We start from the raw sequence: 57,671 nt of genomic DNA, 5'->3' as shown, positions 1-57,671 counted from the left end.
GCACGGACGATGTGATCCCGCGCGACTACCGCCCGGGGGACGCCATGCGCCGGGTGCACTGGCGGGCGAGCGCCCGCTCCGGTGAGCTCATGGTCCGCCAGGACGAGCAGAACACCGATCCGCACGCGTGGATCCTCCTCGAGACCCGGGCCGAGCGCGTGCTCGAGCGGCGCGGCGACGACCGGCTCGAGTGGGCGGTGTCGATGACGGCCTCCCTCGCCGTGCACCTGCTCGACCGCGGCTTCGAGACCCACCTCGTCGAGACGGGTGCGGACGGCGAGCCGGAGCACTCGGAGGACGAGCGCGAGGTGGCGCACGACGTGCTGCTGCGCCTGGCCGAGCTGGCGCCCTCGCGCGAGTCGGTCGACGCGGTGACCCGGATCTCGGCCGACATGCGCGACACGGGGGGAGTACGCCCGGTCTTCGCCGTGCTCACCCGACTCCTCGAGTCGGACCTCGATGGCCTCGGCTCCCTGGCCGCGCAGTCGCGCCCCGCGATCGCCTTCTTGGTCGCCGGCACCGCTGAGGAGGAGGCGGCTCTCGCCTCGCTCGGCTGGTACGCGGTGTCCGTCGACCCGAGCGCCTCCGTCGAGGAGGCGTGGGCGCAGGCCCTCGCTCTGCGGGTGGTGGCGTGAGCCGCCGCGTCGAGAGCGATCCGCGCGCCGGGTCGGCTCCTCTGAGCGGTCTGCTCTTCCTCGCGATCACGGCCGCCGCCGCCGGGATCGGGCGGCTCCTCGTCGGCGTCGACTGGCTGGTGCTCCTCGCGAGCGCGGTCGCCGTGGTGCTCGGCGTCCCGGCCGCCGCCCGGGCTCTGCGCGTGCACCCCGTCGTCCCGCCGATCCTCGGCACGCTGACGATGGTCGGCGTGCTGACCGCGATGTTCGTGCCCGGTCGGGCCCTGCTGTTCGTGATCCCCACGCCCGGCGCCGTCGCGCAGGCGGAGGCGCTCGCGCAGGGCGGCTTCCAGTCCATCGCCCAGCAGGGGCTCCCGGCCATCGCCGACGACGGCATCTCGTTCCTCCTGATCGGCGGGGTGGTCGTGCTCGCCTGGGCGGCCGACCTGTTCGCCTTCTCCGTCCGCCTCCCCGCCCTGGCCGGTCTGTTCCCTGCGGCGCTGCTCGCGGTGCCGGCGATCGTGGACCCCTCCGAGGTGTCCTGGGCGAGCCTCGTCGTCACTGCGCTCGCCTACGCGGGCGTGCTCGCCGCCACGGCCGCCCCCCGCCGCCCGAGCGGCCCGAGCGCGGCCGCGGCCGTGCTGCCCGCCTTCGCGGCCGTGACCGTCGTCGTCCTGGGCGCGGGAGTCGTCGCCGGGTCGGCGGCAGGCTACGCGCGCACCACCGCCCCCTCGGGCGTCTCCGGCAGCCTCTTCAACGGCGCGATCGACCCGGTGGTCGCTCTCGGCGCGGACCTGCGCCGCCCGAACCCCGTGACCGTGCTGCGCTACGCCACCGACTCCGACCTGCCCGTCTACCTCCGCGTGCTGACCGTCTCGGACTTCGACGGTGACGACTGGGCGCCGAGCGAGACGGAGCAGACCGCTCCGATCGAGGCGCCGATCGCGCCCGAGGGGCTCTCCGAGAGCGTGCCGCGCGAGGCGGAGGAGGTCGACGTCTCGGTGGAGACGCTGCGGAGCCAGTGGCTCCCTGTGCCGTATCCGGTCTCGTCGCTGACGGGCGTCGGCGACGGCTGGCTCCAGGACGTGCAGGACGGCTCGATCCGCGGCGACGCGACGACCCGCTCCGGAGACGACTACCAGGTGCAGGCGCTGCGGCTCGAGCCCGACCCGCAGCAGCTGCTCGCCGCTCCCGCGCCGTCCGGCGTCGACCGGTACCTCTCGCTCCCCGACGACGTGCCCGAGATCGTCCGCACCACCGCCGAGGAGGTCACGGCCGAGGCTCCGACCGCCTACGACCGGGCGCGCGCGCTGCAGACGTACTTCCGCTCGTCCGAGTTCCGCTACTCCGAGGACACCCCCGCGGAGGAGGGCTACGACGGCGACGGAGTCGGCGTGCTCTCGGCGTTCCTGACGACGAAGGAGGGCTACTGCGTCCACTTCGCCTCGGCGATGGCGGTGATGGCGCGCGAGCTCGGGATCCCGTCGCGGCTCGCCATCGGCTACCAGCCCGGCTCCGTCGTGCCCTCCGGCGGCAGCGACCTGACCACCTACCGCGTCCTCTCCTCCGACCTGCACGCCTGGCCCGAGCTGTACTTCGAGGGGGTCGGCTGGCTGCCCTTCGAGCCGACGCCCAGCCGCGGCGCTCCGGCCTCGTACACCCTGCCGAGCGCGACGGCGTCCTCGGGCCCCACCGCCCCGGGCTCGACCGCGACCACCGCGCCCGGTGCGACCAGCGCTCCCGCCGCGACGCCCACTCCGACGGCTGCGTCGGCGATGCCGACCCCCGGCGCCGTCGGCGCCTCGAGCACCACGGCGGCTCCGGCGGCGACGCTCTGGGTGCTGCTCCTGCTGCTCGTGCTCGTCCCCTGGCTGATGCGCGCCGTCCAGCGCGCGCTGCGGCGCCGGTCCGCGCGCTCCGGCTCCGTCGAGGCCGCGTGGGCCGAGCTGCTGGCGACCGCCCGCGACCTGGGCGTCCCCGTGGAGGACACGGAGTCTCCGCGCGCGCAGGAGGCCCGCATGGCTCCCGCCCTCGACCCCGGAGCGGCGGCACGTCTGCAGGGGCTCCGGGAGCGCGTCGAGCGCCGGCGCTACTCGCCGTCCGCGAGCGAGTCGGAGGCGTGGGACGACGCGACCGCCGTGGCCGCCGCGCTCCGCGGCTCCGCGAGTGCCGGTCGTCGGGTGCTCGCGTCGGTCGTGCCCCGCTCGGCGCTGGACCCGGTCGCCCGGCTCGCGCGTCCGAGGTCCGACCTATGATCGCTAGGTGATCCCGGACCCCCTCGACGCCTCGCTCGCGCCGCTGATCGGGCCGCGCACGGCGACCGCGGTCGAGAAGGCCTTCGGGTACCGCACGGTCGGCGAGCTCCTGGGCCACTACCCGCGCCGCTACGCGAAGCGGGGCGAGCTGACGGCGCTCTCGCGTCTCCCCGTGGGAGAGAGCGTGACGATCGTGGCGGAGGTGCGCGAGGTGCGCGAGCGGCCGATGCGCAACCGGCGCGGCACCCTGCTCGAGGTCGTCATCTCGGACGGCTCGGGCACGCTCTCGCTGACGTTCTTCGGACAGCCCTGGCGCGCGGCGAAGCTCCACCGCGGCGTGCGCGGGATCTTCGCGGGCACGGTCTCGATGTTCCGCGACACCCCGCAGCTCACGCATCCCGACTACCGCCTGTTCGACGACGAGGAGGCCGCCGCGACGGAGACGGGAGGCGGTGAGCTCGCGAAGGACTGGGCCGAGCGGCCGATCCCGATCTACCCGGCGACCAGCGCGATCTCGAGCTGGCAGCTCCAGGCCGCGATCGGCGTTCTGCTGGACGGCCTGCGCGACGTGCCCGACCCGATGCCCGAGCAGGTGCGCGCCGGCCGCTCGCTGCTGGGCCTCGGCGAGGCGCTGGAGCTGATCCACCGCCCGCAGCGGGACGGCGAGGAGGCGCAGGCGCGCGAGACGCTGCGCTTCCACGAGGCGTTCCTCCTGCAGCTCGCCCTGCTCGAGCGCCGGGCCTCGGCGCGCAGCAGCCCCGCGACCGCCCGCGTGCCCGGCCCCGGCGGGCTGCTCGAGCGCTTCGACGCCGCGCTGCCCTTCGCCCTCACCGGCGACCAGACCGCGGTGGGGCACGAGATCGCCGCCGATCTGGCTGCCGAGAGCCCGATGACCCGGCTGGTGCAGGGCGAGGTCGGCTCCGGCAAGACCCTCGTCGCGCTCCGGGCGATGCTCGCCACGGCCGAGAGCGGCGGGCAGGCGGCGCTGCTCGCTCCCACCGAGGTGCTCGCGGGGCAGCACCTCCGCTCGATCGCGAGGACCCTCGGCCCGGAGCTCGCGGCCGAGCTGGTGCCGACCCTCCTCACCGGCGGGCTGGGGGCGGCGCAGCGCCGCGCGGCCCTCCTCCGGATCGTCTCGGGCACGGCGAAGATCGTCGTCGGCACGCACGCCCTCCTCGGCGACGCGGTCTCCTTCTACGACCTGGGCCTCGTCGTGATCGACGAGCAGCACCGCTTCGGCGTCGACCAGCGGGACGCCCTGCGCCGGAAGGGCGCCACCCCGCCGCACGTGCTGGTGCTGACGGCCACGCCCATCCCGCGGACCGTCGCCATGACGGTCTTCGGCGATCTCGACACGTCGACCATCCGAGAGCTGCCCGCCGGGCGCCCCGGCATCACGAGCCACGTGGTCCCGCTCTCCGACCACCCCGCGTGGATCGCGCGGGCCTGGGAGCGCGCCGAGGAGGAGATCCGCTCGGGGCACCAGGTCTACCTCGTCTGCCCGGCGATCGAGCCGGGGGAGCCCGCCGAGGGCGCGCAGCCGCCCGAGGAGGACGCCGCCGCGCCGCTCACGACCGTCGCGGCGACGCTGGAGGGCGTGCGCGCCCATCCGCTGCTCGGGAAGCGCCGGTCGGCCGCGCTGCACGGGCGGATGACGACGGAGGAGAAGGACGCCGTGATGCGCTCCTTCGCCGCGGGGGAGATCGACGTCCTGGTGTCGACGACGGTCATCGAGGTCGGCGTGGACGTGCCGAACGCCTCGATGATGGTCGTGCTCGACGCGGAGCGGTTCGGAGTGTCGCAGCTGCACCAGCTCCGCGGGCGCATCGGGCGCGGCGGCGTCGCGGGGGTGTGCCTGTTCGTGACGGCGGCGGAGGCGGGGACGGTCGCGCGCGAGCGGGTGGACGCGGTCGCCGCGACGCTCGACGGCTTCGCGCTCGCCGAGGTCGACCTCGAGCTGCGCCGCGAGGGCGACGTGCTGGGCGACTCGCAGTCCGGCGGGCGCTCGTCGCTCCGCCTGCTGCGGGTGGTGCAGGACGCCGACGTGATCGTGGAGGCGCGGGCGCTGGCGGAGCGGCTCCTCGCGGAGGACCCGTCCCTCGCCGCGCACGATCGGCTCCGTGCCGCGCTCGAGCGCCGCGTGCAGGACCGCGACCGGGAGTTCCTCGCCAAGAGCTAGGCGGTGCCCGCCCGCTACTCTGTCGGCATGGCCCGCATCGCCGTCGTCCCCGGCTCCTTCGACCCCGTGACCCTCGGTCATCTCGACGTGATCGAGCGGGCCGCGCGCCTGGTCGACGAGCTGCACGTCGTGGTGGTGCACAACCCCGCCAAGACGGCGCTGCTGCCGATCGCCCAGCGCGTCTCGCTGATCGAGCAGTCGATCGCGGAGGCCGGGGTCGAGGGGCGGATCGTCGTCGCCTCGTGGAGCATGGGCCTGCTCGTCGACTACTGCACCGACGTCGGCGCGAGCATCCTGGTGAAGGGCATCCGCTCGCAGGTCGACGTGGCGTACGAGACCCCCATGGCGATCGTGAACCGCAACCTCGCGCACGTCGAGACGGTGTTCCTCCTGCCCGATCCCGCACACGCCCACGTGTCGAGCTCGCTGGTGCGGCAGGTCTCCTCCCTCGGCGGCGACGTCGCCCCCTACGTGCCGCCCGCGGTCGCCGCGTACCTCGCCGCCGGCTGAGGCGCCGCCGATCGTCCACTCGGGTGATCTCGGGCCGTGGACCCGTGCGCCCGCGGCAGCCGGGAGAATGGACCGGTGAGCGAGACGCGCGTGCAGGCCTGGGCCCTCGACGGCATCCCGGAGGTGACTCCCGGTGACGACCTGCTCGAGCTGATCCTCGCGGCCGTCGTCGCCGCCGCCGAGGAGGACCGGCCCGCGGACGGCGACATCCTCGTGGTCACGAGCAAGATCGTCTCGAAGGCGGAGGGGCGCGTCGTCGCCGCGACCGACCGCGAGGACGCGATCACGGCCGAGACCGTCCGCGTCGTCGCCACCCGGGCGCACGGCTCCGGCGTCACCCGCATCGTGGAGAACCGCCTCGGGATCGTGCAGGCGGCGGCCGGAGTCGACGCCAGCAACGTCGCGGAGGGGACGGTCCTCCTCCTCCCCGTCGACCCGGACGCCTCGGCGCGGGCCCTCTGCGCGGGCCTCCGGGACCGGCTCGGCGTGGAGGTGGGCGTGCTCGTCAGCGACACCCTGGGCCGCGCGTGGCGGGTCGGGCAGACCGACGCGGCCATCGGGGCCGCCGGCGTCCTCGTGATCGACGACCTCCGCGGCGGAGTCGACGCCCTGGGGCGCACGCTCGGAGTGACCATGCCGGCCGTGGCGGACGAGATCGCCGCACTCGGCGATCTGGTGAAGGGCAAGGCGAGCGGTCGCCCCGTCGCCGTCGTCCGCGGGCTCGCCCGCCTGGTGACGGGGATCGAGAGCCCGGGCGCCCGCACGCTGACCCGGACGGGCCCCGACGACATGTTCCGCCTCGGCGCCGACGAGGCGTTCGCCGAGGGCTTCGCGGCCGGAGCCGCCTCGCGCGAGGAGCGCGCGTGACCGGCTGGAGCGCGGTCGTCGTGTTCAAGGGCCGCGGCGGCTCGAAGACGCGCCTCGACGTGCCGGGCCGCGCGGCGCTGGCCGAGGCGTTCCTCCTGGACACGCTCGCCGCCGTGGCCGCCGCGGAGCCGGTGGCGAGCCTTCTCCTGGTCACCTCCGACGCCGGTGCGGCCGACCGCGCACGGGCGGAGCACCCGCAGCTGGTGGTGGTGCCCGACCCGGGGACCCTCGACGCCGCCGTGTCCGGGGGAGCCGAGGCCGCCCTCCACCGCCGGCCGGGCGCCCCGGTGATCGTGCTGACCGGGGACCTGCCCGCCCTGCTGCCGTCGGACCTCTCCGAGGCGCTCGCGACGCGGTCGCTCCCGGCCGTCGTCCCGGACCGCGAGGGGAGCGGCACCACGGCGCTCCTGCTGGCGGCCGGAGCCCTCGTCGCTCCGGCGTTCGGCCCGGGCTCTCTGGCCCGGCACCGCGACGCGGGCTGCGCCGTCGTCGTGCTGCCAGGCTCGTCGACGCTGAGGCTGGACGTCGACACGCTCGCCGATCTCGGAGACGCGGAGGAGGCCGGCGTCGGCCCGCACACCTCCCGCGCGCTGGCCGCAGCGGCCTGACGCGCAGGGAGTCCGAGCCGCGGACGCGATCAGCCGGCGAGCAGCCCCGCCTCGAACGCCGCCGTCAGGCCCGCGTCGATCGCGAGCGGTGCGCCGTCGACCGAGCGGACGGGGATCGCCCGCCGGGTGCTCGACACCAGCCACGCCGCATCGGCACCGGTGAGCGCCGAGACCGGCAGCTCGCGGCGCGACGACGCGAGCCCGCGGCGCTCGCCCAGCGCGAGGACCCGCTCGACCGTCGTGCCGGCGAGCACGCTGTCCGAGAGCGGCGTCGCGAGCACCCCGTCGCCGAGGAGCACCAGGCTCGACGTCGCCCCCTCGAGGAGAAGCCCGTCGCTCGTGCGCCAGACCACGTCGTCCGCGCCCCGGGACGCCGCCTCGCGCAGCGCCGCCCGGGTGACGGCGCCCGAGGTGGTCTTGACGCCCGGGAGCAGCCACGGCGCGAGCGGACCGCTCGCGTACCTGCGGTCCAGCACGACGACGGCCGCGCCCTTCTCCCGAAGCGCGCTCGAGTCGGGAGTCGGAGCCGCGCGCACGGTGCACCGGGCGGAGTCGCTCGAGCCGTGGGCGGCGATGAAGCGGACCGTCAGGTCGTCGACCCGGTCGTGCTCCGCCACGGCGAGGTCGACCGCTCGGGACCAGAGGGGCGCCTCCGGGATCGTCAGCCCGACGGCCCGGGCCGATCCGGCCAGCCGCGCGAGGTGCTCGCCGAGCGCGCGGGGACGTCCGTCGAGGACCGCGACGGTCTCGAAGACCCCGTCGCCGCGGAGGTAGCCCGCCTCGTCGACGCGGACGAGCGGACCCTCCGGGTCGCGGAGGACGACGGCGCCGGAGGTGATCTCGACCAGGACGGGGGTGCTCATCCGCCCATCCTGCCCCCGGCGGAGCCTCAGCGGGGGAGGAGGCCGCTCGCCACGTCGGACGGCTCGACGATCTCGCGCCACGGCTCCGGCCGGAGTCCTGCCGAGCCGAGCACGTCGGCCCCGGCGAGGAGGTCCACGTCGAGACCGGTCAGCTCGCCGATCGCGGCGACCGGCAGCTGGAACGTCCTGAAGCCGCCGAGCGGCACCAGGCCCTCGCGCACCCGCTCCACGAGCTCGCTCTGGTCGAGCAGGTACGCGCTCGTCGCGAGCGTCGATCCGTCCGGGCTCCACGCCGCGATCTTCCAGAAGCGGCGGGGGATGCCCGTACCGCGGTAGACCGGGTCGTCGTCCGCGAGCACGGGCCCGGTGAAGACGCTCAGGCGCGTGCGCCAGGTCTGCGCGTACTCGAGCACCAGCGTCTCGAGCCCGAGCCACAGCTCCTGCGACTGGTTGAAGCCGCTCGCCTGGGGCGCGGCGTTCGTGTAGCAGAAGCTGTCGCGGTTGGCCGCGGCGGCCTCGTCCCGGTCGCCCCAGACGGGGTCGCGGCGGCGGACCAGGTGGCCGCGGTCGAGGTCGTTGCGGGCGTACACCTCCGGCCCGGTCTGCTCGGAGGCGGGGATGCGGTCGTCGAGGTGCCAGTCGTCGCCGCGGCCGAGCTCGACCGGGCGCGCGCCGTCGATGTTCACGGCCGTCGAGACGGCCAGGCGCCGCTCCGGATCCAGCAGCACCTCGAAGTGCGTGTACGGCAGGAGCCGCACCGGGCGCTCGACCCTCAGGCGCGGCGCACCCGCGGGGACGCCGAGGAAGTCCGCGTCGAAGCTCACTCCTCGACCTCCGCCGTCGGAGTCGCCGTGGCTGTCGCTGTCGGGGTCGCCGTGGGCGTCGCCGGGGGAGCCTCGGTCGCGGGGACTCCCGTGCCGGTCGGAGCCGGAGCCGGTGCCTGGGTGGCGGGAGCCGGGACCTGCGAGCCGTTGCTGATCAGCAGGGCGATGTCGGAGTAGCGCGCGACGGTCGTGCCCGCGGCCGGGTCGGTGCCCGCCACCACGCCGGCGGGGAGCGACGAGTCGATGGTCGCCCCCTCCTCGACGTCGAAGCCGAGGTCCTCCAGCGCCTCCGTGGCGTCGTCGACCGAGCGGCCGGAGACGGTCGGCACGGCGATCTGGCGGCCGTTCAGCAGGGCGCTGCTGGGCTCCTCGAAGTCGTCCCCGCCGTACTTCTGGTCGGCGCGGGTCATCACCGAGTTCCAGATGTAGTGGCGGATGTTGGAGGCGTACGGGCGGCTCTCGAGCTCCGTGTTCGGGAAGCGGACCTCGCGCATCGAGGTGTGGCCGTCGATGTTGCCCACCCAGACCACGGTCGCGACGCGCGAGCTCGCGCCGTCCATCCAGGTCGACTCCGCGTTGTCGGTGGTGCCCGTCTTGCCGATGTGCTCGATGCCGTCGTCCGGGTCGGACTGGGCGGCCGTGCCGCCGGTGACGACGCGCTGCAGGGCGTAGTTCGCGACCGCCGTCAGCTCGGGGCTGAGGGCCTGGTTGCAGGTGGAGGTCGGCGGCTGGACGGCGGCGCCGGTCGCGTCGGTGATCGCGTCGATGGCGATCGCGGAGCACGCGGTGCCGTTGTTGGCGAAGCCGGCGAAGGCGGTGACCATCGAGAGGGGGGAGATGAGCGTGTCCGAGCCGAGGACAGCGGACGGCTTGTAGTCGACCTCGCCGCCGTCGGCCGCCTTCACGCCGAAGCCGACCGCGCGGTCGCGGATCGCGCAGAGGTCGAGCTGCTGCGCCATCGAGACGTAGACGGTGTTGATCGACTGCATCGTGCCGGTCAGCACGCTGTAGCTGCCGTTCTCGCTGTCGTCGTTGTTGACCTCGTAGGAGGTGTCGAGCTCGCCGCCCGGCGCGCAGCTGGCGGGGAAGCCCGAGAAGGTGCGCTCGCGGCCGTTGATCGTCTCGTTCAGGGTGCGTCCGCTCGCGAGCCACTGCGCGAGCGTGAACACCTTGTAGGTCGATCCGACCTGGAACCCGGCGGAGCCGCCGTAGGCCGTGTCGGTGTTGAAGTTGACGGCGGAGAAGTTCGCGCCGTTGACGGCGCCGGCCGCGTCGTAGTCCTTGTTCTGCACCATCGCCAGGATCCGGCCGGTGCCGACCTCCATCGAGACGGTCGCGCTGCCGATGTTGGTGTCGAGGGTGGGGACCTTGGGGACGGCGTTGTTCGTCGCGTTCGCCGCGGTGTCCTGCAGGTCGCGGTCGAGCGTCGTGTAGATCTTGTAGCCGCCGCGCTGGAAGTTCGCGAGGCGGGTGTCCGCGTCGTCGCCGAACGCCGGGTCGTTCTGGACGACGCGGGTGATGTAGTCGCAGAAGAAGGCCGCGTTGCCGGCGGTCTGGCAGCCGGTGGGCGTCTGCGTGATCGCGGGGACGACCTCCTCGGCGACGGCGGCGTCGTGGTCGGCCTGCGAGATCTTCCCCTCCTGCAGCATCTGGTCGAGGACGTAGTCGCGGCGGATCTTGTTGTCCGGGATGTTCTCGGGCTGGTCGATCCTGAGGCCGTTGGGGTTGTTGACCGTGGCGATCAGGCTGGCGGCCTGCGCGAGGCTCAGGTCGGCCGCGCTGGTCGAGAAGTAGTACTCGGCCGCCGCCTGGATGCCGTAGACCTGGCCGCCGAAGCCCGCGATGTTGAGGTAGCCGAGGAGGATGTCGTCCTTGCTGTACTTCTTCTCGAGGTCGACGGCGAGCTTCATCTCCTTGAGCTTGCGGCTCGGAGTGGTCGCGGTCGCCTCCTCGTAGGCGGCCTCCGAGGCGGCCTCGTCGGTCGCGCTCAGCGACTCCGCCTTCTGCACGAGGACGTTCTTGACGTACTGCTGGGTGATGGAGGATCCGCCCTGGAGGTCACCGCCGACGATGTTGCTGAGCACCGCGCGGATCGTGCCCTGCAGGTCGACGCCGCCGTGGTCGTAGAAGCGCGGGTCCTCGGTCGAGACCGCCGCGTCCTTCACGGACTGGCTGACCTGGTCGAAGGCCACCTCCTCGCGGTTCTGCGCGTAGAAGGAGGCGAGCAGCTCGTCCGAGCCGTCGGTGCGCTTGGCGTAGATCTCGGTCTTCTGGGCCAGCTGGCCGAGCTCGAGGTACTCGGGCACCGTCTCGAACAGCCCGATCGGGTTGTTCTCGGCGAGACCGGTGACGGCGAGGGCGGGAGTGACCCCGACCGTGATCAGCAGGCCCCCGGCGAGGCTGGCTCCGACGATCCCGAGGACCCGGGCGAGCACGCCGCCGCGGGCGGTTCCTTGCGCAGACATGGCTACGAGAGTAGGCGACGAGTCTGGATCCGTCGTGCGGCCGCGCTCGGGGGCCCGGATGCCCGCCCTCCCGGCCCCGGGAGCGGCGGCCGCCGGTACGGTGAGCGGGTGACCAGAGCCCGAGCATGACCGCCTCCGCCGACCCCGCCGAGACGCGCCGCCGCGCGGTGCTCGTGGTGGCCGTCCTCGCCTCCTTCGTCGCCTTCCTCGACGGCACCGTCGTCAACGTCGCCCTGCCCGCCATCACCCGCGAGCTCGGCGGCGGGCTCGCGGTGCAGCAGTGGGTGGTCGACGGGTACCTGATCACGCTCGGCGCGCTGATCCTCGTGGCCGGCTCGCTCGCCGACCGCATCGGCCGGGCCCGCAGCATGACCATCGGCCTGATCGGCTTCGGCGTCACCTCGCTGCTGTGCGCGCTGGCCCCCACCGCCGAGGTCCTCATCGTGGCGCGGATGCTCCAGGGTGCCGCCGGCGCGATCCTCGTGCCCAGCTCGCTCGCCCTCATCATCGCGACCGTCCACGGCGCCGCGCAGGCCCGGACCATCGGTGCGTGGACGGCCTGGACCGGCACGGCGACGATCGCCGGGCCCGTGCTCGGCGGCCTGCTGGTGGACGCGGGCTCGTGGCGGTACGTCTTCGCGCTCAACCTGCTGCCGATCGCGGTGACGCTGGTCCTGCTGCGCAGGCTCGGCGCGGTCGACTCGGGGACCCGGGTGCCGATCGACGGCGTCGGCGCGGTGCTCGGGGTGATCGGCCTGGGAGGGCCGGTGTTCGCGCTGATCGAGCAGGAGCGGCTCGGGATCCAGCATCCGCTCGTGCTGACCGCCCTGATCGGGGGAGTCGCCGCCCTCGTCGCATTCGTCGTGTGGGAGCGGCGCGCGGCGCATCCGATGCTGCCGCTGTCGCTCTTCGCGTCGCGGAACTTCACCGTCGGCAACGTCTCGACGGCGTTCGTCTACGGCGCGCTCTCCTTCGGCTTCTTCGCGCTGGGCCTGTTCCTGCAGCAGACCCTGGGCTTCTCGGCGACCCTGGCCGGGCTCGCGACGCTCCCGCCGACGATCCTGCTGCTCCTGCTCTCGCAGGTCTCCGGGTCGTTGTCGGCGCGGTTCGGCCCGCGGCTCTTCATGGGCGTCGGACCACTGATCGCCGCGGCCGGGTTCCTCCTGCTCTCCTTCGTCGACGAGGGCGCCGACTACGCCACGCAGCTGCTCCCGGGGATCCTCCTCTTCGGCTTCGGCCTCGCGGTGACGGTCGCCCCGCTGACCTCGACGATCCTCGGCGCGGTCGAGGACGGGCACAGCGGAGTCGGCTCCGCCGTGAACAACGCGGTCTCGCGCATCGCCGGGCTGGTCGCCATCGCCGCGACCTCGCTCGTGGTCGGAGACTCGCTCGACGTCGAGGGCTTCTCCCGTGCCGCCGTCGCGACCGCCGCCCTCCTGGTCGCCGGCGGCGTCGTCTCCCTCCTCGGCATCCGCAACCCGGCTCCCGCCGACCGCTGACGACCGCTCCGGGGAGCGGCACCGACCCCCGTCCGGGGTGCGGCGCCCCGTGTTCACGCAGTGTCCGCCGATCCTTCGACGGAACGTGGATGAAATAGTTGTCGCTACATGGAATACTGATCGACGTCGATGCGCTTGCATACATCGGACGGGGACGCTCTCCCCGCGACGACCGTCACACTCGAGGAGAAACCATGACCGACACCGTCAGCATCCCCGGCTACAAGGCCGGCACCTGGGTCATCGACCCCACCCACAGCGAGGTCGCGTTCAGCGTCCGCCACCTGATGATCAGCAAGGTCAAGGGCAAGTTCGAGCGCTTCACCGCGACGTTCACCACCGGCGAGAACCCGCTCGACTCCAAGGTCGAGGCCACCGCCGAGGTCGCCTCCGTCAACACCAACGAGCCCAACCGCGACGGCCACCTCCGCACCGGCGACTTCTTCGAGGCCGAGAAGTACCCGGAGATCCACTTCGTCTCGACCGCCGTCCGCCCGAACGGCGACGACTTCCTCGTCGACGGCGAGCTCACCATCAAGGGCACCACCAAGCCCGTCACCTTCGAGGTGGAGTTCGGCGGCTTCGGCACCGACCCCTACGGCAACTACAAGGCCGGCCTCACCGCCAAGGCCACCATCGACCGCACCGACTTCGGTCTGACCTACAACGCGGCCCTCGAGACCGGTGGCGTGCTCATCGGCGAGAAGGTCACCATCACCCTCGACCTGCAGGCCGCCCACCAGGCGTAGTCCGAGCCGATCGACCGGAGCCGTCCCTCCCCCCGGGGAGCGGACGGCTCCGTCGTTCCCGGAGCCGGTCCGGGATCAGAGGATGCCGAGCTCCGTCAGCTGCTCGGAGATGCCCGCGCCGTCGGGCGCGAAGACCCAGGTCGTGCCGCTGGTCAGGGAGCGGTCCTCGGCCTTGGAGCGGCCTCCCGCGAGCACCGCCTCGCCGGTGGAGAGCTGGCGGATCGCGATCGCCGCGACCTTGTCGGGGTGCTCGTCCGCGAAGTCGGAGTAGATCTCCTCGTCGTGCTGCCCGTCGTCGCCGACCAGCAGCCAGCGCACGTCCGGGAACTCGGCCGCGAGTCGGCGGAGGTTCATCTCCTTGTGCTGCTTGCCGCTGCGGAACCAGCGGTCGTGCGTCGGGCCCCAGTCGGTCAGGAGGAGCGCTCCGGCCGGGTACAGGTGCCGCGACAGGAAGCGGGTGAGCGCCGGGGCGACGTTCCACGCGCCGGTGGAGAGGTAGATGACCGGGGAGCCCTCGTACTGCCGGGCGAAGCGGTCGAGGAAGACCGCCATGCCGGGCGTGGGCATCCGGGCGTGCTCGTCGAGCACGAAGGTGTTCCAGGCGGCGACGAAGGGGCGGGGGAGCGCGGTGACCATCACCGTGTCGTCCACGTCCGACACGACGCCCAGCCGCGCCTCCGGACGCACGATGAAGACGGGCGCCTCGACGGGCTTCGAGCCCGCGGTCGAGAAGGTGATGGTGTGCCAGCCGGGCTCGAGCGTGATCGGGAGGTCCGCGTCGACGACTCCGCCGCGGTCGGCCGTCACCCGATGGGTCTGCCCGTCGGCTTCGACGGTCACGACGGCCCCGCTCACGAAGACGCTGGTGAAGCTCCGCCAGCCGCGCACGCCCTCGACGGGGCGGACCTCCTCGACCCCGGGAGGGGTCGGCCGCGTGTAGAGGACGCGGGCCAGGACGCGCAGCTGCGTCGTCGAGCCGTAGCCGGTGTAGGCGATGACCCTCGGGACGTAGCCCTTGCGCTTCACGCGCCTCATCCGGAAGGAGTGGAGTCGGTCCTCGAGGCGGGCGGCGCGGTGCATGACCTCCGCCTTGCCTGCGCTCAGGGGCTTGCTCTCGGGCGTCAGCGGCATCCGCCCAGTCTGTCAGACCGGATGCCGGACCGCAGATCGCGCTCTCACGCGATCGTCAGGCTCCGGTGGGCTCGATCAGCTCGGCGCCGTTCGCCGAGACGGAGCCCACGGCTGCACCGACGCCGTGCACCTCGAGCTCCTCGGCCAGCTCGGCCGCGCCCTCGGCGGCCGCGCGCAGCAGCTCGCCGTCCCCGGGGGACGCCGGGTCCAGCCAGTCCTCGATCAGTTCCGGCTGCAGCAGCACGGGCATCCGCTCGTGCACCTCGGCGAGCGGCCCGGCGGAGGGGCGGGTGAGGACCGTCGCCGAGAGCAGCCACGGAGAGCCCGGCTGGGCCGAGCGCCACCACTCGTAGAGACCGGCGAACAGGAGGAGCGAGCCCTCGCCCGGCGAGACGTAGACGGGTGCCTTCGCCCCGTCCGCGCCGACCCGCCACTCGTACCAGCCCGAGGCGGGCACGATCGCGCGCCGGGAGGCGTAGGACTCGCGGAACGACGGCTTCTCGGCGACGGACTCGATCCGCGCGTTGAACAGCGGCGGCCCCGCGGACGGGTCGGCGGCGGAGCGGGGCACCAGGCCCCAGCGGGCTCCGGCGAGCCGACGCCGCGGCGGGCTGCCCTCCTCGACCCCCTTCATCGACTCCGCGACGACGGCGATCCGCTGGGTCGGCGCGATGTTCCAGGACGGCTCCGGAAGGTCGGCGCCCGGCTCGTCGATGTCGAAGAGCGCCACCAGGTCGGCGGTGGTCTGCGAGAGGACGAAGCGTCCGCACATGGTTTCTCCCGGGTGGATCGGACCCGCGGAGCCGTCGCCCTTCCGGGGGCGCGAAACACGAGGGACTTTCGATGAGACGACCCCGACCGGCGGTCGCCGTGCGTACGATTGTAGGAACCACGACCGAAGGAGCCCGCCGTGCCTCTTGGAAACCTCGTCGATCGACCGTTCGGTGAATCGTCCCAGGTCCGCAACGAGCCGGTGCAGGTGCGCAGCGCCGCCCGTCTCGCCTCGCTGCTCGACGCGGCGGCCGCCGTCGTCGACGAGGTCGGCTTCGACCGCCTGACCACGGCGATGGTCGCCGAGCGCGCGGGAGCCGCGATCGGCACGGTCTACCGCTACTTCCCGGACCGCATCGCCGTCCTCCAGGCGCTGCGCGAGCGGGCCCTCGAGCGCTTCCGCCGCCGCGTCATCACCGAGATCCGCGACACCCACCCGGGCAACTGGTGGGGCGCGGTCGACTGCGCGATCGACGCCTTCTGCGAGATGCACCGCAACGAGCCGGGCTTCCGCTCCATCCGCTTCGTCGACACGATCCACGCTCCCGAGGTCGCGGGCGAGGCGTTCGAGGCCGGCTTCTTCGCCCGCCGCTTCGCCGAGATCCTCGCGTCCGAGTACGGCCTCCCGGGCGGCGCGCAGCTGTCCTTCCGCCTCGAGGTGACCATCGAGGTCGCGGACGCGCTGCTCACGCGCGCGTTCCTCATCGACCCCAACGGCGACCAGCGCTTCATCGACGAGAGCCGCTCGCTGCTGCGCCACTACATGACCTCGCACTACGGAGCCGTCGAGGAGTCCTGACCCGCTAGGGCTGTCAAGGCCCTAGTCGTTCCCGGAACATCCCGCAACACTTCGCGGTCCGGGTTGGCAGGCGGCTGCCAATGGTGTTTTCCTTGCGGCCTGGCCCCGTTCGGGGCCGCGGGCCGTGCAACGGCCGGACGCGCGGAGCGAGAGCGGGCACAGTCGTGGACCAGGGACAGATCGGCGCGCACACCGCCGGACGGCGGGCGGCCTCGTGATCGAGTTCCGCAACGTCAGCAAGCAGTACCCGGACGGCACTCGGGCGGTCGACGACTTCTCGCTCGTGCTGCCCTCCCGGCAGACGACCGTCTTCGTCGGCTCCTCGGGCTGCGGGAAGACCACGATCCTCCGCATGATCAACCGGATGATCGAGCCGACCTCCGGCACCATCGAGATCGACGGCGAGGACATCTCGTCCCTGCCCGCCGTCGCGCTCCGCCGCCGCATCGGCTACGTGATGCAGAACTCCGGCCTCCTGCCGCACCGCAAGGTCATCGACAACATCGCGACCGTGCCGCGGCTGAACGGGGTCGCCAAGAAGCAGGCGCACGCCCGCGCGCTCGAGCTGATGGACACGGTCGGACTGGACCGTGCGCTCGCCGCCCGGTACCCCAGCCAGCTCTCCGGCGGCCAGCAGCAGCGCGTCGGCGTGGCGCGCGGCCTCGCGGTCGACCCGAACATCCTGCTGATGGACGAGCCGTTCGGCGCGGTCGACCCTCTCGTGCGCGCCGACCTGCAGCGCGAGACCCTGCGGCTCCAGGACGAGCTCGACAAGACCGTGGTCTTCGTCACCCACGACATCGACGAGGCGTTCCTGCTCGGCGACCAGGTCGTCATCCTCGAGAAGGGCGGCCGGATCGCGCAGAAGGGCTCGCCCGCCGAGATCCTGGCGAACCCCGCGAGCGAGTTCGTCGCCGGCTTCGTCGGCGCGGACCGCGGCAAGCGCTCGCTCCGGATCGAGGAGCGCGACGGCGCCCGCATCGTGGTCGACGGCGACGGGCGTCCGACCGGAGTGCTGCGCGCGCAGGACGGCCCCGCCGCGTGAACTGGGTCGTCAACAACACGGACGCGATCGTCGCGAACCTGCTGGCGCACCTGGCCCTGTCGGTCCCGCCGATCCTGCTCAGCTTCCTCGTCTCGCTGCCGTTCGGCTGGTTCGCGAACCGCTACCGCTGGAGCCGCGGCACCCTGCTGACAGGGCTCGGCGTGCTCTACGCCATCCCCTCGCTGGCAATGTTCATCCTGCTGCCGGTCCTGCTGGGCATCCCGCTCCGCTCGACCGCCAACGTGATCACGGGCCTCACCCTCTACGGCGTCGCGCTGATGGTCCGCACCACCTCGGACGCCTTGGGCGCGGTGTCGGACGACGTCCGCCAGTCGGCGACCGCGATGGGCTACTCCGGCTGGGCGCGCTTCTGGCGGGTCGAGTTCCCGCTGGCCGGTCCGGTCCTGCTCTCGGGCCTGCGCGTGGTCACGGTCAGCACGGTCAGCCTGGTGACGGTCGGCGCGGTGCTCGGGATCCAGAGCCTCGGCCTGCTCTTCACCGACGGCTTCCAGCGCGGCATCACCGGTGAGATCGTCACGGGCATCGTCCTCACGATCGTCCTCGCGCTGGTGCTCGACGGACTGCTGGTGCTGATCGGCCGTCTCCTCATGCCCTGGACGGCTCTGGACCGCACGCGCCGCTCGCGCAGACCGGTCGCGGTCGAGAGGGCGGTGACGTCGTGAACCTCATCGCCGAGGCCTTCGCCTGGATCGCCGACCCCGCGCACTGGACCGGGGTCTACGCGATCCCGACCCGTGTCGCCCAGCACGTCGGCATCAGCCTGCTGGTGCTCGTGATCGCGGCCGCGATCGCGATCCCGATCGGCTACCTGATCGGGCACACCGGGCGCGGCAAGGGCATCGCCGTGCCGGTCGCAGGCGGCCTGCGCGCCCTGCCGACGCTGGGCGTGCTCGTCCTCGCGGCGATGAGCCTGGGGCTCGGCCTCGGCGCTCCGGTGATCGCCCTCGTCGTGCTCGCGATCCCGTCGGTGCTCGCCGGCGCGTACTCCGGGCTCGAGGCGGTCGACCGCCGCACGGTCGACGCGGCGCGCTCGATGGGCATGACCGAGTGGCAGATCCTGACGAAGGTCGAGATCCCGCTGGGGCTGCCGCTGCTGATCGGCGGGCTCCGCTCGGCGGCGCTGCAGATCATCGCGACCGCCACGCTCGCCGACTACATCGGCGCCGGCGGCCTCGGGCAGTACATCTTCCGCGGTGTGAAGTCGGGGGACTACCCGCAGATGCTCGCCGGCTCGATCCTGGTGATCGTGCTGACGCTCCTCAGCGAGGTCCTCTTCGCCCTCCTCCAGCGGCTCGCCGTGCCGCGCGGAGTCGTGCTCGGCCTGGCCGGCACCGCCGGCCGCACAGGTTCCCGCGCTTCGTCGCCCCGACGACGCGCGGTGATGGGAATCCCCATCGAAGAAGGGAAATAGCAATGTTCACAGCACATTTCACGAAGGGCCGTGTCGCGCTCAGCGCACTCGCGGTCGGTGCCGTCGTGGCACTGGCAGGGTGTTCCTCGAGCGATCCGCTCGATGAGGGATCGGGTGCGACTGCGGGCAGCGAGACCATCGTGGTCGGCTCGCAGGACTACTACTCGAACGAGATCCTCGCCGAGATCTACGCGCAGGCCCTGGAGAACGACGGCTTCACCGTCGACCGCCAGCTGCGCATCGGCCAGCGCGAGATCTACCTGCCCGAGATCGAGAGCGGATCCATCGACGTCTTCCCGGAGTACGACGGCAGCCTCCTGCAGGCGCTCGAGCCCGACGCGACGGCCACCACCGCCGACGACGTGTACTCCGCGCTCGGCGACGCGCTGCCCGACGGCCTCCGCGCCCTCGACGCCGCCGAGGCCAGCGACCAGAACTCGTACACCGTCACCCAGGCCTTCGCCGACAAGTGGGACCTGACCGACATCGCGTCGCTCAAGAACGTCACCGACCCGATCGTGGTCGGCGGCAACTCCGAGCTGCAGACGCGCCCCTACGGGCCCGACACCCTGCAGTCGAAGTACGGCATCACGACCACCTTCCAGGCGATCGAGGACAGCGGCGGATCGACCACCGTCGACGCGCTCACCAGCGACCAGATCCAGCTGGCGAACGTCTACACGGCCGACCCGAACATCCAGAAGAACGACCTCGTCGCTCTCGAGGACCCGGACGGACTGTTCGTGGCCGACAACGTCGTGCCGATCGTCTCGAGCAAGATCACGGACGACGCGGCCGAGGTGCTGAACGCGGTCAGCGCGAAGCTCACGGCGGACGACCTCGTCGCCCTCAACTCCGAGAGCGTCAACGAGCAGAAGTCCGCGTCCGCGATCGCGGGCGAGTGGCTGAAGTCGGCGGGTCTCGTCGACTGATCCTCCGCGGATCCACGCCCGGAGGCGCGTCACTCGTCGAGGTGACGCGCCTCCGCTCTGTTCAGGAGCTTCTTCCCGAGGAGCACGAGCAGGGCGAAGACGACGATGACGCCCACGAAGACGTAGCCGGCGCCGTGCAGGCTCTCCGAGAGCTCCCGGTAGCTGCCGGCCGCGGCTGCGCCGACGCCGACGTAGGCGGACGACCAGAGCACGCACGCCGGGATCGTCCAGGCCATGAAGGTCCGGTAGCGCATCCCGCTCATCCCCACCGTCAGCGGGATCAGCGAGTGCAGCACCGGCAGGAAGCGCGAGAGGAACACGGCGAACCCGCCGCGCCGCGCGAGGTAGCGCTCGGCCTTCAGCCAGTTCTTCTCGCCGAGCCGGCGTCCCAGGCGCGACGCGCGGATCCGCGGCCCGAACCAGCGGCCGAGGTAGAAGCCGACGGACTCGCCGCAGAGGGCGCCGATGACGACCGTGACGGCCAGCGCCGCGAACTGCAGCGGGCTGGTCACGCCGGTCGCGCTGACGATCACGATCGTGTCGCCGGGGACGACGAGGCCCGCCAGGATCGTGGTCTCGAAGAAGATCGCGAGTCCGGCGAGGAGCGTCCGCCAGACCGGGGGGACGCTGACGACGAAGTCCAGGATCCCGGTGAGGGTGTCGTTCACCGGGCGCCCCCGCCCGCCGCGGACTCGATCGGGGGCTGGGGCCGACGGCGGCTCCGGATGCTCGGCATGGCTCGATCGTAGGGGCGCACGGCTGGGCGGCGGCAGGGCTGCGCCCGGGAGGCCGGTGGACGCCGAGCGGTCAGGGGACGGCGACGAGCGCGGAGGCCGCCGGGCCGGTGCCGTTCGCCGTGACCGCCTGCACTGAGAGGGTGTAGCTGCGGCCCGGGACCAGCTTCGTGAAGGTCTGCGAGCGCTTGGTCGCGGCGACCACGGCGCTCCAGGCTCCGGCTCCGCTCGTGTCGGACCCGTCGCGCGACACCCGGTAGCCGGTGACCGCCGAGCCACCGGTCCCCGCGGGGGGCGACCACGCGAGCGTCGCCGTGCCGTCCGAGCCCGCCGTGGCGGTGACCGCGGTCGGCGCGCCGGGGAGCCCGGCGGCGACGAGGGTCGCCGTCAGCGTGGTGCTGCTCCCGGGAGTGACGACGCTGTGCGAGGCGGCGCCGCCGTCCGACCAGGACGAGAACCGGTAGGCCGTGCCCGACGCGTCGGTCTGGTCCGGGACCTCCAGCTGGAGGGCCGAGCCCGCCCACGAGACGACGGTCGTGCCTCCGGCGACCTCGGTGCCGTTGACGACGACCGTCCGGCCGGCGGGAGCGGTGGCCAGGGTGACGGAGACCTTCTGCGGGGAGAACGTCCGCGTCGCCGTCGTCGACACTCCGCTCGAGTCCGTCGCCGTGACGCTGATCAGGAGGTCGCTGTCCGCGGCGGCGGCGAGGTCCTCCGGGCCGGGGGCGACGAAGGAGAGGTCGTTCCCCGTCAGCGGCCCGAGGAAGGGATGCGTGTGCTGAGCGTGGCGGCGCTGGACGGTCCAGGTGAGCGCCGAGGCGGGCAGGACGCCGTCCTCGGCGTCGGTCGCCGTGGCGCGGAGGCCGTAGCTCCGGCCCGTCACGAACACCCCTCCGTCGGCGGGTGCGGTGATGCTCACCGTCGGGGCACTGTCGCCCGAGGTGATCCTCGTCGTCGCGGGTGCGGAGACGGCTCCCTTCGGATCGCGGACGCGGAGGGACGCGGTCCAGCTGCCGGCGGCGTAGCTGTGGGTGAAGGTCGGGCCGGTCGTGATGCGGTCGGGGGTGCCGTCGCCGAACGACCACAGGTAGGTCAGGGCACCGCCCTCCGGGTCGCTGCTGCCCGAGCCGTTCAGCCGCGCGGCGAGAGGAGCCGCGCCGGAGGAGGGGGCGGCGGTGAGGGTCGCGGTCGGGGCGCGGTTCGCCGCGGCGGTGTAGGCGAGGCGCCGGACCTCGCCGCCGTTCGCGTAGCTGGTGTAGAAGAGGTCCTGGGTCCCGCGCGAGGGACCGAAGGCCATGGCGACGGCGCTGCTGCCGCCGAGGCCGGTCACGAGGTCGCCGGCCGCGCCGGTGCGGCCGAGGGTCCGGATCTTCCCGCACACGTAGTCGCCGAAGAGGTACGCGCCGTCGTAGGCGGCCGGCCAGACGCCGCGGGGGACGTAGGCGCCGCCCGTGATCGAGGCGCAGCCGCTGCTGTGCGCGTAGTCGTGGACCGGGTCGGTGAGCCCGGCGGGCGCCGCGGCTCCGCAGTTCGAGGCCGAGCCGGTCTTCGCGCAGTGGCCCTCACGGGTGTTCCAGCCGTAGTCGGCGCCGGCGACGCCCTGGTCGATCTCCTCCCAGGCGTCCTGGCCCACGTCGTTGATGCGGAAGACGGTGCCGGTCGCGTTCGGGTCGAAGGCCATCCGGAACGGATTGCGCAGGCCGCTCGCGAAGGTCTCGCGGCAGCGCACGCCCGCGGCGGCCGGGGCGAGCCGGCAGGAGGCGGTCCCGGTGCCCAGGTAGGGGTTGCCGGCCGGGACGCCGCCGGTGAGGGTGATCCGGAGGATCTTGCCGTTCAGGATGTTCGGGTCGCGGGCGGCGTCGTTCCGGCCGCCGCAGCCGCTGCCGCCCGGCGAGCCGACTCCGCCGCGGTAGTCGCAACCGCCGTCGCCGACGCTGACGTAGAGCAGGCCGTCCTTGCCGATGGCGAGGTCGCCGCCGTTGTGGTTGCTCGCGGGGGAGTAGATGCCGTCGAGGAGGACGCGCTCGGAGGCCGGGTCGATGCGGTCGTCGGTGCCGAGCTGGAACGAGGAGACGCGGTTGCGCGGGGCTCCCGCGGGATTCACCGTGCCGCCGGCGTTGGTCGGGCAGGAGGAGTCGGAGCCCTTCGCGGTGTAGTAGACGACGACGGTGCGCGAGCCCGGTGCCGGGTCGACCGCGAGGCCGAGCACACCGCGCTCGCCGTTGGCGCAGACCTTCGAGCGCAGGTCGAGGGCCGGAGTGGCGACCAGGCCGCCGGCGCGGATCACCCGGATCGCTCCGGTCTGCGAGGAGACGAGGGTGCGCCCGTCGGTCGTGAAGGCGAGGGCGGTCGGCGCGGGGACGGCCGCCACCCGCGAGTCGGTGAAGCCGGCGGGCACGACGGGAGCGGCGGACGCCGGACCCGCGGGCCCGGCGACGAGCGCGGCGGCCGTGATCGCCAGGACGGTGAGCAGGGCGAGACCGCGGGGGCGGATCCTCGAGCGGGGCATCGGTGACTCCGAGACGGTCGGCGCTGCTGAGCGAGCGGCGGTCTGCGGCGGTGCAGAGGGCGCTGTCGGCGATGACGCGGGGCCAGGATAGGCGCGCGCGGCGGAGGGGCCGTGTCCCCCTTCAGGGTCAACACTGGGGGCTCCGGGCGCGGTGTCCCCGGGCCGCTCACGTCGAGCGGGGCTGCAGTGCGTCGGCCCGCCGGTTCACTCCAGAGCGGGCAGGACCACCGCGCGGACCGCCTCCGAGAACCGGGCGTAGCCGGCCTCGTCGAAGTGCAGGCCGTCGTCGACGAAGAGGGAGGGGTCGACAGAGCCGTCGGAGGTGACGAGCGCGTCGGCGGTGGGGACGAAGGTGACGCGGTCGTCCGTCTCGGCGTAGGCGCTGACCGCGGTGTTGGCGGCGCGGACCTCGGCGCCGACGGAGGCGCGGGCGGGCGTCTCCGCGATCTCGACGTAGAACAGCTCGGCGTCGGGGGCGACCTCCTCCACGCGCTGGAGGTACTCGACGACGGCGCCGGCGGTCTGGGCGCCGGTGCGCGAGCCCTCCTCGCCGCTGATGTCGTTCGCTCCCACGTACACGATCACGGCGCGGGGATCGAAGGGGGCGACCATGCGGTCCAGCCACGCGAGGTGATCGGCGACGGTCGTGCCGCCGATCCCGATGTTGTAGGTCTCGAGCGGGCGCAGGTCCTCCTTGGAGGTCGTCCAGCGGCCGATCGTGGAGCTGCCCGTGAGGACGATGCTGTGCTGCGGGAACCCGGCGGCGAAGCGCTTCTCGAGACCGGCGACGCGCTCGGCCATGTCGACGGAGGAGGTCGGGCCGGGGTCGGGGGAGCTCGCGAGCGGAGCGCCCGCGCCTCCGCTCCGCGAGGCGAGCGAGAGGGCGATGCCCGCGCCGGCGAGGACCAGCGCGAGCACCAGCAGCGCGACCAGGAGGCGGAGGCGGATGCGGCGGGGGCCGGGGGCGGAGCCGGGGGGCATCGCTCGAGTCATGGCTCGATCCTCGGGCATCGGCGGGGGCGCGTCGTCCACGAGGCGGTCGGCCGAGGACCCGCGCACCCGGTGGCCGTCTCTCCGTCACCGGATCGCCGTGATCGAATACGCGCAGAACATCACAGAGGATGCACAGCCGTGCGACACTTGCACATCGCCATCGTCATCGTCGCCGCCGGCCGACTTCCGATGGACGATCACGACGAGGACTCATGGCACGCGCACGCATCACCTGGGTGGACACGGCGAAGGGCATCGCGATCATCCTGGTCGCCCTGGCCCACTCCGTGCAGTGGACCACGACGGCCGGGATCGCCCCCGACTCGTGGAACGAGATCAACCTCCTCCTCATCACCTTCCGGATGCCGCTGTTCTTCCTCGCCTCGGGGCTGTTCGCCGGCTCCGTGCTCACCCGGTCGTGGCCGGAACTCTGGCGTTCGCGGCTGAGCCTGCTGGTCTGGGCCTTCCTGCTCTGGTCCGTGGTGCGGTTCCTCTTCTTCCTGGTGGTGCCCAACCCGGGCGGCACCGACGAGTCCGACCCGCTCGCGCTGCTCCTCCAGCCGGTGATGCCGCACAACGGGCTCTGGTTCCTCTACGCGCTCACGATCTTCTTCGTGGCCGCCAAGCTCGCGCAGGGCCGGATCGACTGGCGGGTGCAGATCGGCATCGCGACCGCGATCGCCGTGGTCTGGTACGCCGTCCGCTCCAGCACCTCCGAGGGCACCGGGAACATCGCCTGGGACGGCATGGCCCGCTACCTGATGTTCTTCCTGCTCGGCCTCTACCTGCGGAACGCGGTGATCGCGTTCGTGGAGCGCCGCGGGATCCTCAGCGGAGTCGGCTTCGGCGTGCTGTTCCTCGTGCTCGCCGGCGTGATCCTCGCCGTCCGCGCCCGCTTCCCGCTGCTGACGATCGGGCTGGTCCTGGTGAGCGTGCTGGCGGTCCTCGCCGGGCTCGTGGTCGCCCGCTTCCTCTCGAACCGGCGCGGCGCGGGCTGGATCACCTTCATCGGCCGCAACACGCTCCCGGTGTACGTGGTGCACGTCCTCTTCGTCTCGCTCGCCACGAGCGCCCTGCTGCTCTTCGACGGAGAGCGCTGGCTCGACGTCATCGGGCCGGTCGTGCCGCTCCTGGTCTGCGGGATAGGCGTCGCGGCAGCACTGGGCTACTGGCGCCTCACCCGCGACCTGCCCGTGCTGAAGTACGGCTTCCAGGCGCCCGCCTGGTTCTCCGGCTCCCGCTCGCGCGTCGACGCCGGCTGACCGCGGGGCGCCCGCCGACGGCGCCTCGGCATCGGCCCCGGGAGTCTCTTCACCGGGCGAGTCCGTCGATGCGTCGCGCGGTGAACGGATTCCCAGAGCCGATCTCGCGGATGTGCGCCTGGGAATCCGCTGAAGGCCTGTGAGAGGAAGTCTCAGCGCTCCGTCGACCGCTTGATCGCTCGGCGTCGAGAGGCCGGCGGCGGCGCGTCCGACGGAGGCGAGCCCCGCTCGGCAGTCGCCGCGCGGGGGACTCCCTCGACGTCGAGAGGGACTGTCTCGACGTCGAGCGACCGGTCGGCGGGCGCGCTCGGAGGGGCGTCCGGGGCCACCCCGGAAAGGGTGCCGCCAGGAGCTCGCGGAAGGCCGCACATCCGCCCCAGTACTGGGATCGAAGGCCGTCGGACCCCTTCCGCCGACCTACTCTCGGAGCTGTGAACGAACTCCTGGACCCGCTCCTGCTGTCGAGATGGCAGTTCGGTCTGACGACGATCTACCACTTCCTGTTCGTGCCGCTCACGATCGGCATGGCGCTCACCGTCGCGATCTTCCAGACCTGCTGGGTGCGCACCGGGAAGGTGCACTACCTGCAGCTGACGAAGTTCTTCGGGAAGCTCTTCCTGATCAACTTCGCGATGGGCGTCGTGACCGGGATCGTCCAGGAGTTCCAGTTCGGGATGAACTGGAGCGACTACTCCCGCTTCGTCGGCGACGTCTTCGGGGCCCCGCTGGCGTTCGAGGGCCTGCTCGCCTTCTTCCTCGAGGCGACCTTCATCGGCCTCTGGATCTTCGGCTGGGACAAGCTGCCCGAGAAGCTGCACCTGGCCACCATCTGGCTGACCACGCTCGGCACCACGCTCTCGGCCTACTTCATCATCGCCGCGAACGCGTTCATGCAGAACCCGGTCGGCTTCCGCATCAACGAGACCAAGGGCCGCGCGGAGCTCACCGACATCTGGGCGCTCCTCACCAACAAGGTCGCTCTCGCCGCGTTCCCGCACACGATCTTCGCCTGCTTCATGGTCTCGGCCGCCGTCATCATCAGCGTCGCGGCCTACCACCTCTCCCGGAACCAGCACCTCGAGACCATGCGCCCCGCGCTGAGGTTCGGCGCCTGGATGATGCTCGTCAGCGGCGGCCTGACCCTGTTCACCGGCGACTCGCTGGGCCTCGCGATGGTCGACACGCAGCCGATGAAGATGGCGGCCGCGGAGGCGCTCTACAGGACCTCCACAGGCGTCGACGCCTCCTTCTCCGTCTTCACCTGGGGCACGCCGGACGGCTCGAGCGAGCTGTTCTCGATCCGCATGCCCTACCTGCTCTCCTTCCTCTCGACGCACACCTTCACCGGCACGGTCGAGGGCATCAACGACCTCCAGGCGCAGTACACCCAGGTCTACGGACCCGGCGACTACACGCCGATCATCTGGGTCACCTACTGGTCGTTCCGCTGGATGATGGCGCTCGGCGTCCTGGCCATCGGCGTGGCCGCGGCCGGCCTCTGGTTCACCCGGAAGGGCCGCGAGCCGAAGCAGTGGATGTGGAAGGTCGCGATCTGGGCCGCCCCGCTGCCGCTGATGGCGATGATCGTGGGCTGGGTCTTCACCGAGATGGGCCGCCAGCCGTGGCTCGTGTTCGGACTGCTGAAGACCGCCGACGGAGTCTCGCCCGGAGTGAGCGGCCTCGAGGTCCTGATCTCGCTGCTCGCCTTCACCGCGATCTACGGCACGCTCGCCGTGGTCGAGTTCCGCCTGATCAAGCGGGCCGCGCAGGCCGGCCCCGACGACGCTCCCGAGGTCGACGAGGAGAGCGGTCGCCCGCAGCTCGTCGGCACCGTCTACTAGGAGGCACCCCTCATGGATCTCGCCGTTCTCTGGTTCTGGATCGTCGCGTTCTTCTTCATCGGCTACTTCGTCCTCGACGGGTTCGACTTCGGCGTCGGCATGTCGCTCCCGTTCCTCGGGCGCGACGACACCGACCGCCGCGTGCTGATCAACACGATCGGCCCGGTGTGGGACCTCAACGAGACGTGGGTGATCGTCGCCGGCGCCGCCTTGTTCGCCGCGTTCCCGGAGTGGTACGCCACGCTCTTCAGCGGGTTCTACCTGCCGCTTCTGCTCATCCTGCTCGCGCTGATCGCACGCGGCGTCTCGTTCGAGTACCGTCACCAGCGTCCGGAGGCGCAGTGGAAGCGGCGCTTCGACACGATGATCGTCGTCGGCTCCGCGGTGCCCGCCTTCCTCTGGGGCGTGGCCTTCGCGAACATCGTGCAGGGCGTCCCGATGGACGCCGACCACAACTTCACCGGCACCGTCCTGGACCTGCTGAACCCCTACGCGCTCCTGGGCGGAGCGACGACCCTCCTGCTCTTCTTCACGCACGGAGTCGTCTTCGTCGCCCTGAAGACGGAGGGGGGGATCCGCGAGCGTGCGCGCCGCCTGGCGACCCGCGCGGGGCTGCTCACCGTGGTCGTCGCCGCGGTCTTCCTGGCCTGGACCAACCTCGGCCAGGGGAGCACCGCCTCCTGGGCGCTCTCGGCGGGCGCGGCCGCGACCCTCGTCGGCGGCTGGCTCGCCATCACGCGGGGCCGGGAGGGACGCGCCTTCGCGCTGCTGGCCGGCACCATCGCGCTCGCCGTGCTCGCCCTCTTCGCGACGCTGTTCCCCGCGGTGATGCCGGCCTCGAACGTCCCCGCCTACGGGCTGACGATCGAGAACGCCTCCAGCACGCCCTATACGCTGACGGTCATGAGTTGGACCGCCCTGGTGTTCGTGCCGCTCATCGTCGGCTACCAGGCCTGGACCTACTGGATCTTCCGCAAGCGCATCAGCCGCGCGCACATCCCGGTCGACGCCCACTGACGTGAAGCCCCTCGATCCGCGCCTGCTCCGCTACGCCCGGGCGGCCCGCGTGTTCCTCCTGCTCGGCGGGGTGCTCGCGCTGGCGAGGACCCTGGCGATCGTCGCCTTTTCGTGGCTCGTGGCGCAGCTGGTGGCCGGTGCGGTCGACGGGAGGAGCGCCGACGATCTCGCGCCGCTGCTGGCCGCCCTGCTCGCGGTCGTCGCGGCGCGGGCGGCTCTCGCCTGGGCGACCGAGGTGAACGCTGTGCGCGGAGGAGCAGGAGCGAAGGCGCAGCTGCGGCAGGCGGTCCTCGCCGCACTGGTCGAGCTCGGCCCGGCGGGCCGCTCCGAAGGGGGCTCGGGCGGGGTCGTCGCGCTGCTGGGCGGCGGACTGGACTCCCTCGACGGCTACTTCGCCCGCTACCTCCCGCAGCTGATCGCCACCGCGGTGGCGACGCCGCTCCTGACACTCGTGGTCTTCCTCGCCGATCCGCTCAGCGCGGTGTTCCTGGTGGTGACCCTGCCGCTCATCCCGGTGTTCATGGTGCTGATCGGCTGGGCGACCCAGGCCGTGCAGGCGCGGCAGTGGGAGCGGCTGCAGGCGCTCGCGTCCGGCTTCGTCGACACCGTCGGCGGCCTCGCAACACTCAAGATCTTCGGGCGGGCCGAGCGGCAGGCGACGCGGATCCGCGCGCTGACCGAGGACTACCGCGTGCACACGATGAAGGTGCTGCGGGTGACCTTCGTCAGCGGCTTCGTGCTGGAGCTCGCCGGCTCGCTCTCGGTCGCGCTGGTCGCCGTCTCGATCGGGCTGCGGCTCGTCGACGGCTCGCTGGGGCTGGCCGTCGGGCTGTTCGTCCTGGTGCTGGCGCCGGACGTGTTCTTGCCGGTGCGCCAGGTCGGTGCCGAGTTCCATGCGGCGGCGGACGGGGTGCAGGCGGCGGACCGCGCCTTCGCCGTCCTCGAGCGCGCGGCGGCCCTGCCCGCTCGCGGGAAGGCCCCGGCGGCGACGGGGGCGCTCGAGCTGCGGGGTCTCGCGGTCGACGACGGACGCGGGCGGACGCTCGCTCCTGTCGACGCGGTGCTCCCCGTCGGGTCGATCACCGTGGTGACCGGGCCCAGCGGGTCGGGGAAGTCGACGCTGCTCGCCGCGCTCGCGGGCTTCGTGCCCTTCTCGGGCACGCTGCTGCTCGGCGGGTCGCCGGTCGCGGATCTGCGGTCGACGCTCGCCTGGGCGGGCCAGCGGCCCGACCTGCTCCCGGGGAGCGTCGCCTCCGCCGTCGGGCTCGGAGCACTCTCGCCGGACCCCGAGCGCGTGCGGCGGGCCCTGGCGATCGCCGCCGTCGACGTGGACCCCGAGCGCCGGCTCGACGCCGAGGGGACGGGCCTCTCGGGCGGGCAGAGCGCCCGCGTCGCCGTCGCCCGCGCCGTGCACCGCCTGCTCGAGCGCGGGTGCGCGGTGCTGGCCCTGGACGAGCCGACCGCCGCCCTCGACGAGGAGTCCGAGCGGGCGCTGCTCGCCGGACTCCGGACGCTGGCGGAGAGCGGGACGATCGTCGTCGTCGCCAGCCACCGGCCCGCGACGGTCGCGGCGGCCGACGCCGTGATCGCCCTGGCGCCGGCGGGGGCGGTCGCGAGGTGAACCGCTCCGACGTCCTCCGCGCCGCGATGCCCGGGCCGCGCCGCTTCCTGCCGGGGCTGTCCTTCGGTCTGCTCTCCTCCTCGGCCGTCGTGGCGCTGCTGGCCTGCTCGGCCTGGCTGATCGTCCGCGCGGCCGAGCAGCCGCCGATCCTGTTCCTGTCCATGGCCGTCGTGGGCGTGCGGGCGTTCGCGCTGGCGCGGGCCTTCTTCCGCTACCTCGAGCGGCTGACCGGCCACGACGCCGCCTTCCGCGCGCTCGCGGAGCTCCGGGCGGGCGTCTACGAGCGCCTGGTGCCGGTCGCGCCGGACGGGCTGGGCCGCGTGCGCCGCGGCGACCTGGTCGCCCGGGTGGTGTCGGACGTCGACGCCCAGCAGGACGTGCCGCTGCGCGTCGTGCAGCCGCTGGTCGTCGCGGCGCTGGTCGCTGCGGTCTCCGTGGTCGGCGTCTGGCTGCTGCTGCCGGCGATGGGCGCCGTGCTGCTGGCGCTGCTCGTCCTCGCCTTCGCCGGCGGGGCTCTGGGCGCCGGCCGACTCTCCGCGCAGGCGGACCGCGAGCTGGCGCCGCTGCGCGGGGAGCTCGCCGAGCGCCTCAACCTGCTGGTCACCCGTCTCGACGTGCTCATCGCCTTCGATGCGGCGGGTGACGCTCTGGCGGACGTGGCACGCGCGGAGGAGTCGCTCGCCCGAGCGGCGCGTCGGCGGGCGGCCTCCGCCGGACTGGCCGCGGCCGTCCTCGCCCTCTGCTCGGGTGGAGCGGTCTGGGCGGGCCTCGCGCTCGGGATCCCGGCGATCGGCGACCTCGGCGGTCCGGCGCTGGGAGTCGTCGCGCTCGTGCCGCTCGCGGTGTTCGAGGTCGCCGCCGCCGCGCCGCTCGCCGTGCAGGCGGCGCGCACCGCGCTCTCGAGCGCTCAGCGCCTGGCCGATCTGGACGCCGAGGCGGCGTCGCCGGCGCTCGCGACCGACGCGGACGTGGACCCGGACGCCCCGGCTCCCCGGGGCGCCGGCATCGTCCTGCGCGACCTGTCGGTGAGCTGGCCCGGCGCGCACACGCCCGCGCTGCGGGGCGTCTCGCTCGACCTGCCGGAGGGTGCGTGCGTCCTCGTCACCGGCGGCAGCGGCTCCGGGAAGACGACGCTCGCGCACGCTCTGGTGCGCTTCCTCGACCACTCCGGCAGCTACCTCCTGGGCGGGGTCGAGGCGCGGACGCTGCCGCAGGCGGAGGTGCGGAAGCGGGTCGGACTCGTGGAGCAGCAGCCGTACCTCTTCGACGACACGATCCGGCAGAACCTCCTCTTCGCGCGGCCCGAGGCCGATGGCGCCGTGCTCGAGGCGGTGCTCGAGCGGGTCGGGCTCGGGCCCTGGGTCGCTGCACGCGGCGGGCTCGACGCGCGGGTGGGGGAGCGGGGCTCGCTCGTCTCGGGCGGCCAGGCTCAGCGGATCGCCCTCGCACGCGCACTCCTGGCCGACTTCCGCGTCCTGGTGCTGGACGAGCCGACGGCGTCGGTGGACGCTCCCGCGGCCGACGCTCTGCTCGGGGATCTGCTCCGCGCCGCCGAGGGGCGGACGGTGGTCCTGATCGCGCACCGGGTCGATCCGGGCCTGGAGTTCGACACGCGGATCCGGGTGGCGGACGGCACGGCGGCTCAGGAGCACCGGGCCGCCTGAGCAGGCGTCCGGCTCCGCGGGGCGGTCGGTCCGAGCGGCCGTTCAGCCGTGCTCCGTCGGGACCGAGGCCCGCGCCAGGGAGGCCGCGCGCGCCAGGCGCCCGCCCTCCGCCTCCCAGCGGTCGAGGACCGCGTCCGCCCGGGTCCGCGCCGCACCGCGCAGCCCGGCCAGGAGCGGAGCGACGACGTCGCGGGCCAGCGGGTCGCTCAGCTCGTCCACGCGGGAGTCGCGGACGAAGCCCTCGAGCCGGGTGAGGTCGGAGCCGCGCAGCCACTCGGCTCGGGACTGCAGCAGCACGACGGCCGCCAGCCGCGGCTCGAACACCGCCGGCTCCCACAGCTCGGAGGAGAGGGCTGTCACGTCGTCGTGCTCGAGCGAGCGGAACTTCCTCAGCGCGTCGCGGACGGTGCCGCGGACCGCCCCGACCGAGGCGCCTGTCGAGTCGAGCCCTGCTCCCAGGCGCTCGCGCACGTCCTGCGCGCGCCAGACGTCGCCCTCGTACTCCAGGGCCGAGCGGATGAAGTCGCCGGGGTCGCTCATCCCTCCATCATGCGTCGCGCGTCAGCCCCGGCTGGCCCAGACGGCCCGTCCGATGCCGTCGTACTCGACGAGGCGGCCGTCGTCCTGCAGTACGAGGCGGTAGGGCGCGACGACGCCGGTCTGGCCGATACCGAAGGAGATCCTCGGGAACCGCAGCCAGAGGATCCGGGAGTCGGCCACGTCGAGCCGGCCCTCGGAGCTCATCGAGAAGGCGGCGCCGGAGGCGGAGGAGGTGTTCGTCGCCCAGTCCGCGCCGTTCGGCCCGTAGACGACGAAGTTGCCGTCGCGCTGCATCTCGGCCCGCCACTGCCCGCTCGCCGAGGTCAGCCGCGTGCCCGCGACGACGAGGCCGCTCGGGGAGAGCGAGTCGCGCACGACGAGCGCGGCACTGCTCCAGAGCACGCCGGAGTCGTCCGCGATCCGGAGATCGCCCTCGCGGAGGACCATCGTGGCGCCCGGCTCGCCGGACGTGTCCGAGGCCCACAGGGGCGCGCCGTCCGCGGTGTAGACCACGGCGTTCCCGTCGTCCTGCATCCGGAGGACGTTGCCCCGGCCGCGGGTGCCGCTCGCCCAGAGAGCCCCGCCCTGCCCGTAGACCACGAGGTTGCCGTCCGCCTGCATCACCGCCGTGGTGCCTCCCTGGGTGGCGAGCCGGTTCCCCGCGTAGAGGGTGCTGCCGCGGCGGAGGGTGTCGGTGCGCGGCTCGTCGATCCGGCCGCCGATGCTGCTGGCCCAGGCGGCCGAGCCGCTGCGGCGGTAGATGACGAGATTGCCGTCGTCCTGCATCCGCAGCTCGCCGCCCGGGTCGGCCACCGTGCCGCTCGCCCAGACCGGGCGCCCGTCCGCGGCGTACACGACGAGGTTGCCGTCGTCCTGCATCCGCAGGCTGTCGCCGCGCCCCTGGGTGCCCGAGGCCCAGGTGGGACGGCCGCCGGCGGCGTAGACCACGGCGTTGCCGTCGGTCTGCATCACGAGGGAGGAGGCGCCGTCGGGGGACACCAGCCGCTCGCCGCGCGCGAGCTGCTCGCCGGCACGGAGGACCGCGGCGGAGGCGACGGCGGAGGACGCCGAGGGCGGGGCCTCGACCGCGGCGGCGGGCAGCGAGCCCAGCAGGAGCGCGCCCGTGGCGGCGAGCGCCGCGAGGGAGGCGGTCAGGGAGCGGCCGGAGGGGAGGTGCGTCATCGCAGGGGTCCTGTCGGGGAGGGCGGCTGGGTCGGGGAATCGTCCCACGGCGGGGGAGACGACGACGCCCCCCGGTCCGGGGACCAGGGGGCGTCGTGGCGGAGGGCGTCAGCCGCGGCTGGCCCAGACCGCGCGGCGGCTGTCGTACTCGACGAGGTTGCCATCGTCCTGCATGACGAGCTTGTAGGGGCCGACCGACGCGGCGGGCGGGACGACCGACCATCCGCTCGTCGTCTCGGTGCCCACGGCGATCTGCCCGCTGGTGTCGAGGGCGAAGAAGCCGCCCGCGCGGGTGGTCTTCGACGCCCAGATCGGGCCGTTCTTGCCGTAGACGACGAAGTTGCCGTCCGCCTGCATCACCGCTCGGTAGACGCCGTTCGCGGAGCGGAGGAAGCTGCCCGCCTCGAGCGAGTTCGCCGCGTAGAGCGTGGTCGAGGGGAACGCGGCCTGGCTGGTCCAGATCACGTCGTCGGACGGGTTCACGATGATCAGCGAGCCGGCGTTGTTGATGCCCAGGCGGAGGTCCTTGCCGCGCGTGCCCGAGAACCACTTGACGGAGCCGTCGGAGCCGTAGACGACGGCGTTGCCGTCCTTCTGCATGGTGATGCGATTGCCGGAGCCGCCGGTGCCGGTGCCCCAGACGGCGCCCTGGGGGCCGTAGCCGACGAAGTTGCCGTCGTTCTGCATGACGGCGCTGAAGCGGCCGTCGGCGGAGGTGAGCTGGTGGACGGGGCGGAGGGTCTGCTCCGTGAACAGCGTGTCGGTCACCGGCTCGGCGATGACGCGGCGGACGCTGCTCGCCCAGGCGGGCGAGCCGTTCTCGCGGTAGACGACGAGGTTGCCGTCGGGCTGCATGATCACCGAGGCGCCCGCCTCGTTGATCGTGTTCGTGCTCCACACGGGGCCGCCCTTGGCGGAGTAGACGACCATGTTGCCGTCGGTCTGCATGACCAGGTGGTCGCCGCGGCCCTGGGTGTTCGTCGCGAAGGTGGGGCGGCCCTGCGGGTCGTAGACCACCGCGTTGCCGTCGGTCTGCATCCGGAACGAGTAGCCGTTCGTGCCCGAGACGATCCGCTGTCCGGCGGCCAGCTCCTCGCCGCCGACGAGGGCGTTGTAGTAGCTGACGGCCGCGCGGGCGGTCTGCTGGGCGGCCTCGGGCGACTCGCTCGCGGGAGCGAGGCCGGTCGGCGCCTCCTCGGAGGAGGACAGGGGCTTCTGCGGGTTCTCCGCGGCGAGGGCCGGGGTCGCGCCGAAGAGCAGGGCACCGGTCGCGACGAGCGCGATCAGCCCGGAGGCGAGGGGGCGGGGGGAGGGGGAACGCGTCATCGCAGGACTTTCTCGAGTGGCCGGCGGGGGCCGGAAGAGGGGGTACTCGATGCTCGCACGGCGGACGCACGAGTGCGACCGGAACGGGGGCCCTCCGTCTGGGGGACGCGCGGGAGCTGAGGTCCTCCGCGGGTCAGAGCGCCGGGAGAGGCCGCCTGAGAGCGTCCAGCCGCTTCCGCCAGGCGTCCAGGCGGCCCGGCTCCGCGGCGAGCGCCGGTCCGTCCACCCAGGCGGTCGCCAGCCGCAGACCGTGCAGGGCGTTGGCCGTCCAGACCTCACGGCCCTCGAGCGACTCCGGCTCGGCCGGGGCCTCGATCACGTCCACGCCGAGCGCGCCGGCGAGCACCGAGACCGTGCGAGCCGTCACGCTGCGCACGCGGGTGCTCGTCGCCGGAGGGACGACCAGCGCGTCGCCCAGCCACCACAGGATCGCGCTGCTCGCTCCGTCGATGACGGCGCCCTCGGCGTCGAGCAGCACGGCCTCGTCCGCTCCCGCGGCGTGCGCGCGCGTGCGCAGGAGGGCGAGACGCGCGACGTCCGGCCCCTTCCAGGAGGGTGTCCGGCGCGGATCCACGGGGCTCGTCCACAGCACCACGGAGCGGGTCGTCGGCGGGGCGGGTCGCAGCCGGAGCCGGAGGGAGCCTCCCGAGAGCTCGACGCGGGGGAAGGAGCGGCCCTCGCGGGGCAGGGCGGCGATCGCGGCGTGGAGGAACGGCTCGACGTCCGGGTGCCCGCCCGCCGAGGCGACGGAGGCGGCGAACCGCTCGCGGTGCAGGTCGAGCCCGCGGACGCGTCCCTCGTCCACCAGCCAGGAGTCGGCGGCGTCCAGGGAGGTGCCGGGTGGCTCGGGAACGTTCGTCAGGGCCCGCCCGTCCCACTCCCGAACCTGCTCGCCGTCCACGACCGCCTACGCTAGCCCAGTGGTCTCGGAGGATCGGCACGTCCGCTCGATCGAGCTGCCCTGGGTCGATCCGGAGCTCGCGCACCACGCCCTGTTCGCCACGGCCGAGGCGTCTTTCTGGCTCGACTCGGGCCTCGGAGCGACGAGCGGCCGCTCCTACCTCGGCGCGTGCGCCCGCGAGGACGTGCTCCTCGTCGAGGCCGGCGGCGACGTGGCGGCGGCGCTCGCCGCGGTCGACGACGAGGCCCCGGCGGGCGACCGCGCGCTCGGCCGCTACGGCTGGATCTCCTACGAGGCGGGAGCCGCCTCCGTCTCCCTGCCCTCGGCGCCGACCGGCCCCGCGGATCCGCCGGCCCTCGCCCTTCTCCGGGGCGACCCCGTGCTCGAGTTCGACCACGGCACCCGGACCGTCCGCCTGGTCGCCACGGGAGACGTGCAGGAGCTCACCGCGCGCCTGCTCGAGCTCGTCGGCGCGCCCGCACCCGCGGACCCCGCGGATCCCGAGCCCGCCGGCGACCCGGTCCGCCGCCACTCCGCCGCCGAGTACACGGCGCTGATCGGCCGCTGCCAGGAGGCCATCCGCGCGGGGGACGCCTACCAGCTCTGCCTCACCGACGAGATCGTCGTCGAGGGCCGGTTCGATCCGGTCGAGGCGTACCGTCGCCTCCGCCGCTCCAGCCCGAGCCATCACGGCGGGCTGATCCGCCTCGGCCCGCTCGCGCTCGTCAGCGCCTCGCCCGAGCGGTTCCTCACCGGCGGGGCCGATGGACGCGTCGCCACGCATCCCATCAAGGGCACGCGCCCCCGGGGCCGGGACGCCGACGAGGACCGCGCGCTCCGGGACGAGCTCGTGTCGAGCGTGAAGGAGCGGGCCGAGAACGTGATGATCGTGGACCTCGTCCGCAACGACCTCGCCCGGATCGCCGCCCCCGGCTCCGTCGTCGTCGACCGCCTGCTCGAGGTGGAGAGCTACCCGCACGTCCACCAGCTGGTCAGCGAGGTCTCGGCCCGCCGCGCGCCGGGCGTCGGGATCGCCGAGCTGATCGCGGCCCTCTTCCCGGCCGGCTCGATGACGGGAGCGCCCAAGCGCCGGGCGGTGGAGCTGCTGCGGGAGTGGGAGGGCGGTCCCCGCGGCGTCTACTCCGGCGCCTTCGGCCGCCTGGGCTCGGACGGCTCGCTGGACCTCGCGATGACCATCCGCACCCTCGTGCTCGACGGCGAGCGCGCCCGCCTGGGGACCGGCGGCGGCATCACCGCGCTCTCGGTGCCGGAGGAGGAGGTCGAGGAGACGCGGCTGAAGGCGCGGGCGCTCCTCGCGGTGCTGGGCGCCGCCGAGGAGTGAGCGGGCGCCGCGTTCGTCTGCCGTGCTCGCAGGGCCAGTAGGGTTGATGGTCGAACGCAGCCGCCCACGCGTGCGCGTTCTCCCCCTCCTTCAGAAGTGAGAAGCACCTGTGGCAGAAGACACCTCCCGGCAGACCGGCGCGAGCGACGAGGAGCGCTACGACTTCCGAGCGCTCCAGGAGAAGTGGCTCCCGATCTGGGAGGAGACGCGCCCGTTCGCGACGGACGACCCCGACGACAAGCGCCCCCGCAAGTACGTGCTCGATATGTTCCCGTACCCCTCGGGCGACCTGCACATGGGCCACGCCGAGGCGTACGCGCTCGGAGACGTGATCGCGCGCTACTGGCGCCAGCAGGGCTTCAACGTCCTCCACCCGATCGGCTGGGACAGCTTCGGCCTGCCCGCCGAGAACGCCGCGATCAAGCGCGGGCTGAACCCGGTCACCTGGACCTACGACAACATCGAGCAGCAGAAGCGCTCGATGAAGCGCTACGCCGCGTCCTTCGACTGGGACCGCGTGCTGCACACCTCCGACCCCGAGTACTACAAGTGGAACCAGTGGCTGTTCCTCAAGATGTACGAGAAGGGCCTCGCCTACCGCAAGGACAGCTGGGTCAACTGGGACCCGGTGGACCAGACGGTCCTGGCGAACGAGCAGGTCCTGGCGGACGGCACCTCCGAGCGCTCCGGCGCGGTCGTGGTCAAGAAGAAGCTCACGCAGTGGTACTTCAAGATCACCGACTACGCCGACCGGCTGCTCGACGACCTGAACCAGCTCGAGGGCTCCTGGCCGTCGAAGGTCATCGCCATGCAGCGCAACTGGATCGGCCGCTCCATCGGCGCCGACGTCGAGTTCGAGATCGAGGGCCACGACGAGCGCGTCACCGTCTTCACCACGCGCCCCGACACGCTCTACGGGGCGACCTTCATGGTCGTCGCGCCGGACTCCGACCTCGCCTCCGAGCTGGTCGAGGGCTCCGAGCCCGCGATCCGCGACGCGTTCCGCAGCTACCTCGAGACGGTGCAGAAGTCGAGCGAGATCGAGCGCCTGACCGCCGACCGCCCCAAGACCGGCGTGTTCCTCGGCCGCTACGCGGTGAACCCCGTGAACGGCGAGCGGCTGCCGATCTGGGCCGCCGACTACGTCCTCTCCGACTACGGCCACGGAGCCGTCATGGCCGTGCCGGCGCACGACCAGCGCGACCTCGACTTCGCCCGCGCCTTCGACCTGCCCGTGCGCGTGGTCGTCGACACCAACGCCTCCGTCACCGGGGCGATCCCGGTCATCCCGGAGGACCCGGAGGAGCTGGCCGCGCTCGAGAAGGAGTACTCGCTCGACCCCGCCACGACCGGCGAGGCGCTGACCGGCGACGGCCGCCTGATCAACTCCGGGCCGCTCGACGGGCTCTCCAAGCGCACCGCCATCGAGCGCGTCATCAGGATGCTCGAGGAGCGCGGCCGCGGCCGCTCGGCCAAGAACTACCGCCTGCGCGACTGGCTGATCTCCCGTCAGCGCTACTGGGGCACCCCCATCCCGATCATCCACGGAGCCGACGGCGAGCTCGTGCCGGTGCCCGAGGACCAGCTGCCCGTCGTCCTGCCCTCCACCGACGGCCTCGACCTGCAGCCGAAGGGCTCGTCGCCGCTCGGAGCGGCGGAGGACTGGGTGAACGTGCCGCACCCAGTGGACGGCTCGCCCGCGCGCCGCGACCCGGACACGATGGACACCTTCGTCGACTCCTCGTGGTACTTCCTCCGCTTCCTCTCGCCGAAGGACGACACGCAGGCCTTCGATCCGAAGCTCGCCGAGAAGTGGGCGCCCGTCGACCAGTACGTCGGAGGCGTGACGCACGCGATCCTGCACCTGCTGTACGCGCGCTTCATCACCAAGGTGCTGTTCGACCTGGGCTACGTGTCGTTCACGGAGCCCTTCACGGCGCTGCTCAACCAGGGCATGGTGCAGATGGACGGCGCGGCGATGTCGAAGTCGAAGGGCAACATCGTCCGCCTCTCGGACCAGCTGGACGAGTTCGGCGTCGACGCCGTGCGCCTGACGATGGCGTTCGCCGGCCCGCCCGAGGACGACATCGACTGGGCCGACGTCTCGCCCGGCGGCAGCGCGAAGTTCCTCGCCCGCGCCTGGCGCCTGGCGAAGGACGTCACCTCGAGGCCCGACGTCGAGTGGAAGTCGGGCGACGCGGCTCTGCGCCGCCAGACCCACCGGTTCCTCGCGGAGTCCCCGTCGCTGATCGAGGCGTTCAAGTTCAACGTCGTGGTCGCGCGGCTGATGGAGCTCGTCAACGCGACCCGCAAGGTCGTCGACTCGGGTGCCGGGGCCGGGGACCCCGCGGTCCGCGAGGCGGTCGAGGTGGTCGCGATGGCTCTCAACCTGTTCGCGCCGTACACGGCCGAGGACATGTGGCACCGCCTGGGCTACGAGGGCACCGTCGCGCACGCGCTCTGGCGCAAGGCCGACCCGTCGCTGCTGGTCGAGGAGAAGGTCACGGCGATCCTGCAGGTCGACGGCAAGGTCCGCGACCGGCTCGAGGTCTCGCCGAAGATCTCCTCCGACGAGCTCGAGGAGAAGGCGCGGGCCACGGCCGGCGTCGCCCGGGCTCTCGTCGGCCGCGAGGTCGTGAAGGCGATCGTGCGGGCGCCGCGCCTGGTGAACCTGGTGACGAAGGCGGTCTAGCCGCCGATCCGTCCCGACGGGGCTCCTCCTCTCGCAGGAGGGGCCCCGTCGGCCGTCCTGCGCCGGTGCTGCTCTCTCCTCCACAGGGAGGCGATCCGGCGGGCTGTCCCCGGATCGGTGTCGGCGGCCGCGCCGGGCGGTGACGCGGGTCCTACCGTCGGCGGATGCCAGAGACCAGCGGGACGGACGACGAGCAGCTGACGGCGCTGCTGCGGCCCCGCCGCGCCCGCCCGCGCTGGCGTGTGGGAGTGGGAGCGGCGGTCGTGCTCGTCATCGGCGCCGCGGTGGTCGCGGTGCTGCTCGCGGGAGCGCGGTCGAGCGGTCATGAGCGGGTCCTGGAGCCCGCCGTGTCGACGAGCGCGCCCGCTGCTGCGGCGGTCGAGTCGCTGTACGTTCACGTGGCCGGCGAGGTCGCCTCTCCGGGGCTGTACGTCCTGTCGCAGGAGGCGCGGGTGGCGGACGCGGTCGCCGCCGCCGGAGGGTTCCAGGAGTCGGCGGAGCGCGCGGCGGTCAACCTGGCCCGGAGGCTCGTGGACGGCGAGCAGATCGTCGTGCCGGCCGTGGGAGCGGCGCCGGCCGCGGCGGGAGCGGCTCCGGGCGGGGCCGCTCCAGGAGGAGCCTCCGCCGCCGGATCCGTGCTGAGCCTGAGCACGGCGACGGCGGCCCAGCTGGAGGAGCTGCCCGAGATCGGCCCGGCGACCGCGAAGAAGATCGTCGCCCACCGGGAGGCGAACGGCCCGTTCTCCTCCGTCGACCAGCTGCTCGAGGTCCCCGGGATCGGCGAGAAGACGCTCGCCGCGTTCCGCGACCAGGTCGCGCCGTGAGGAGCGTGCGGGCGGCGGACCTGCGGCTCCTGCCGGCAGCGGTGGCCGCCTGGACCACCGCGTGGGCGGCCGGGATGCTGCCGGTCGCGGCAGTGCTCGACGGGGGCCTCTCGTGGTGCGCCGCGGGCTGGGTGCTGCTCGGGGCGGCGTGCGTCCTGCTCCGGCGCGGCCTCGGCGGGCGGCTGGTCGGAGCGGTGCTCGTCGGGGGCGCGGGTGCCGCCCTCGCCCTCACCTCCGTCGTCGCCGCGGCGCCCGGTGACCACCCGGCGTCGCTGCGGGAGGCACAGGAGGATCGCGCCCTCACCCCGGTCACCGTGCGCGTCGACACGGGTGCCCGACCGCTCGCGACCGGGGGAGTGTGGTTCGACGCGACGGCGCTGCGGGTGGGAGACGCGTCGACCGCGGCCCCCGTCCGCGTGCTGCTCGCCGATCCCGGCGGTCGGCTGCCGGTGGGCGCCGAGCTCGACCTGGAGGCGCGCGCTGCGGCGCAGGAGGGGCCCGTCGGCGAGGCGACGATGCTGAGGGCGGCGTCCGTTCAGGACCGGCGCGGTCCCGGGGGAGCGGCGGCCGTCGCGGAGGTGCTGCGCTCGCGTTTCCTCGAGCGCGCGGCGCTGGTCGGCGGCGACGTGGCGGGGCTGCTGCCGGGCCTCGCGACCGGCGACACGTCCGCGCTCGACGCGGGGCTCGAGGAGGCGATGCGCACCGCGTCGCTCACCCACCTGACCGCCGTCTCGGGCGCCAACTGCGCCGTGGTGGTGGTCGCCGGCTGGACGATCGCGGCGCTCCTCGGCGCCGGACGCCGCCTCCGGACCGTCGCCGCCCTCGCCCTGCTCGCCGGCTTCGTCGTGCTGGTGACCCCCGAGCCGAGCCTGGTGCGGGCCGCGGTGATGGCGACGGTGGTCCTCCTCGCGCGGCTCGGGCGTCGCTCCGGAGCGGCCGTGCCCGCCCTGCTCGCGACCGTCGTCGTGCTCGTGGCCGCCGACCCCTCGATCGCGGGGAGGCTCGGCTTCGTGCTGTCCGTCCTCGCCACCGCCGGACTCCTGCTGCTCGCCGAGCCGATCGCGGGCGCTCTCGGTCGAGTGCTGCCCCGGCCTCTCGCCCTGCTGCTCGCGGTGCCGACCGCGGCGCAGCTCGCCTGCCAGCCCGTGCTGCTGCTCGTGGACCCGTCGGTGCCGGTGTACGGAGTGCTCGCCAACCTGCTCGCCGAGCCCGCGGCACCCGCCGCGACCGGGCTCGGGCTCATCGGCTGCCTGCTCGCTCCCTGGTGGCCCGGAGCCGCCGACGCGGCGATCCGTCTCGCCGCCGTTCCCGCCTGGTGGATCGCCTCGATCGCCCGCGCCGTCGACTCGTGGCCCGCTCCGAGGATCGCCTGGTGGCCCGGCGTGGGAGGAGCGCTCGCGCTCACCGTGCTGACCCTGCTCGGTCTCGTGCTGGTCACGCAGTCGCCGCGGCTCGCGCGGGTGCGCCGGATCGCCGCCGTCGGGCTGGCGTGCGCGATCGCGGCCGCCGGCGGCACCACCGTCGCCACGCCGCTCCTCCGCGCCGCCTCGGTTCCCGAGGACTGGCGTGTCGCGATGTGCGACGTCGGGCAGGGCGACGCAGTCCTCCTCCGCGGAGACGCGGGCGTGCTGCTCGTCGACACGGGGCCCGAGCCCGCACCGCTCGAGGCCTGCCTCCGCCTGATGGGAGTGGACCGCATCCCGCTGCTGGTGCTGACGCACTACGACCTCGACCACGTCGGCGGGCTCCAGGCCGTCCTCGGACGGACCGACGCCGCGCTCGTCGGGCCCGCCGCGGGCCGCGACGACGAGCGCGACCGGGCGGCGCTCACCGGCGCGGGGGTCGCCGTGCAGGAGGCGGTCCGCGGCGACAGCGGCGCGCTCGGCTCGCTGCGCTGGCGGGTCGAGTGGCCGGAGCGGCGGAGCGCGCTGCGAGGGAACGAGGCGAGCGTGACCCTCCGGGTCGACATCGGCCCGGACGCCCGCGGCGGCCCGCTCTCCGTCGCGCTCCTGGGCGACCTCGGCGAGCAGGAGCAGGGACGCGTCTCCCGGCTGCCGGTCGGCCGGGTCGACGTCGTCAAGGTCGCGCATCACGGCTCCGCCGACCAGTCGCCCGCCCTCTACGACGCGCTCGGCGCGAGCGTCGGGCTGATCTCCGTCGGGGCGGAGAACGACTACGGACATCCGAATCCGTCGCTCCTCGCTCTGCTGGCCGAGCGCGGGGTCGAGGCGCTGAGGTCGGATGTCGAGGGTACGGTCGTGCTCGCGTCCCGCAGCGACGGGATCGCGGTCTGGGTGAGCGGCGCGACGGCTCCCGCGGCGGCCTCGGGGCGCCGTGAGCGGGCCGTAGGGTGGAGGGCGCTCGGACGGGCGCGGCACGGAAGGACACGGCATGGCAGGCAGGGCCCCGGCGCGCGCGAAGGCAGCGCCCTCGAAGGCGGCGATCCCGCAGCTCGCCTGGAACCAGACCCGGCCGGCGCCGATCGTGCTGATCACCGGCCCGGAGCAGTTCCTCGCCGACCGCGCGCTGCGCTTCCTCCGTGAGTTCCTCCGGGCCGAGGATCCGAGCCTCGAGGTCAGCGACATCGACGCCGGCGGCTACGCGCCGGGGGAGCTGCTGACGCTCGCGAGCCCGTCCCTCTTCGACGAGCCCCGCCTCATCCGCGTCTCGAACGTCGAGAAGTGCACGGACGCGTTCCTCCTCGAGACCCTCGACTACCTCTCGGCGCCCGCGGACGGGGCGACCCTGGTGCTCCGCCACGGCGGCGGCAACCGGGGCAAGAAGCTCCTCGACGCCATCCGCTCGGGTACGGGCGGCGGCATCGAGATCGTCTGCGCCGAGCTCAAGCGCGAGAGCGACAAGGTCGACTTCGCGATCGCCGAGTTCCGCACCGCCGGCCGCACGGCGACCACCGGTGCCGTCCGAGCCCTGGTGTCTGCCTTCTCCGACGACCTCGACGAGCTCGCGTCGGCGTGCCAGCAGCTGCTGTCCGACGTCACCGGCGAGATCACCGAGGCGACCGTCGCGAAGTACTACGGCGGCCGCGTCGAGACCACGGCCTTCACCGTCGCCGACTCGGCGATCGCGGGCCGTCACGGCGAGGCGCTGCTCGGGCTCCGCCACGCCCTCGCCTCCGGTGCCGACCCGGTACCGATCGTCGCCGCGTTCGCGAGCAAGCTGCGGACCATGGCGAAGGTCGCCGGCTCGCGCGAGGGCTCGGGCCAGGTCGCCTCGCGTCTGGGCCTCGCTCCGTGGCAGGTGGACCGGGCCCGGCGCGACCTGCAGGGCTGGACCGGCGAGGGCCTCGGCACCGCGATCCTGACGGTCGCCGACGCCGACGCGAACGTGAAGGGCGCCACCCGCGACCCCGTGTACGCCCTCGAGCGCATGGTCTCCGTCGTCTCCGCCCGGGGCCTCTGATCCGCCCGAAAGGCCCTGCTCCCGCGATCCGCTTCGACCTCGTCTCCGGCGGGTCTCGATCCGCCGCTCCGCGGCTACTCGACCAGCAGCGAAGGGTTCACCTCCCCTCGCAGGGTCGCACCGCGGCCGACGCAGAGTCGGACAACGACCTCGCAGGGTCACCGGCGACCCGCGTGTCAGCGGATCGTCGTACCCGGAACGGAACCCGCTCCTCCCACTGCGACCATGCGCGGAAGCCGACTGCGCTACGGGCGACGAGGCACGAGGAGCCCGTCGAGATCGGTGCGGGTCACCGCCGATCCGCGTGTCAGCGGATCGTCGTACCCGGAACGCAGGACGCTCCTCCCACCGCGACTACCCCTGATAGCCGACCACGCGACGGCCGACGAGGAACGAGGAGCCCGTCGAAGACGGCACAGCTCACCGGCGATCCGCGTGTCAGCGGATCGTCGTACCCCGAAACGCTCTCCGCTCCTCCCCCCGCGACCCTCCGCGGTAGCGGACCGGGCCGCAGCCGATCGAGAGCCGGACGATGCCCTCGCAGGGTCACCGGCGATCCGCGTGTCAGCGGATCGTCGTATCCGGAACGAAACCCGCTCCTCCCACCGCAACCAAGCGCGGAAGCCGACCGCGCGACGGGCGACGAGGAACGAGGAGCCCGTCGACCGCGAAGCTGCAACGACGAAGGGCCCGGCCAATGGCCGGACCCTTCGTCGTTGCAGCTTCGCGCAGTACTACAGCGCGGCGACCTGCTTCGCGATGGCCGACTTGCGGTTCGCGGCCTGGTTCTTGTGGATGACGCCCTTGCTGGCGGCCTTGTCGAGCTTCTTGGCGGCGAAGGCGAGGGCGGTGCCGGCCTTCTCGGTGTCGCCGGCGGCGATGGCGGTGTGGACCGAGCGGATGGCGGTCTTCAGCTCGCTCTTGACGGCCTTGTTGCGCTCGTTCGCCTTCTTGTTGGTGAGGTTGCGCTTGATCTGCGACTTGATGTTTGCCACGTGGATTACCTTCTTCTCGGATGTGCGTGTGTGCAGCCGGCTACTCGACGGAGTGCCCCTTCCGCGGGCGTCTGAACGCCCTGCGGTGCGACTGGAGGTCGCCGGCTTCTGATCACTCCACGCCTGCCGGGTGTCCGGAGGGGGAGCGCAAGCCAACAAGGAACTTTAGCGCACCCGTCGTCACCCTTCAACCGCGCCGCGCCCGCGGGTGCGGCGCCGTCCGGGTCGGGGCCGCCGGGGCGACACGCCGGGGGAGGCGGACCGCCGTGGCGTCTCGCGGTCCGGGCCCGCCGGTAACGTGACGCCGGTGCCCCGTCTCGCCGATCACCTCTCCGCGGTGCCGCCCTCGGGCATCCGCCACCTGTTCGAGATCGCGCTGCGGCTCGACGGAGTCACCCTCCTCGCGGTGGGCGAGCCCGACGTGCCGACCGCGCCGCACATCATCGAGGCGGCCCGAGCGGCGTGGGCGGCCGACGACACCCGCTACGGGCCCAACGGCGGAGTCCCCGAGCTCCGGCGCGCCATCGTCGAGAAGCTGGCGCGGGACAACGGCATCGAGGCGGACGTCGAGCAGGTCTGGGTGACCGTCGGCGCCACGCAGGCGCTGCACCAGGCGATGACGCTCCTGCTCGGGCCCGGCGACGAGGTGCTCATCCCCGACCCGGGCTACACCGTCTTCACGACCAACGCGCGGACCATCGGCGCCGTCCCCGTGCCGTACGCGCTGCGCGCTGAGAACGCCTTCCTCCCCGATCCCGAGGAGGTCGAGCGCCTGATCACCGACCGGACCCGCGTCCTGATCGTCAACAGCCCGTCCAACCCGCTCGGCGTGGTGTTCCCGAGGGAGGTCCTCGAGCGCCTGCTCGACATCGCCCGGCGCCACGACCTGTGGGTGCTCAGCGACGAGGTCTACGAGTACTTCACCTACGGGCGCCCGCACGTGAGCCTCGCGGCGATCGCGCAGGAGCGCGGGGACGACGCCGACCGCGTCCTCAGCGTCTTCTCCTTCTCGAAGACCTACGCGATGACCGGCGTCCGCGTCGGCTACCTCGTGACGCCTCCCGGCTTCACGTCGATCATGGTCACGGTGCAGGAGGCGGCGATCAGCTGCGTCGCCACTCCGGACCAGCGCGCCGCCCTCGCCGCTCTGACCGGACCGCAGGACGCGGTGGCCGCCGCCTCCGACCACTACCTCGCCAACCTGCGGCTCGCGACGGGCGTGCTCGACGAGCGGGGCATCGCCTACCGCGAGCCCGAGGGCGCGTTCTACCTGTGGATCGACATGGCGCACGCGACCGGCGGGGACGTCGCCTCCTGGGTCGAGTCGTTCCTCCTCGAGACCCTCGTCGCCGTCGCTCCCGGCAGCGCCTTCGGCCGCACCGGCGAGGGCTGGATCCGCGTCTGCCTCGCCGCTGACCCCGCGGCGCTGGAGCACGGGCTGCGCGCCCTCCCGGCCCAGGTGCGCGGATGAGCGCCGCCGAGGTGCTGGTCCGGCGCGTCCGGGCCCAGGAGTACGACGAGGTCTCGCGCCTGCGGCTCGCCGCCTACGCCCACGACTACGAGCTGGGGGAGGAGTACGCCGCCGACGTCGCCGCGGTCGCCCGGCACGACGTCGAGGGCGAGGTCTGGGTCGCCGTCGAGGGCGACGGGCGGATCCTCGCGACGGTCACCACTGCGCGCCCGGGCGCGAACCTCTACGAGCTCGGGCGCCCCGGCGAGCTGGACTGGCGGCTGCTCGCCGTCGCCCCGGAGGCACGTGGGCGGGGTCTCGGGCGGCTGCTCACGGAGTTCGTCGTGATGCTCGCCGCCGAGCGGGGCCTCCAGCGGGTCGTGATGAACAGCGGCACGCTGATGACCACCGCGCACGCCCTCTACGAGAGCATGGGCTTCGTCCGCCTCGGCGAGCGGGAGAACCCGCCCGGCGTCGAGCCCACCCGCACCTACGGACTCGATCTGTAGCCGCCGGTCCCGGCCTCCGCCGCCGGGCATGGGACACTGGTCCCACGATGTCTCCACGTGCACACTCCGGGCTCGAGCCCGCCGCGACCGATCCGGCGTCCATCCGCAACTTCTGCATCATCGCCCACATCGACCACGGCAAGTCCACCCTCGCCGACCGGATGCTCGGCATCACGGGTGTCGTCGAGGACCGGGCGATGCGCGCGCAGTACCTCGACCGCATGGACATCGAGCGCGAGCGCGGCATCACGATCAAGTCGCAGGCCGTGCGGATGCCGTGGGAGCGCGACGGGCGCACGTTCGCCCTGAACATGATCGACACTCCGGGGCACGTCGACTTCTCCTACGAGGTCAGCCGCTCGCTGGCGGCCTGCGAGGGCGCGATCCTCCTGGTCGACGCGGCGCAGGGCATCGAGGCCCAGACGCTCGCGAACCTCTACCTCGCGCTCGAGAACGACCTCACGATCATCCCGGTCCTGAACAAGATCGACCTGCCGGCCGCGGACCCCGAGAAGTACGCGAAGGAGCTCGCGAGCCTCATCGGCGGCGACCCGGACGACGTCCTCCGCGTCTCCGGCAAGACCGGCATGGGCGTCGAGGCGCTGCTCGACCGCGTCACCGAGCTCATCCCGCCGCCCGTCGGCGACCCCTCCGCCCCTGCGCGCGCCATGATCTTCGACTCCGTGTACGACGCCTACCGCGGGGTGGTCACCTACGTCCGGATGATCGACGGCAAGCTCTCGCCGCGCGAGAAGATCCAGATGATGTCGACCCGCGCCACGCACGAGATCCTCGAGATCGGCGTGTCGAGCCCCGAGCCCGTCGCGACGCAGGGTCTCGCGGTCGGCGAGGTGGGCTACCTGATCACCGGTGTGAAGGACGTGCGCCAGTCGAAGGTCGGCGACACCGTCACCACGGCGTCGAAGCCCGCGACGCAGGCGCTGCCCGGCTACACCGAGCCGCTCCCGATGGTCTTCTCGGGCCTGTACCCGATCGACGGCAGCGACTACCCGGACCTGCGCGAGGCCCTCGACAAGCTCAAGCTCTCGGACGCGGCGCTCGTCTACGAGCCCGAGACGTCGGTGGCGCTCGGCTTCGGCTTCCGCTGCGGGTTCCTCGGCCTCCTGCACCTCGAGATCATCACCGAGCGCCTGCAGCGCGAGTTCGGTCTCGACCTCATCACCACGGCGCCCTCGGTCATCTACGAGGTCTCGACGGAGGACAAGAAGACCGTCACCGTCACGAACCCGAGCGAGTTCCCCGTCGGCAAGATCGCCGCCGTCACGGAGCCGATCGTCAAGGCCGCGATCCTCGCGCCGAAGGACTACGTCGGCACGATCATGGAGCTCTGCCAGAGCCGCCGCGGGACCCTGATCGGCATGGAGTACCTGGGCGAGGACCGGGTCGAGATCCGTTACCACATGCCCCTCGGCGAGATCGTCTTCGACTTCTTCGACAACCTCAAGTCCAAGACCGCCGGCTACGCCTCGCTCGACTACGAGCCCGCCGGCTCCCAGGAGGCCGACCTCGTGAAGGTCGACATCCTGCTGCAGGGCGAGCAGGTCGACGCGTTCAGCGCGATCGTACACCGGGAGAAGGCCTACGCCTACGGCGTGCTGATGACGGGGCGCCTGCGCAAGCTGATCCCGCGTCAGCAGTTCGAGGTGCCGATCCAGGCCGCCATCGGCGCCCGGATCATCGCCCGCGAGTCGATCAGCGCGATGCGCAAGGACGTCCTGGCCAAGTGCTACGGCGGCGACATCACCCGCAAGCGCAAGCTCCTCGAGAAGCAGAAGGAGGGCAAGAAGCGGATGAAGATGGTCGGCCGCGTCGAGGTCCCCCAGGAGGCGTTCATCGCCGCGCTCTCGGGCGACGTCGAGACCAAGGACAAGAAGTAGCGCGAGCCCCGTCGCCGGCGCCCGTCCCCCCTCCCGGACGGGTGACGCACCCCCCGTCCGGGACATCGTGTCCGCGGGGATTGCGGCGCCTCACAGCGGACCGATAGCTTTCGGACGCCAGGACGCGGCCGTGGATCGAGACCGATCCGCACGGGGGGCTGCAGCGTCGACGACCGGTCCTCCACCATGACGAAGGGTGGTAGTCCGTGGTGCCTACGAGCACGAGGAAGCGCTGGATCAGGACGGGGGCGGCGCTCGCGAGCATCGCGGCCGTCGCAGCGGGATCGCTGGTGGCGGCGGGACCGGCCTCGGCAGCGAACAAAGTGATCCCGGTCGCGCCCGCGCCCTACTTCTGGTCGGACAGCGCCCGGTTCGGCACCGACGTGCCGCTTCCGGTGGCCGCAGACGCGACCACGCTGACCGTCGAGCTGCCCGACTCAAGCGCTCCCGACACCTTCGCCGAGTGGTCGCACCCCGGCTACCGGGTCGTGACGTGGCAGCTGGGCAGCACCGCGACGGACCTCGAGAGCGGCGAATCCGTCGTCGACACCGCCACCAACTCGATCCAGATCCCGATCGGACGCGCCGCCGGCTCCTTCGACGGCACCTCGCTCTCGCTCCTCCTGAACGGCGCCGAGGACGAGGCGGACGACGCGTACGCTCCGGCCGGCGTCGACCGGACCGGCTTCGTCCTCGCCCTCTCCGCCGACCTCCAGGTGACTGCTGCGAGCGGGTCCGCGGAGGCCGACCTCGACCTGTCGACGTCCACCTCCTCCGAGCGCGCCGGCGGCGAATTCTGGGCCGGCGGCGGCACCGTCACCGAGGCCGGCGCGGGCGACGTCATCGTCCTCGACTCCGGTGTCCCCGGCTTCTTCGACCTCGCGGGCCTCAGCGCCACGGTCGGAACGGAGGACGGCGGCCGCCTGAAGGCCGCCCCCACGGTCGTCGAGGGCGGACGGGGCGTCGCGATCCGGCCGACCCAGGAGTTCTTCGACCGCTACCTCAACTTCAGCGACACGACGCCGCTCGGCGCCCCGTCGGTCGAGGTGAAGGGACTCAGCCGCGGCGGGGAGCAGCCTTCCGGCACCGGCGTCATCGTGCGCGCGCCGCTGCGCGTCGTCCCGTCGACCACCACCCCGACGCCGACGCCGGGCACCGGCCCGGAGGTCGTCCGCCTCGCGGGCACCGACCGCCAGGGCACCGCCGTCGAGATCTCGAAGGCGACCTTCGACACCCCCGGCGTCCCCGTCGTCTACATCGCCACCGGCGCGAACTTCCCCGACGCGCTCAGCGCCGGTCCCGCCGCCGCGAAGCAGGGCGGCCCGCTCCTCCTGGTCGACCGCGACTCGGTGAGCCAGGTCGTCCGCGACGAGCTCACCCGTCTCAAGCCCCAGCGGATCGTCGTCGTCGGCTCCGACCTCAGCGTCAGCGACGCCCTCGCCACCGACCTCGGCCAGTACGCGAACGGGAGGGTCTTCCGCCTCGGAGGCACCGACCGCTACGACACGTCGCGGAAGATCATCGAGAGCGCCTTCGGAGGCGGCTCGCCCAAGGGGGCCTGGCTCGCGACCGGCGAGAAGTTCCCCGACGCGCTCAGCGCCACCGCCGCAGCGGGCAAGAACTCGGCCCCCGTCGTCCTCGTGAACGGCGGCCTCCCGGCGGCCGACCCGACCACTGTCGGGATCCTGAGGGGGCTCCGGCCTCCGGTGCTCACCATCGCGGGCTCCGAGCTGTCGGTCAGCGCCGGCATCCAGAACTCCCTCACGGTGCCGGCCGGACCGGTCGTCACCCGCATCGGCGGGGTCGACCGCTACGACACCTCGGAGCAGCTCAACCGGGCGGCCTTCCCCCGCGGGTCGAAGACCGTGTTCCTGGCCACCGGAGAGAACTTCCCCGACGCCCTGGCCGGAGCCGCGGCCGCCGGGCGCACGGGGAGCCCCCTCTTCGCCGTGCCCCCGACCTGCGTGCCGGTCAAGGTGCTGCAGGACATCAAGGCCGGCGGAGCGACGCGCGTCGTCCTCCTCGGCGGCACCGGCACCCTGTCGCCGGCCGTCCAGAAGCTGACTCCCTGCAGCTGACCCGACCCGCACCACGACGAGGGCCCTCCTCCCGCTCCGGCGGGGGAGGGCCCTCCGTCGTTCCCGGCTCGGGGCGCCGACGGTCGGATACGCTGGGTCGGATGGACAGCACCACCCGGCACGCGGACTCGACGCGCGCCGCGCTCGAGGAGTCCGGGAAGAAGGTCGGGACGTGAGCATCCGCCGCTCCAACTTCGAGGGCCAGCCGCAGGTCACCTACGCGGCCGTCGGCGGCACTCTGGCCCCCGACCTGCTCGAGTACCCGCCGGACGGCTTCACGGCCGAGCGCTTCGAGGCCCGGCTCGGCTCGGGTGACGAGCGCTTCGCCATCACCACCGCCTCCCTGATGACCTGGGGCGTGCAGCGCGGCAGCGGCATCGAGGTGACCGACATCACCAGCGGCAGCGGCGTGCAGTACACGGGGGTCAACTTCGACGCCGCGGGCACCCCGATCGACCTCGTCAGCCGGCCGACGGAGGAGCACTTCGCTCCCGACGGCACCCCCTACATCACCGCCGGCGTGACCGCCGTGCTCCGTGTGACCCTGCTCGGCCGCGTCTTCGACGCCCCGGTGCGCGTCGTCTACGTCGTCGACGAGCCCGACCAGGTCGGCTTCGCCTACGGCACTCTCGAGGGCCACCCCGAGAGCGGCGAGGAGTCCTTCGTCGTCGAGAAGCGCGCGGACGACTCGGTCTGGCTCGTCATCCGGGTCTTCTCGCGTCCCTCCACCCGCCTCTACCGCCTGGGCGCGCCGGTGCTGCGCGCCGTGCAGAAGCGCCAGGTCGCCAAGTACCTGCGCGCGCTGCTGCCGGCGCGCGTCAGCTGACGTGGGGAGCGCCCTCCCGATCGCCGATCCTGCTCCGCTCGACGGCGGACTGCCCGCGTCCGTCGTCGACGGCGTGGAGCAGCGCGACCTCGGCCTCTACGTGCACGTGCCGTTCTGCCGGGTCCGCTGCGGGTACTGCGACTTCAACACCTACACGGCGACCGAGCTCCGCGGAGCGAGGCAGCAGGACTACGCCGATGAGGCGATCACCGAGATGGCTCTCGGCGCCGAGGTGCTCGAGCGCTCGGGCCTGCCCCGGCGCCCCGCCCGCACGGTCTTCTTCGGCGGCGGGACGCCCACGCTGCTGCCCGCCGGCGACCTGGTGCGGATGCTGGACGGTCTCCGCACCCACTTCGGGGTCGCGCCCGACGCCGAGATCACCACCGAGGCGAACCCCGACTCCGTCGACGCCGCCTACCTCCGCGCGCTGGCCGAGGCGGGCTTCACCCGCGTCAGCTTCGGGATGCAGTCGGCCGTGCCGCACGTCCTCGCCACGCTCGAGCGCACCCACGACCCGGAGCGGGTCCCGCTCGTGGTCGAGTGGGCGCGGGAGGCCGGCCTGCAGGTCAGCCTCGACCTCATCTACGGCACGCCGGGGGAGTCCCTCGCGGACTGGGAGCGGTCGCTCGACTCCGCGCTCGCCAACCGGCCGGACCACCTCTCGGCCTACGCCCTGATCGTGGAGGACGGCACGAAGCTCGCCCGGCAGATCCGCCGCGGCGAGGTCGCGACCCCCGACGACGACCTCACCGCCGACATGTACGAGCTCGCCGACGCGCGCCTGGCCGCGGCCGGGTACTCCTGGTACGAGGTCAGCAACTGGGCGCGCGACGACGCGCACCGCTCCCGGCACAACCTCTCGTACTGGCTCGGCCACGACTGGTGGGGCGTCGGCCCCGGGGCGCACAGCCACGTCGGGGGCGTGCGCTGGTGGAACGTGAAGCACCCGGCGGCCTACGCCGACCGGCTGAGCACCGGAGCCTCGCCCGCTGCCGGGCGGGAGACGCTCGACGCGGGCACGCGGCGGGTGGAGGACGTGCTGCTGCGCTCGCGCCTGGCGGACGGGCTGCCGATCGACTCGATCGACGCCGGTCGGCGCAGCGAGGTGGCGGGGCTCATCGCCGACGGCCTCGTCGACGGCCGGGCGGCGCTCGGCGGCCGGATCGTGCTGACCCTGCGCGGCCGTCTGCTGGCGGACGCGGTCGTGCGCCGCCTCACCGACGGCTGAGGCCGGATCCCGGGGCGGCCGGCGCACCGCCGCCCCGGTGCCGCGGCTACTTGAAGAACGGGATGCTGAGCGGGTACGTGTAGTACTCGCCCGCGCTGGCGCGCACCGAGGCGATGATCGCGAAGACGATCACCAGGATCGGCACGACCAGGAACACGATGAAGCCGACGAGGACGAAGGACAGGATCGTCCCGGCGACGTAGGCGATCAGCGTCGTCAGGTGGAAGTTGAGGGCCGTCTTGGCGTGCGCCTCGAGGAACGGTCCGCGCCCCTTGAAGACCAGGAAGACGATCAGCGAGGGCAGGAAGCTGAAGAAGATGCCGGTCACGTGCGTGACGATCGCCCAGGTCTTCTCGTCCGCCGGGTTCAGCGGCGGAGCCGGGGTCCCGTAGACGGGGGGCGGGGGAGGGGTGGCCGACATGATGGTCTCCGTTCCGGCGGCGGCGACGGGCGTCCCCCGTGCGCTCGGCGTCCATCGTGGCATGCGGCGACTCCCTCCGCACCGGGCCGCGCGGGACCTCCTCCTCGGGGATGACGGGGCTCCTCCCCGCGGCCCTGCAGGAGTGCACCCCGGCCGATCCCCGCGCAACCCCGCCGGGCGGTCCACCTCCCGGTTATGATTGGCACTCAGAGTTGCGGAGTGCCAGGCTCCGCGCGGCGTCAGCGCCGCAGACGGTCGTGCCCGCGGGCACTCGGAGTCCGGCGGGAGGTCGGTCGTATGGTCACGGAGCGCGGTCTCCAGGTCCTGCGCGTGATCGTGCAGGACTACGTGGCGAACCGGGAGCCGGTGGGCTCCAAGTCGATCGTCGAGCGCCACGCGTTCGGCGTCTCGGCCGCCACCATCCGCAACGAGATGGCCCAGCTGGAGGAGGAGGAGCTGATCGCGGCTCCGCACACGTCCTCCGGACGCGTGCCGACCGACAAGGGCTACCGCCTCTTCGTCGACCAGCTCGCCGACCTGCGCCCGCTCACCTCCGCGCAGCGCCAGGCGATCGAGACGTTCCTCGGGCAGAGCCCGGACCTCGACGAGGTGCTGGTCAAGACCGTCCGCCTGCTCTCGCAGCTCACCAACAGCGTCGCGCTCGTGCAGTACCCGTCGTTCGGAGCCGCGCGGCTGCGCCACGTGGAGCTCGTCGCCCTCGCTCCCCGCCGCCTCCTGTCGGTGCTGATCACCGACACCGGCCGGGTCGACCAGCGCGTGCTCGAGACCCCGGAGGACGTGGACGACGCGCTCCTCGGCGAGATCCGCGCGAAGCTCAACACGGCCGTGCTGGGCCTCGGGCTCCAGCAGGCGGCCGAGACGCTCGGCTCCGTCGCGGAGCGCTTCAGCCCCGAGCGGCGCCACGTGCTGACGCCGATCGTGCAGACCCTGCTCGAGCAGGTCGGCGCCAACCGGCAGGACCGCTTGGTCATGGCCGGCGCCGCCAACCTCGTCCGCACCGAGGAGGACTTCTCGGGCAGCATCTACCCCGTGCTCGAGGCGATCGAGGAGCAGGTGGAGCTGCTGCGCCTCTTCGCCGAGATGACCCCGGACCCCCGGGGCATCTCGGTGCGCATCGGCCGCGAGAACGCGCCGTTCGGGCTGCAGGAGACCTCGGTGCTCACGAGCGGCTACAACACCGCGGGCGGCCAGGTCTCGCGCCTGGGCGTGCTCGGCCCGATCCGGATGGACTACTCCGGCAACATCACCGCGGTGCGCGCCGTCGCCCGCTACCTCTCCCGCCTCCTCGGCGAGGAGTAGGCCCGACCTCCCGGCCCCCGCCGGATCCCCCGGTGCGCCGTGCCCGGCCCACCGACCCACGAACGAAGGACGAAGCCACCTGTGGCCGATCACTACGAAGTGCTGGGCGTCGACCGCGACGCCTCCGCCGACGAGATCAAGAAGGCGTACCGCCGACTCGCCCGCGAGCTGCACCCCGACGTCAACCCGAGCGCGGACGCCTCCGAGCGCTTCAAGCTCGTCACGCACGCCTACGACGTCCTGAGCGACGCCCAGCAGCGGGCTCAGTACGACCGCGGGCCCCAGGAGGGCTTCGGCGGCGGCGGCCAGGGCTTCGGCGGGTTCGGCGACATCTTCGAGACCTTCTTCGGGCAGGGCGCGCAGGGCTCGTCCCGCGGGCCGCGCTCCCGCCGCGAGCGCGGCCAGGACGCCCTGCTGCGCGTGGAGGTCTCGCTCGACGAGGTCATCTTCGGCACCCACCGCGACCTCGAGGTCGACACGGCGGTGCTCTGCGAGACGTGCCAGGGCTCGTGCTGCCAGCCCGGCACCTCGCCGGTGACCTGCGACATCTGCCACGGCTCCGGCCAGATCCAGCGCACGGTCCGCTCGCTCCTGGGCAATGTGATGACGGCCAGCCCCTGCGGCACCTGCCGCGGCTACGGCACCGTCATCGCGACCCCCTGCTCCACCTGCCAGGGCCAGGGACGCGTCCGCGCCCGTCGCACCATCCCCGTCGATGTCCCCGCGGGAGTCGACACGGGCCTGCGCCTGCAGATGCCCGGCAGCGGCGAGGTCGGCCCGGCCGGCGGCCCCAACGGCGACCTGTACCTCGAGATCAAGGTCAAGCACCACGACGTCTTCAGCCGCAACGGCGACGACCTGCTCTGCACCCTCGAGGTGCAGATGACCGACGCGATCCTCGGCTCCACGGCGTCGCTCAAGGCGCTCGACGGCGACATCGAGATCGAGATCAAGCCGGGCACGCAGAGCACCGAGATCGTCACGATCAAGGGACGCGGAGTCACGCGCCTGCGCGGCAGTGGACGCGGCGACCTCCGCATCGGCATCCAGGTCGTCACCCCGACGAAGCTGGGCCACCGCGAGCGGGAGCTGGTCCAGGAGCTCGCGAAGCACTACAAGCCGCAGAAGCCCGCGCTGACCCACTTCCAGCAGGGCCTCTTCTCGAAGCTCCGCGACCGCTTCCTGGGCTGAGCCCGTGGCGCACCACTACATCGACGAGTCGCTGGACTCCGAGGGCTTCGTCGTCGGGGGCCGGCTCGCGCTCACCGGCGCGGAGGCACGGCACGCCGCGACCGTCAGCCGGATCCGCGCGGGCGAGAGCGTCCGGGTCGGCGACGGGCGCGGACTCGTCGCGACCGCGGTCGTCGAGAGCGCGGAGCCGGCGCGAGTGGTGCTCGTCGTGGAGTCGGTGCAGGAGTCCCCGGTTCCGTCCCCGCGCCTTGTCCTCGTCCAGGCCCTCGCGAAGGGCGACCGCGACGAGCTCGCCGTGCAGGCGGCGACCGAGCTCGGGGTGGACGAGGTCGTCCCGTGGCAGGCCGCGCGGTCGATCTCGCGGTGGTCGGGCCCGAAGGAGGAGAAGGGGCGCGAGCGCTGGCGGGCCATCGTGCGCGAGGCGAGCAAGCAGTCGCTGCGCCCCCGGGTGCCCGAGGTCGCGCCGCTCGAGCAGGTGCGCGGTCTCGTCGCGCGCGCCGCGACGTCCCGCGTGCTGGTCCTCGAGCCCTCGGCGCAGGCGCGGCTCTCCCAGGTGGTCCCGGACGGACGCGACCTGGTGCTCGTCGTCGGGCCCGAGGGCGGCATCGCTCCGGAGGAGCTGCGGCTGCTCGCGGAGGCGGGCGCCGAGGCCGTCGCGCTCGGCGACTCCGTCCTGCGCACCTCGACCGCAGGTCCCGCTGCCATCGCCGTCCTCTCGGCCCGCCTGGGCCGCTGGTGACGCTCCTCCACAGCCGCCTCGGGGCGCCGGAGCAGGGTGCCGTGGGCGAACGCGGCGCCCGTCGCGCACGGGCTCCGTTTAAGATGAGTGCATGAGCGAACCCACCGTCTTCACGCGCATCGTCCAGGGCGAGATCCCGGCCGATGTGGTGTTCGAGAACGAGCGCATCCTCGCGATCACCGACATCGAGCCGAAGGCGCCCGTCCACCTCCTCGTCTTCCCGAAGACCCAGGAGCACGCCACGGTCGCCGCCCTCGCCGCCGCCGATCCCGCCCTGCTCGCCGAGATGGTGCAGGTCGCCCAGTCGCTCGCCGACGCCCACAGCAACGGTCAGTTCCGCCTCGTCTTCAACTCCGGCGAAGAGGTGGGCCAGACCGTGTTCCACGTGCACGCCCACGTCCTGGGCGGCCACCAGACGGAAGGCTCCCTTGCCACCGGTTGAGAACACGGGCGCGAGCCCCGACGAGCGTCCCGCCCTCGGCGCGGACGCGTCCGAGACGACGCGGCGCGTCGTCGCCGTCGACGGAGTCGCGATGGTGCGCCTCCTCGGACCCCAGGACCGCCTCATCCGAGCGGTCGAAGGACGATTCCCCGATGTCCGGGTGCACGTGCGCGGCAACGAGGTGACGCTCGACGGCGAGCGCGAGCCCGTCGCCGCTGCGACGCGCCTGGTGGAAGAACTGGTGCGCATGACCGCGAGCGGGCACGATCTCGACCCGGAGGGCGTGCGCGAGTCCGCCCGCATCCTGCAGAACGGCGGGCCGGTGAGCCCGGCCGAGGCGTTCGGCCAGGCCATCCTCACGGCGCGCGGACGGAGCGTGAGGCCCAAGACGCTCGGGCAGCGCGAGTACGTCGACGCGGTCGATCAGAACACCATCGTCTTCGGCATCGGCCCGGCCGGAACCGGCAAGACCTACCTGGCGATGGCGAAGGCCGTGCAGTCGCTGCAGCGCAAGGAGGTCGAGCGGATCATCCTGACCCGCCCGGCCGTCGAGGCGGGGGAGCGGCTGGGCTACCTGCCCGGCTCGCTCACCGACAAGATCGACCCGTACCTGCGCCCGCTCTACGACGCGCTGAACGAGATGATGGACCCCGAGATCGTCCCGAAGCTGCTCGCGGCCGGCACGATCGAGGTCGCTCCGCTCGCCTACATGCGCGGGCGCACGCTCAACAACTCGTTCGTCGTGCTCGACGAGGCGCAGAACACGACGCCCGAGCAGATGAAGATGTTCCTCACCCGCCTCGGCTTCGGCTCCAAGATGGTCGTCACCGGCGACATCACCCAGGTCGACCTGCCGACCGGCGCGAGCGGACTCCGTCTCGTGACGCGCGTGCTCGACGGCATCGACGACATCCACTTCTCGCGCCTGACCAGCGAGGACGTGGTGCGCCACAGCCTGGTCGGCCGCATCGTGGACGCGTACACCGAGTACGACCAGCAGAAGCAGGCGCAGCACTTCGAGCGCGAGCAGGCCCGGGAGTTCGCGAACCGCGCCGAGCGCCGCGGCCAGGCCGCCCGCCCGCCCGGCGACCGCCAGCCGGAGCGCGAGCCAGAGCTGCGGGACCTCGACGACCAGCACCGTGGTGACGAACACCGCGGCCGTC

Annotated in this window: 48 protein-coding genes (1 of these 48 running past the window's edge); 34 read left to right on the top strand and 14 right to left on the bottom strand. The window is 73.1% G+C overall.

Annotated features, from left to right (window positions below):
• From C5C49_RS13105 to cofC, 6 genes are all read left to right on the top strand, one after another.
• Positions 1-635, top strand: the final stretch of a protein-coding gene (locus tag C5C49_RS13105) for a DUF58 domain-containing protein (protein ID WP_104346333.1). Its footprint begins 661 nt before the window's first position; the window shows 635 of its 1,296 coding nt (coding positions 662-1,296); its start codon lies off the left edge, out of view; it ends in the stop codon at positions 633-635.
• Positions 632-2,869, top strand: a complete 2,238-nt coding sequence (locus C5C49_RS13100; protein WP_104346332.1) for a DUF3488 and transglutaminase-like domain-containing protein — start codon at positions 632-634, stop codon at positions 2,867-2,869. The genes C5C49_RS13105 and C5C49_RS13100 overlap by 4 nt, the downstream gene beginning before the upstream one ends.
• Before the next feature lie 7 nt (positions 2,870-2,876).
• Positions 2,877-5,048, top strand: coding sequence for an ATP-dependent DNA helicase RecG (locus tag C5C49_RS13095; RefSeq protein WP_374953851.1), 2,172 nt, complete (start codon positions 2,877-2,879; stop codon positions 5,046-5,048).
• Between the two features lie 27 nt (positions 5,049-5,075).
• Positions 5,076-5,558, top strand: a complete 483-nt coding sequence (gene coaD, locus C5C49_RS13090) for a pantetheine-phosphate adenylyltransferase (RefSeq protein ID WP_104223138.1) — start codon at positions 5,076-5,078, stop codon at positions 5,556-5,558.
• A 75-nt stretch (positions 5,559-5,633) separates the two neighbouring features.
• Complete coding sequence (locus C5C49_RS13085; RefSeq protein ID WP_258068471.1) at positions 5,634-6,425, top strand: coenzyme F420-0:L-glutamate ligase; 792 nt, start codon at positions 5,634-5,636, stop codon at positions 6,423-6,425.
• Positions 6,422-7,033 (top strand): 2-phospho-L-lactate guanylyltransferase, encoded by a 612-nt coding sequence (cofC, locus tag C5C49_RS13080; protein ID WP_104225626.1) that lies wholly within the window; start codon positions 6,422-6,424, stop codon positions 7,031-7,033. Before C5C49_RS13085 ends, cofC begins: the two co-directional genes overlap by 4 nt.
• Before the next feature lie 29 nt (positions 7,034-7,062).
• On the opposite strand, the gene C5C49_RS13075 is transcribed toward cofC, so the two are convergent.
• Genes C5C49_RS13075 through C5C49_RS13065 form a run of 3 tightly spaced genes read right to left on the bottom strand, consistent with a single transcriptional unit; the run spans position 7,063 to position 11,185 of the window.
• Entirely contained in the window at positions 7,063-7,896 is an 834-nt protein-coding gene (locus C5C49_RS13075) for an aminotransferase class IV (protein ID WP_104346331.1), read from the bottom strand.
• A 26-nt stretch (positions 7,897-7,922) separates the two neighbouring features.
• Entirely contained in the window at positions 7,923-8,720 is a 798-nt protein-coding gene (locus C5C49_RS13070) for a DNA/RNA non-specific endonuclease (protein WP_258068470.1), read from the bottom strand.
• Positions 8,717-11,185, bottom strand: a complete 2,469-nt coding sequence (locus C5C49_RS13065) for a transglycosylase domain-containing protein (RefSeq protein ID WP_104346330.1) — start codon at positions 11,183-11,185, stop codon at positions 8,717-8,719. Before C5C49_RS13065 ends, C5C49_RS13070 begins: the two co-directional genes overlap by 4 nt.
• 125 nt (positions 11,186-11,310) lie before the next feature.
• Between C5C49_RS13065 and C5C49_RS13060 the strand changes: the two genes are divergently transcribed.
• A complete protein-coding gene (locus C5C49_RS13060; RefSeq protein ID WP_104346329.1) occupies positions 11,311-12,684 on the top strand; it encodes a DHA2 family efflux MFS transporter permease subunit in 1,374 nt (457 codons plus the stop codon).
• 194 nt (positions 12,685-12,878) lie between these two features.
• A complete protein-coding gene (locus tag C5C49_RS13055; protein WP_104346328.1) occupies positions 12,879-13,433 on the top strand; it encodes a YceI family protein in 555 nt (184 codons plus the stop codon).
• 75 nt (positions 13,434-13,508) lie between these two features.
• On the opposite strand, the gene C5C49_RS13050 is transcribed toward C5C49_RS13055, so the two are convergent.
• Both C5C49_RS13050 and C5C49_RS13045 read right to left on the bottom strand, forming a co-directional pair.
• Complete coding sequence (locus C5C49_RS13050) at positions 13,509-14,564, bottom strand: App1 family protein (protein ID WP_258068469.1); 1,056 nt, start codon at positions 14,562-14,564, stop codon at positions 13,509-13,511.
• A 55-nt stretch (positions 14,565-14,619) separates the two neighbouring features.
• Positions 14,620-15,336 carry an SOS response-associated peptidase gene (locus C5C49_RS13045; RefSeq protein ID WP_104346327.1) on the bottom strand — a complete coding sequence of 239 codons (717 nt, stop codon included), beginning with the start codon at positions 15,334-15,336 and terminating at the stop codon, positions 14,620-14,622.
• 138 nt (positions 15,337-15,474) lie between these two features.
• Between C5C49_RS13045 and C5C49_RS13040 the strand changes: the two genes are divergently transcribed.
• From C5C49_RS13040 to C5C49_RS13020, 5 genes are all read left to right on the top strand, one after another.
• Entirely contained in the window at positions 15,475-16,134 is a 660-nt protein-coding gene (locus C5C49_RS13040; protein ID WP_104223107.1) for a TetR/AcrR family transcriptional regulator, read from the top strand.
• Positions 16,135-16,348: 214 nt separating this feature from the next.
• Complete coding sequence (locus C5C49_RS13035) at positions 16,349-17,179, top strand: ABC transporter ATP-binding protein (RefSeq protein ID WP_104225631.1); 831 nt, start codon at positions 16,349-16,351, stop codon at positions 17,177-17,179.
• Complete coding sequence (locus tag C5C49_RS13030) at positions 17,176-17,862, top strand: ABC transporter permease (RefSeq protein ID WP_104223109.1); 687 nt, start codon at positions 17,176-17,178, stop codon at positions 17,860-17,862. The genes C5C49_RS13035 and C5C49_RS13030 overlap by 4 nt, the downstream gene beginning before the upstream one ends.
• On the top strand, positions 17,859-18,611 hold the full coding sequence (locus C5C49_RS13025) for an ABC transporter permease (RefSeq protein WP_104225632.1): 753 nt from the start codon (positions 17,859-17,861) through the stop codon (positions 18,609-18,611). The genes C5C49_RS13030 and C5C49_RS13025 overlap by 4 nt, the downstream gene beginning before the upstream one ends.
• Positions 18,612-18,613: 2 nt before the next feature.
• Entirely contained in the window at positions 18,614-19,543 is a 930-nt protein-coding gene (locus C5C49_RS13020) for an ABC transporter substrate-binding protein (protein WP_104223111.1), read from the top strand.
• A gap of 29 nt (positions 19,544-19,572) precedes the next feature.
• Here C5C49_RS13020 and C5C49_RS13015 read toward each other — a convergent pair whose 3' ends face one another.
• From C5C49_RS13015 to C5C49_RS13005, 3 genes are all read right to left on the bottom strand, one after another.
• Entirely contained in the window at positions 19,573-20,211 is a 639-nt protein-coding gene (locus C5C49_RS13015; RefSeq protein WP_104223112.1) for a DedA family protein, read from the bottom strand.
• A 139-nt stretch (positions 20,212-20,350) separates the two neighbouring features.
• Entirely contained in the window at positions 20,351-22,786 is a 2,436-nt protein-coding gene (locus C5C49_RS13010; protein WP_181135782.1) for a PQQ-dependent sugar dehydrogenase, read from the bottom strand.
• 204 nt (positions 22,787-22,990) lie between these two features.
• The gene (locus C5C49_RS13005) at positions 22,991-23,779 is read right to left on the bottom strand and encodes a GDSL-type esterase/lipase family protein (protein WP_181135781.1); all 789 of its coding nucleotides are present in this window, start codon (positions 23,777-23,779) and stop codon (positions 22,991-22,993) included.
• A 212-nt stretch (positions 23,780-23,991) separates the two neighbouring features.
• Between C5C49_RS13005 and C5C49_RS13000 the strand changes: the two genes are divergently transcribed.
• The 5 genes from C5C49_RS13000 (at position 23,992) to cydC (ending at position 31,184) form a co-directional block, all read left to right on the top strand.
• Positions 23,992-25,041 carry an acyltransferase family protein gene (locus C5C49_RS13000; RefSeq protein ID WP_104348320.1) on the top strand — a complete coding sequence of 350 codons (1,050 nt, stop codon included), beginning with the start codon at positions 23,992-23,994 and terminating at the stop codon, positions 25,039-25,041.
• A gap of 431 nt (positions 25,042-25,472) precedes the next feature.
• A complete protein-coding gene (locus C5C49_RS12995; RefSeq protein ID WP_104346325.1) occupies positions 25,473-26,882 on the top strand; it encodes a cytochrome ubiquinol oxidase subunit I in 1,410 nt (469 codons plus the stop codon).
• A gap of 12 nt (positions 26,883-26,894) precedes the next feature.
• Positions 26,895-27,899 carry a cytochrome d ubiquinol oxidase subunit II gene (gene cydB / locus C5C49_RS12990; protein ID WP_104223117.1) on the top strand — a complete coding sequence of 335 codons (1,005 nt, stop codon included), beginning with the start codon at positions 26,895-26,897 and terminating at the stop codon, positions 27,897-27,899.
• 1 nt (position 27,900) lies between these two features.
• A complete protein-coding gene (gene cydD / locus C5C49_RS12985) occupies positions 27,901-29,520 on the top strand; it encodes a thiol reductant ABC exporter subunit CydD (protein ID WP_104346324.1) in 1,620 nt (539 codons plus the stop codon).
• Entirely contained in the window at positions 29,517-31,184 is a 1,668-nt protein-coding gene (gene cydC, locus C5C49_RS12980) for a thiol reductant ABC exporter subunit CydC (RefSeq protein ID WP_104346323.1), read from the top strand. The genes cydD and cydC overlap by 4 nt, the downstream gene beginning before the upstream one ends.
• A gap of 42 nt (positions 31,185-31,226) precedes the next feature.
• Here cydC and C5C49_RS12975 read toward each other — a convergent pair whose 3' ends face one another.
• From C5C49_RS12975 to C5C49_RS12960, 4 genes are all read right to left on the bottom strand, one after another.
• Positions 31,227-31,724, bottom strand: coding sequence for a DNA alkylation repair protein (locus tag C5C49_RS12975; RefSeq protein ID WP_104325294.1), 498 nt, complete (start codon positions 31,722-31,724; stop codon positions 31,227-31,229).
• Between the two features lie 21 nt (positions 31,725-31,745).
• The gene (locus tag C5C49_RS12970; RefSeq protein ID WP_104346322.1) at positions 31,746-32,906 is read right to left on the bottom strand and encodes a hypothetical protein; all 1,161 of its coding nucleotides are present in this window, start codon (positions 32,904-32,906) and stop codon (positions 31,746-31,748) included.
• A gap of 108 nt (positions 32,907-33,014) precedes the next feature.
• The gene (locus tag C5C49_RS12965; RefSeq protein ID WP_104346321.1) at positions 33,015-34,232 is read right to left on the bottom strand and encodes a hypothetical protein; all 1,218 of its coding nucleotides are present in this window, start codon (positions 34,230-34,232) and stop codon (positions 33,015-33,017) included.
• Between the two features lie 133 nt (positions 34,233-34,365).
• Positions 34,366-35,133, bottom strand: coding sequence for an aminotransferase class IV (locus C5C49_RS12960; protein ID WP_258068468.1), 768 nt, complete (start codon positions 35,131-35,133; stop codon positions 34,366-34,368).
• A 19-nt stretch (positions 35,134-35,152) separates the two neighbouring features.
• On the opposite strand from C5C49_RS12960, the gene pabB reads away from it, so the two are divergent.
• The 5 genes from pabB (at position 35,153) to holA (ending at position 43,411) form a co-directional block, all read left to right on the top strand.
• On the top strand, positions 35,153-36,475 hold the full coding sequence (pabB, locus tag C5C49_RS12955) for an aminodeoxychorismate synthase component I (protein WP_104346320.1): 1,323 nt from the start codon (positions 35,153-35,155) through the stop codon (positions 36,473-36,475).
• A 109-nt stretch (positions 36,476-36,584) separates the two neighbouring features.
• Complete coding sequence (leuS, locus tag C5C49_RS12950) at positions 36,585-39,167, top strand: leucine--tRNA ligase (RefSeq protein WP_104346319.1); 2,583 nt, start codon at positions 36,585-36,587, stop codon at positions 39,165-39,167.
• A 164-nt stretch (positions 39,168-39,331) separates the two neighbouring features.
• On the top strand, positions 39,332-39,991 hold the full coding sequence (locus C5C49_RS12945; protein ID WP_104339818.1) for a ComEA family DNA-binding protein: 660 nt from the start codon (positions 39,332-39,334) through the stop codon (positions 39,989-39,991).
• Positions 39,988-42,534: a ComEC/Rec2 family competence protein gene (locus tag C5C49_RS12940; RefSeq protein ID WP_181135780.1), complete on the top strand. Its 2,547-nt coding sequence runs from the start codon at positions 39,988-39,990 to the stop codon at positions 42,532-42,534. The genes C5C49_RS12945 and C5C49_RS12940 overlap by 4 nt, the downstream gene beginning before the upstream one ends.
• Positions 42,434-43,411: a DNA polymerase III subunit delta gene (gene holA / locus C5C49_RS17390; protein WP_258059737.1), complete on the top strand. Its 978-nt coding sequence runs from the start codon at positions 42,434-42,436 to the stop codon at positions 43,409-43,411. Before C5C49_RS12940 ends, holA begins: the two co-directional genes overlap by 101 nt.
• A 734-nt stretch (positions 43,412-44,145) precedes the next feature.
• Here holA and rpsT read toward each other — a convergent pair.
• Entirely contained in the window at positions 44,146-44,406 is a 261-nt protein-coding gene (gene rpsT, locus C5C49_RS12930) for a 30S ribosomal protein S20 (protein WP_097165711.1), read from the bottom strand.
• A 307-nt stretch (positions 44,407-44,713) separates the two neighbouring features.
• On the opposite strand from rpsT, the gene C5C49_RS12925 reads away from it, so the two are divergent.
• The 6 genes from C5C49_RS12925 to hemW all read left to right on the top strand — a co-directional run bounded on the left by C5C49_RS12925 (position 44,714) and on the right by hemW (position 52,395).
• Complete coding sequence (locus C5C49_RS12925) at positions 44,714-45,877, top strand: pyridoxal phosphate-dependent aminotransferase (protein WP_104346317.1); 1,164 nt, start codon at positions 44,714-44,716, stop codon at positions 45,875-45,877.
• Positions 45,874-46,365 carry a GNAT family N-acetyltransferase gene (locus C5C49_RS12920; protein WP_104223126.1) on the top strand — a complete coding sequence of 164 codons (492 nt, stop codon included), beginning with the start codon at positions 45,874-45,876 and terminating at the stop codon, positions 46,363-46,365. The genes C5C49_RS12925 and C5C49_RS12920 overlap by 4 nt, the downstream gene beginning before the upstream one ends.
• Before the next feature lie 47 nt (positions 46,366-46,412).
• Positions 46,413-48,263: a translation elongation factor 4 gene (lepA, locus tag C5C49_RS12915; protein ID WP_104223127.1), complete on the top strand. Its 1,851-nt coding sequence runs from the start codon at positions 46,413-46,415 to the stop codon at positions 48,261-48,263.
• A 209-nt stretch (positions 48,264-48,472) separates the two neighbouring features.
• Positions 48,473-50,341 carry a cell wall-binding repeat-containing protein gene (locus tag C5C49_RS12910; protein ID WP_181135779.1) on the top strand — a complete coding sequence of 623 codons (1,869 nt, stop codon included), beginning with the start codon at positions 48,473-48,475 and terminating at the stop codon, positions 50,339-50,341.
• Positions 50,342-50,513: 172 nt separating this feature from the next.
• Positions 50,514-51,167 (top strand): DUF1990 family protein, encoded by a 654-nt coding sequence (locus tag C5C49_RS12905; RefSeq protein WP_244229440.1) that lies wholly within the window; start codon positions 50,514-50,516, stop codon positions 51,165-51,167.
• 1 nt (position 51,168) lies between these two features.
• Positions 51,169-52,395 (top strand): radical SAM family heme chaperone HemW, encoded by a 1,227-nt coding sequence (gene hemW / locus C5C49_RS12900; protein WP_104346315.1) that lies wholly within the window; start codon positions 51,169-51,171, stop codon positions 52,393-52,395.
• Between the two features lie 46 nt (positions 52,396-52,441).
• Here hemW and C5C49_RS12895 read toward each other — a convergent pair whose 3' ends face one another.
• A complete protein-coding gene (locus tag C5C49_RS12895) occupies positions 52,442-52,879 on the bottom strand; it encodes a DUF4870 domain-containing protein (RefSeq protein WP_244229439.1) in 438 nt (145 codons plus the stop codon).
• A 234-nt stretch (positions 52,880-53,113) separates the two neighbouring features.
• Here C5C49_RS12895 and hrcA point away from each other — a divergent pair, with 234 nt between their 5' ends.
• The 5 genes from hrcA to C5C49_RS12875 all read left to right on the top strand — a co-directional run.
• Positions 53,114-54,136, top strand: coding sequence for a heat-inducible transcriptional repressor HrcA (gene hrcA / locus C5C49_RS12890; RefSeq protein WP_104223131.1), 1,023 nt, complete (start codon positions 53,114-53,116; stop codon positions 54,134-54,136).
• 81 nt (positions 54,137-54,217) lie between these two features.
• Positions 54,218-55,327 (top strand): molecular chaperone DnaJ, encoded by a 1,110-nt coding sequence (gene dnaJ, locus C5C49_RS12885; RefSeq protein WP_104225203.1) that lies wholly within the window; start codon positions 54,218-54,220, stop codon positions 55,325-55,327.
• A 4-nt stretch (positions 55,328-55,331) separates the two neighbouring features.
• The gene (locus C5C49_RS12880) at positions 55,332-56,066 is read left to right on the top strand and encodes a 16S rRNA (uracil(1498)-N(3))-methyltransferase (protein ID WP_104239705.1); all 735 of its coding nucleotides are present in this window, start codon (positions 55,332-55,334) and stop codon (positions 56,064-56,066) included.
• 91 nt (positions 56,067-56,157) lie between these two features.
• Positions 56,158-56,508, top strand: coding sequence for an HIT domain-containing protein (locus tag C5C49_RS17385; protein ID WP_258068467.1), 351 nt, complete (start codon positions 56,158-56,160; stop codon positions 56,506-56,508).
• A 91-nt stretch (positions 56,509-56,599) separates the two neighbouring features.
• Positions 56,600-57,671 (top strand): PhoH family protein (locus tag C5C49_RS12875; RefSeq protein ID WP_258068473.1); only part of this gene is annotated, 1,072 nt, incomplete at its 3' end.

The organism is Rathayibacter sp. AY1E2, assembly GCF_002932325.1.
Taxonomy (GTDB): domain Bacteria; phylum Actinomycetota; class Actinomycetes; order Actinomycetales; family Microbacteriaceae; genus Rathayibacter.
The sequence above is the reverse complement of the archived record's forward strand: the minus strand, read 5'-3'. Positions and strand labels throughout refer to the sequence as shown.

What these genes read in the sequence shown, in the direction of transcription:
- C5C49_RS12970 (WP_104346322.1), bottom strand. Translation starts at nt 32,906, where the DNA reads ATGACGCACCTCCCCTCCGGCCGCTCCCTGACCGCCTCCCTCGCGGCG.
- C5C49_RS13050 (WP_258068469.1), bottom strand. Translation starts at nt 14,564, where the DNA reads ATGCCGCTGACGCCCGAGAGCAAGCCCCTGAGCGCAGGCAAGGCGGAG.
- C5C49_RS13075 (WP_104346331.1), bottom strand. Translation starts at nt 7,896, where the DNA reads ATGAGCACCCCCGTCCTGGTCGAGATCACCTCCGGCGCCGTCGTCCTC.
- C5C49_RS13045 (WP_104346327.1), bottom strand. Translation starts at nt 15,336, where the DNA reads ATGTGCGGACGCTTCGTCCTCTCGCAGACCACCGCCGACCTGGTGGCG.
- hrcA (WP_104223131.1), top strand. Translation starts at nt 53,114, where the DNA reads ATGGTCACGGAGCGCGGTCTCCAGGTCCTGCGCGTGATCGTGCAGGAC.
- C5C49_RS12965 (WP_104346321.1), bottom strand. Translation starts at nt 34,232, where the DNA reads ATGACGCGTTCCCCCTCCCCCCGCCCCCTCGCCTCCGGGCTGATCGCG.
- C5C49_RS13020 (WP_104223111.1), top strand. Translation starts at nt 18,614, where the DNA reads ATGTTCACAGCACATTTCACGAAGGGCCGTGTCGCGCTCAGCGCACTC.
- C5C49_RS17385 (WP_258068467.1), top strand. Translation starts at nt 56,158, where the DNA reads ATGAGCGAACCCACCGTCTTCACGCGCATCGTCCAGGGCGAGATCCCG.
- lepA (WP_104223127.1), top strand. Translation starts at nt 46,413, where the DNA reads ATGTCTCCACGTGCACACTCCGGGCTCGAGCCCGCCGCGACCGATCCG.
- C5C49_RS13000 (WP_104348320.1), top strand. Translation starts at nt 23,992, where the DNA reads ATGGCACGCGCACGCATCACCTGGGTGGACACGGCGAAGGGCATCGCG.
- C5C49_RS12920 (WP_104223126.1), top strand. Translation starts at nt 45,874, where the DNA reads ATGAGCGCCGCCGAGGTGCTGGTCCGGCGCGTCCGGGCCCAGGAGTAC.
- C5C49_RS12975 (WP_104325294.1), bottom strand. Translation starts at nt 31,724, where the DNA reads ATGAGCGACCCCGGCGACTTCATCCGCTCGGCCCTGGAGTACGAGGGC.
- C5C49_RS12895 (WP_244229439.1), bottom strand. Translation starts at nt 52,879, where the DNA reads ATGCCACGATGGACGCCGAGCGCACGGGGGACGCCCGTCGCCGCCGCC.
- cydB (WP_104223117.1), top strand. Translation starts at nt 26,895, where the DNA reads ATGGATCTCGCCGTTCTCTGGTTCTGGATCGTCGCGTTCTTCTTCATC.
- C5C49_RS12945 (WP_104339818.1), top strand. Translation starts at nt 39,332, where the DNA reads ATGCCAGAGACCAGCGGGACGGACGACGAGCAGCTGACGGCGCTGCTG.
- C5C49_RS13055 (WP_104346328.1), top strand. Translation starts at nt 12,879, where the DNA reads ATGACCGACACCGTCAGCATCCCCGGCTACAAGGCCGGCACCTGGGTC.
- C5C49_RS13005 (WP_181135781.1), bottom strand. Translation starts at nt 23,779, where the DNA reads ATGACTCGAGCGATGCCCCCCGGCTCCGCCCCCGGCCCCCGCCGCATC.
- C5C49_RS13065 (WP_104346330.1), bottom strand. Translation starts at nt 11,185, where the DNA reads ATGTCTGCGCAAGGAACCGCCCGCGGCGGCGTGCTCGCCCGGGTCCTC.
- C5C49_RS13010 (WP_181135782.1), bottom strand. Translation starts at nt 22,786, where the DNA reads ATGCCCCGCTCGAGGATCCGCCCCCGCGGTCTCGCCCTGCTCACCGTC.
- coaD (WP_104223138.1), top strand. Translation starts at nt 5,076, where the DNA reads ATGGCCCGCATCGCCGTCGTCCCCGGCTCCTTCGACCCCGTGACCCTC.
- C5C49_RS13060 (WP_104346329.1), top strand. Translation starts at nt 11,311, where the DNA reads ATGACCGCCTCCGCCGACCCCGCCGAGACGCGCCGCCGCGCGGTGCTC.